The organism is Umezawaea sp., from assembly GCF_057122925.1.
In genome coordinates this window covers 1-57071 of sequence record NZ_DBNGPQ010000076.1, presented here as the reverse complement: position 1 = coordinate 57071, position 57071 = coordinate 1, and the positions used below count along the sequence as shown (strand labels likewise).

Annotated in this window: 56 protein-coding genes (1 of these 56 running past the window's edge); 30 read left to right on the top strand and 26 right to left on the bottom strand. The window is 71.1% G+C overall.

Annotation, left to right across the window (positions count from 1 at the left end; translation table 11 throughout):
• From AC156L_RS17020 to AC156L_RS17000, 5 genes are all read right to left on the bottom strand, one after another.
• On the bottom strand, positions 1 to 1061 hold the 5' portion of the coding sequence (locus AC156L_RS17020) for an RtcB family protein (protein WP_330876918.1). It extends 118 nt beyond the left edge of the window; the window shows 1061 of its 1179 coding nt (coding positions 1–1061); its start codon is at positions 1059 to 1061; the stop codon falls past the left edge of the window.
• A 51-nt stretch (positions 1062 to 1112) separates the two neighbouring features.
• Positions 1113 to 1916 carry an ABC transporter permease gene (locus tag AC156L_RS17015; RefSeq protein ID WP_330876919.1) on the bottom strand — a complete coding sequence of 268 codons (804 nt, stop codon included), beginning with the start codon at positions 1914 to 1916 and terminating at the stop codon, positions 1113 to 1115.
• Positions 1913 to 2884 (bottom strand): ATP-binding cassette domain-containing protein, encoded by a 972-nt coding sequence (locus tag AC156L_RS17010; protein ID WP_330876920.1) that lies wholly within the window; start codon positions 2882 to 2884, stop codon positions 1913 to 1915. The genes AC156L_RS17015 and AC156L_RS17010 overlap by 4 nt, the downstream gene beginning before the upstream one ends.
• A gap of 138 nt (positions 2885 to 3022) precedes the next feature.
• Positions 3023 to 3868 (bottom strand): ABC transporter permease, encoded by an 846-nt coding sequence (locus AC156L_RS17005; protein WP_330876921.1) that lies wholly within the window; start codon positions 3866 to 3868, stop codon positions 3023 to 3025.
• Positions 3865 to 4824: an ATP-binding cassette domain-containing protein gene (locus AC156L_RS17000; RefSeq protein WP_330876922.1), complete on the bottom strand. Its 960-nt coding sequence runs from the start codon at positions 4822 to 4824 to the stop codon at positions 3865 to 3867. The genes AC156L_RS17005 and AC156L_RS17000 overlap by 4 nt, the downstream gene beginning before the upstream one ends.
• Positions 4825 to 4911: 87 nt before the next feature.
• On the opposite strand from AC156L_RS17000, the gene AC156L_RS16995 reads away from it, so the two are divergent.
• On the top strand, positions 4912 to 5790 hold the full coding sequence (locus AC156L_RS16995) for a TetR/AcrR family transcriptional regulator (protein ID WP_330876923.1): 879 nt from the start codon (positions 4912 to 4914) through the stop codon (positions 5788 to 5790).
• Here the strand turns inward: AC156L_RS16995 and AC156L_RS16990 are convergent.
• The 5 genes from AC156L_RS16990 to AC156L_RS16970 form a co-directional block, all read right to left on the bottom strand.
• Positions 5779 to 6525, bottom strand: coding sequence for an HNH endonuclease family protein (locus AC156L_RS16990; protein WP_330876924.1), 747 nt, complete (start codon positions 6523 to 6525; stop codon positions 5779 to 5781). The genes AC156L_RS16995 and AC156L_RS16990 overlap by 12 nt on opposite strands.
• Entirely contained in the window at positions 6522 to 7832 is a 1311-nt protein-coding gene (locus AC156L_RS16985; protein WP_330876925.1) for an AAA family ATPase, read from the bottom strand. Before AC156L_RS16985 ends, AC156L_RS16990 begins: the two co-directional genes overlap by 4 nt.
• Positions 7833 to 7972: 140 nt before the next feature.
• Positions 7973 to 9478 carry an aldehyde dehydrogenase (NADP(+)) gene (locus tag AC156L_RS16980; protein WP_330876926.1) on the bottom strand — a complete coding sequence of 502 codons (1506 nt, stop codon included), beginning with the start codon at positions 9476 to 9478 and terminating at the stop codon, positions 7973 to 7975.
• Entirely contained in the window at positions 9475 to 10287 is an 813-nt protein-coding gene (locus tag AC156L_RS16975; RefSeq protein ID WP_330876927.1) for an NAD-dependent epimerase/dehydratase family protein, read from the bottom strand. The genes AC156L_RS16980 and AC156L_RS16975 overlap by 4 nt, the downstream gene beginning before the upstream one ends.
• A 34-nt stretch (positions 10288 to 10321) precedes the next feature.
• Positions 10322 to 11104: an IclR family transcriptional regulator gene (locus AC156L_RS16970; protein WP_330876928.1), complete on the bottom strand. Its 783-nt coding sequence runs from the start codon at positions 11102 to 11104 to the stop codon at positions 10322 to 10324.
• A 125-nt stretch (positions 11105 to 11229) separates the two neighbouring features.
• Between AC156L_RS16970 and AC156L_RS16965 the strand changes: the two genes are divergently transcribed.
• The 8 genes from AC156L_RS16965 (at position 11230) to AC156L_RS16930 (ending at position 18983) form a co-directional block, all read left to right on the top strand.
• Positions 11230 to 12570, top strand: coding sequence for an ABC transporter substrate-binding protein (locus AC156L_RS16965; RefSeq protein WP_330876929.1), 1341 nt, complete (start codon positions 11230 to 11232; stop codon positions 12568 to 12570).
• Positions 12571 to 12647: 77 nt separating this feature from the next.
• Complete coding sequence (locus tag AC156L_RS16960) at positions 12648 to 13538, top strand: carbohydrate ABC transporter permease (protein ID WP_330876930.1); 891 nt, start codon at positions 12648 to 12650, stop codon at positions 13536 to 13538.
• Positions 13535 to 14410, top strand: coding sequence for a carbohydrate ABC transporter permease (locus tag AC156L_RS16955; RefSeq protein ID WP_330876931.1), 876 nt, complete (start codon positions 13535 to 13537; stop codon positions 14408 to 14410). The genes AC156L_RS16960 and AC156L_RS16955 overlap by 4 nt, the downstream gene beginning before the upstream one ends.
• A 6-nt stretch (positions 14411 to 14416) precedes the next feature.
• Positions 14417 to 15319, top strand: a complete 903-nt coding sequence (locus tag AC156L_RS16950; RefSeq protein WP_330876932.1) for a 5-dehydro-4-deoxyglucarate dehydratase — start codon at positions 14417 to 14419, stop codon at positions 15317 to 15319.
• Positions 15316 to 16575 (top strand): glucarate dehydratase family protein, encoded by a 1260-nt coding sequence (locus AC156L_RS16945; RefSeq protein WP_330876933.1) that lies wholly within the window; start codon positions 15316 to 15318, stop codon positions 16573 to 16575. Before AC156L_RS16950 ends, AC156L_RS16945 begins: the two co-directional genes overlap by 4 nt.
• Positions 16569 to 17732: a hypothetical protein gene (locus AC156L_RS16940; protein WP_330876934.1), complete on the top strand. Its 1164-nt coding sequence runs from the start codon at positions 16569 to 16571 to the stop codon at positions 17730 to 17732. Before AC156L_RS16945 ends, AC156L_RS16940 begins: the two co-directional genes overlap by 7 nt.
• 85 nt (positions 17733 to 17817) lie before the next feature.
• Positions 17818 to 18312 carry a hypothetical protein gene (locus AC156L_RS16935; protein ID WP_330876935.1) on the top strand — a complete coding sequence of 165 codons (495 nt, stop codon included), beginning with the start codon at positions 17818 to 17820 and terminating at the stop codon, positions 18310 to 18312.
• Between the two features lie 107 nt (positions 18313 to 18419).
• Positions 18420 to 18983 carry a hypothetical protein gene (locus AC156L_RS16930; protein WP_330876936.1) on the top strand — a complete coding sequence of 188 codons (564 nt, stop codon included), beginning with the start codon at positions 18420 to 18422 and terminating at the stop codon, positions 18981 to 18983.
• Between the two features lie 51 nt (positions 18984 to 19034).
• On the opposite strand, the gene AC156L_RS16925 is transcribed toward AC156L_RS16930, so the two are convergent.
• From AC156L_RS16925 to AC156L_RS16905, 5 genes are all read right to left on the bottom strand, one after another.
• Positions 19035 to 20693, bottom strand: a complete 1659-nt coding sequence (locus tag AC156L_RS16925; RefSeq protein WP_484407003.1) for a fumarate hydratase — start codon at positions 20691 to 20693, stop codon at positions 19035 to 19037.
• A 252-nt stretch (positions 20694 to 20945) separates the two neighbouring features.
• Positions 20946 to 21941, bottom strand: coding sequence for a sigma-70 family RNA polymerase sigma factor (locus AC156L_RS16920; protein ID WP_259622121.1), 996 nt, complete (start codon positions 21939 to 21941; stop codon positions 20946 to 20948).
• 229 nt (positions 21942 to 22170) lie between these two features.
• A complete protein-coding gene (gene dtd / locus AC156L_RS16915; RefSeq protein WP_330876938.1) occupies positions 22171 to 22596 on the bottom strand; it encodes a D-aminoacyl-tRNA deacylase in 426 nt (141 codons plus the stop codon).
• Positions 22593 to 24071 carry a class I SAM-dependent methyltransferase gene (locus AC156L_RS16910; RefSeq protein WP_330876939.1) on the bottom strand — a complete coding sequence of 493 codons (1479 nt, stop codon included), beginning with the start codon at positions 24069 to 24071 and terminating at the stop codon, positions 22593 to 22595. Before AC156L_RS16910 ends, dtd begins: the two co-directional genes overlap by 4 nt.
• A gap of 26 nt (positions 24072 to 24097) precedes the next feature.
• Positions 24098 to 25606, bottom strand: a complete 1509-nt coding sequence (locus AC156L_RS16905; protein WP_330876940.1) for a PucR family transcriptional regulator — start codon at positions 25604 to 25606, stop codon at positions 24098 to 24100.
• Positions 25607 to 25700: 94 nt separating this feature from the next.
• Between AC156L_RS16905 and AC156L_RS16900 the strand changes: the two genes are divergently transcribed.
• Positions 25701 to 26021 carry a DUF3099 domain-containing protein gene (locus AC156L_RS16900; RefSeq protein WP_330876941.1) on the top strand — a complete coding sequence of 107 codons (321 nt, stop codon included), beginning with the start codon at positions 25701 to 25703 and terminating at the stop codon, positions 26019 to 26021.
• Here the strand turns inward: AC156L_RS16900 and AC156L_RS16895 are convergent.
• Entirely contained in the window at positions 26000 to 26881 is an 882-nt protein-coding gene (locus AC156L_RS16895; RefSeq protein ID WP_330876942.1) for a carbohydrate kinase family protein, read from the bottom strand. The two genes, AC156L_RS16900 and AC156L_RS16895, sit on opposite strands and share 22 nt — an antisense overlap.
• The gene (locus AC156L_RS16890; RefSeq protein ID WP_330876943.1) at positions 26878 to 27789 is read right to left on the bottom strand and encodes a pseudouridine-5'-phosphate glycosidase; all 912 of its coding nucleotides are present in this window, start codon (positions 27787 to 27789) and stop codon (positions 26878 to 26880) included. Before AC156L_RS16890 ends, AC156L_RS16895 begins: the two co-directional genes overlap by 4 nt.
• 63 nt (positions 27790 to 27852) lie before the next feature.
• Here AC156L_RS16890 and AC156L_RS16885 point away from each other — a divergent pair, with 63 nt between their 5' ends.
• The 4 genes from AC156L_RS16885 to AC156L_RS16870 all read left to right on the top strand — a co-directional run bounded on the left by AC156L_RS16885 (position 27853) and on the right by AC156L_RS16870 (position 29782).
• Positions 27853 to 28107, top strand: coding sequence for a DUF3039 domain-containing protein (locus AC156L_RS16885; RefSeq protein ID WP_330876944.1), 255 nt, complete (start codon positions 27853 to 27855; stop codon positions 28105 to 28107).
• Positions 28108 to 28254: 147 nt separating this feature from the next.
• On the top strand, positions 28255 to 28545 hold the full coding sequence (locus tag AC156L_RS16880; protein WP_484407001.1) for a hypothetical protein: 291 nt from the start codon (positions 28255 to 28257) through the stop codon (positions 28543 to 28545).
• A complete protein-coding gene (locus AC156L_RS16875; RefSeq protein WP_330876946.1) occupies positions 28542 to 29249 on the top strand; it encodes a GDSL-type esterase/lipase family protein in 708 nt (235 codons plus the stop codon). The genes AC156L_RS16880 and AC156L_RS16875 overlap by 4 nt, the downstream gene beginning before the upstream one ends.
• Positions 29162 to 29782, top strand: a complete 621-nt coding sequence (locus tag AC156L_RS16870) for an L-threonylcarbamoyladenylate synthase (protein ID WP_330876947.1) — start codon at positions 29162 to 29164, stop codon at positions 29780 to 29782. Before AC156L_RS16875 ends, AC156L_RS16870 begins: the two co-directional genes overlap by 88 nt.
• A gap of 385 nt (positions 29783 to 30167) precedes the next feature.
• On the opposite strand, the gene AC156L_RS16865 is transcribed toward AC156L_RS16870, so the two are convergent.
• The gene (locus AC156L_RS16865; protein ID WP_330876948.1) at positions 30168 to 31286 is read right to left on the bottom strand and encodes a YihY/virulence factor BrkB family protein; all 1119 of its coding nucleotides are present in this window, start codon (positions 31284 to 31286) and stop codon (positions 30168 to 30170) included.
• Between the two features lie 205 nt (positions 31287 to 31491).
• Here AC156L_RS16865 and AC156L_RS16860 point away from each other — a divergent pair, with 205 nt between their 5' ends.
• The 5 genes from AC156L_RS16860 (at position 31492) to AC156L_RS16840 (ending at position 38152) form a co-directional block, all read left to right on the top strand.
• Positions 31492 to 33225: a DEAD/DEAH box helicase gene (locus AC156L_RS16860; RefSeq protein ID WP_330876949.1), complete on the top strand. Its 1734-nt coding sequence runs from the start codon at positions 31492 to 31494 to the stop codon at positions 33223 to 33225.
• Positions 33226 to 33538: 313 nt separating this feature from the next.
• The gene (locus AC156L_RS16855; protein ID WP_330876950.1) at positions 33539 to 34666 is read left to right on the top strand and encodes a sugar ABC transporter substrate-binding protein; all 1128 of its coding nucleotides are present in this window, start codon (positions 33539 to 33541) and stop codon (positions 34664 to 34666) included.
• A 95-nt stretch (positions 34667 to 34761) separates the two neighbouring features.
• A complete protein-coding gene (locus AC156L_RS16850) occupies positions 34762 to 35535 on the top strand; it encodes an ATP-binding cassette domain-containing protein (RefSeq protein ID WP_330876951.1) in 774 nt (257 codons plus the stop codon).
• 17 nt (positions 35536 to 35552) lie between these two features.
• A complete protein-coding gene (locus tag AC156L_RS16845) occupies positions 35553 to 36974 on the top strand; it encodes a sugar ABC transporter permease (protein ID WP_330876952.1) in 1422 nt (473 codons plus the stop codon).
• 5 nt (positions 36975 to 36979) lie between these two features.
• Entirely contained in the window at positions 36980 to 38152 is a 1173-nt protein-coding gene (locus AC156L_RS16840; RefSeq protein WP_330876953.1) for an ROK family protein, read from the top strand.
• A 120-nt stretch (positions 38153 to 38272) separates the two neighbouring features.
• Here the strand turns inward: AC156L_RS16840 and AC156L_RS16835 are convergent, their stop codons facing one another.
• The 3 genes from AC156L_RS16835 to ppgK all read right to left on the bottom strand — a co-directional run bounded on the left by AC156L_RS16835 (position 38273) and on the right by ppgK (position 41370).
• Positions 38273 to 38455, bottom strand: coding sequence for a DUF7455 domain-containing protein (locus tag AC156L_RS16835; protein WP_106196729.1), 183 nt, complete (start codon positions 38453 to 38455; stop codon positions 38273 to 38275).
• A gap of 607 nt (positions 38456 to 39062) precedes the next feature.
• Entirely contained in the window at positions 39063 to 40403 is a 1341-nt protein-coding gene (locus AC156L_RS16830; RefSeq protein WP_484406999.1) for an RNA polymerase sigma factor, read from the bottom strand.
• A 205-nt stretch (positions 40404 to 40608) separates the two neighbouring features.
• Positions 40609 to 41370 (bottom strand): polyphosphate--glucose phosphotransferase, encoded by a 762-nt coding sequence (ppgK, locus tag AC156L_RS16825; RefSeq protein ID WP_330876954.1) that lies wholly within the window; start codon positions 41368 to 41370, stop codon positions 40609 to 40611.
• A gap of 116 nt (positions 41371 to 41486) precedes the next feature.
• Between ppgK and AC156L_RS16820 the strand changes: the two genes are divergently transcribed.
• Positions 41487 to 42269 (top strand): inositol monophosphatase family protein, encoded by a 783-nt coding sequence (locus tag AC156L_RS16820; RefSeq protein ID WP_484406998.1) that lies wholly within the window; start codon positions 41487 to 41489, stop codon positions 42267 to 42269.
• 399 nt (positions 42270 to 42668) lie between these two features.
• Here AC156L_RS16820 and cei read toward each other — a convergent pair whose 3' ends face one another.
• Positions 42669 to 43466: an envelope integrity protein Cei gene (gene cei / locus AC156L_RS16815; protein ID WP_330876956.1), complete on the bottom strand. Its 798-nt coding sequence runs from the start codon at positions 43464 to 43466 to the stop codon at positions 42669 to 42671.
• 369 nt (positions 43467 to 43835) lie between these two features.
• Here cei and AC156L_RS16810 point away from each other — a divergent pair, with 369 nt between their 5' ends.
• The gene (locus AC156L_RS16810) at positions 43836 to 44135 is read left to right on the top strand and encodes a DUF4193 domain-containing protein (protein WP_106196725.1); all 300 of its coding nucleotides are present in this window, start codon (positions 43836 to 43838) and stop codon (positions 44133 to 44135) included.
• A gap of 92 nt (positions 44136 to 44227) precedes the next feature.
• Here AC156L_RS16810 and AC156L_RS16805 read toward each other — a convergent pair whose 3' ends face one another.
• On the bottom strand, positions 44228 to 44689 hold the full coding sequence (locus AC156L_RS16805) for a DUF3093 domain-containing protein (protein ID WP_330876957.1): 462 nt from the start codon (positions 44687 to 44689) through the stop codon (positions 44228 to 44230).
• Positions 44690 to 44713: 24 nt separating this feature from the next.
• Here AC156L_RS16805 and dut point away from each other — a divergent pair, with 24 nt between their 5' ends.
• Complete coding sequence (gene dut, locus AC156L_RS16800) at positions 44714 to 45208, top strand: dUTP diphosphatase (RefSeq protein WP_330876958.1); 495 nt, start codon at positions 44714 to 44716, stop codon at positions 45206 to 45208.
• 5 nt (positions 45209 to 45213) lie between these two features.
• Positions 45214 to 45840, top strand: a complete 627-nt coding sequence (locus AC156L_RS16795; protein ID WP_330876959.1) for a DUF3710 domain-containing protein — start codon at positions 45214 to 45216, stop codon at positions 45838 to 45840.
• 52 nt (positions 45841 to 45892) lie between these two features.
• On the opposite strand, the gene AC156L_RS16790 is transcribed toward AC156L_RS16795, so the two are convergent.
• A complete protein-coding gene (locus AC156L_RS16790; protein ID WP_414719917.1) occupies positions 45893 to 46597 on the bottom strand; it encodes an alpha/beta fold hydrolase in 705 nt (234 codons plus the stop codon).
• A gap of 110 nt (positions 46598 to 46707) precedes the next feature.
• Between AC156L_RS16790 and AC156L_RS16785 the strand changes: the two genes are divergently transcribed.
• Both AC156L_RS16785 and AC156L_RS16780 read left to right on the top strand, forming a co-directional pair.
• Positions 46708 to 47085 carry an OB-fold nucleic acid binding domain-containing protein gene (locus AC156L_RS16785; protein ID WP_330876960.1) on the top strand — a complete coding sequence of 126 codons (378 nt, stop codon included), beginning with the start codon at positions 46708 to 46710 and terminating at the stop codon, positions 47083 to 47085.
• Positions 47082 to 47846 carry a DUF3159 domain-containing protein gene (locus AC156L_RS16780; RefSeq protein WP_330876961.1) on the top strand — a complete coding sequence of 255 codons (765 nt, stop codon included), beginning with the start codon at positions 47082 to 47084 and terminating at the stop codon, positions 47844 to 47846. Before AC156L_RS16785 ends, AC156L_RS16780 begins: the two co-directional genes overlap by 4 nt.
• A gap of 52 nt (positions 47847 to 47898) precedes the next feature.
• Here the strand turns inward: AC156L_RS16780 and AC156L_RS16775 are convergent, their stop codons facing one another.
• Together AC156L_RS16775 and AC156L_RS16770 are read right to left on the bottom strand one after the other, a co-directional pair.
• Positions 47899 to 48555 (bottom strand): potassium channel family protein, encoded by a 657-nt coding sequence (locus AC156L_RS16775; protein ID WP_259622144.1) that lies wholly within the window; start codon positions 48553 to 48555, stop codon positions 47899 to 47901.
• Complete coding sequence (locus AC156L_RS16770) at positions 48555 to 49217, bottom strand: potassium channel family protein (protein WP_330876962.1); 663 nt, start codon at positions 49215 to 49217, stop codon at positions 48555 to 48557. The genes AC156L_RS16775 and AC156L_RS16770 overlap by 1 nt, the downstream gene beginning before the upstream one ends.
• Before the next feature lie 203 nt (positions 49218 to 49420).
• On the opposite strand from AC156L_RS16770, the gene AC156L_RS16765 reads away from it, so the two are divergent.
• The 5 genes from AC156L_RS16765 to AC156L_RS16745 all read left to right on the top strand — a co-directional run bounded on the left by AC156L_RS16765 (position 49421) and on the right by AC156L_RS16745 (position 56802).
• Positions 49421 to 51415: an APC family permease gene (locus AC156L_RS16765; protein ID WP_330876963.1), complete on the top strand. Its 1995-nt coding sequence runs from the start codon at positions 49421 to 49423 to the stop codon at positions 51413 to 51415.
• An 83-nt stretch (positions 51416 to 51498) separates the two neighbouring features.
• Complete coding sequence (locus AC156L_RS16760) at positions 51499 to 52704, top strand: class I SAM-dependent RNA methyltransferase (protein ID WP_330876970.1); 1206 nt, start codon at positions 51499 to 51501, stop codon at positions 52702 to 52704.
• 168 nt (positions 52705 to 52872) lie between these two features.
• Complete coding sequence (dxs, locus tag AC156L_RS16755) at positions 52873 to 54798, top strand: 1-deoxy-D-xylulose-5-phosphate synthase (protein ID WP_330876964.1); 1926 nt, start codon at positions 52873 to 52875, stop codon at positions 54796 to 54798.
• 188 nt (positions 54799 to 54986) lie between these two features.
• A complete protein-coding gene (locus AC156L_RS16750) occupies positions 54987 to 55670 on the top strand; it encodes a response regulator transcription factor (RefSeq protein ID WP_330876965.1) in 684 nt (227 codons plus the stop codon).
• A complete protein-coding gene (locus AC156L_RS16745) occupies positions 55642 to 56802 on the top strand; it encodes a sensor histidine kinase (protein ID WP_330876966.1) in 1161 nt (386 codons plus the stop codon). The genes AC156L_RS16750 and AC156L_RS16745 overlap by 29 nt, the downstream gene beginning before the upstream one ends.
• Positions 56803 to 57071 lie beyond the last annotated feature (269 nt).

Sequence of the window (57071 nt, the reverse complement as noted above, 5' to 3'; positions counted from 1 at the left end):
GCGTCCTTTCGGCACTCGACACCAGCCGTCTGCTCGGCGAGGTCCTTGGCGGTGAACAACTTCTTCGCCCTCGTCCGCGACATCTTCCGCCCGGCGCCGTGCGACGCGGACTGGAACGACTCGGGGTTGCCGAGCCCGCGCACGATGTAGGACCCCGTCCCCATCGAGCCGGGGATGATCCCCAACTCGCCGCGCCCGGCCCGGATCGCGCCCTTGCGCGTCACGAGCACGTCCTCGCCGAAGTGCGTCTCCTCCGCCACGTAGTTGTGGTGGCAGCTGATCGGCTCGTCGAACCGCACGTGCTCGAACTCGGCGCGCACCACGTCGCACACCAGGCGCAGCATCACCGACCGGTTGCGCCGCGCGTAGTCCTGCGCCCAGTACAGGTCGTGCCGGTAGGCGGCCATCTCCGGCGTGCCCGCGAGGAACACCGCGAGGTCCGGGTCCGTCAGCTCGGCGTTGTGCGCGAGCTTCCGCGCCACCGCGATGTGGTGCTGCGCCAGCTCGTTGCCGATGTTGCGCGACCCCGAGTGCAGCATCACCCAGACCCGCTGCCCCTCGTCCAGGCACACCTCCAGGAAGTGGTTGCCCCCGCCCAGCGTCCCGATCTGCCGCAGCGCCTTCTCGGCGCGCGCGTGCACGGCGGGCGTCAGGTCGTCGAAGCCGCGCCAGAACGCCTCCCAGTCGCGCGCGTCGCCGTCGCCGAAGGCGGGCTCGTCGTGCTGGTGGAAGCCCACGGGCACGGCGGCCTCGATCCGGCTCCGCAGGGAGCGCAGGTCGTCCGGCAGGTCCGACGCCGTCAGCGACGTCCGCACGGCCGTCATGCCGCACCCGATGTCGACGCCGACGGCGGCGGGCGACACGGCGTCGCGCAGCGCGATGACCGAGCCCACCGTCGCCCCGCGCCCGAAGTGCACGTCCGGCATCACGGCGACGTGCTTGACGGCCCACGGCAGCGCGGAGATGTTCCGCAACTGCCGCATCGCCTGCTCCTCGACCTCCTCGGGCCGGGTCCACAGGCGAATGTCGACCCCGTCTCCGGGGACCGTGATAGGTGCCATGGACCAAGGCTAGGTGGAGTTTTCCTTACCGCCTAACGACTTTCGCCTCGGTCAACGGCTCACGGCCTTCCGGTACTGCCGGATCGCCAGCGGGATGAACACCGCGAGGATCACCAGGCTCCACAGCACCGAGGCCAGCACGGGGTGCTGCAACGGCCACACGTCCGGCGCGGGGAACTGCGGGTTGGTGTTGCCGAACAGCTCCCGAGCGGCCTGCGTGACGGCGGAGATGGGGTTCCACTCGGCGAAGGCCTTCAACGGCCCCGGCAGGTTCGTCGTCCCCACGAAGGTGTTCGCGATGAACGTCAACGGGAAGATCACGATGAACGACGCGTTGTTCACGACCTCGGGCGACCGCACGGCGAGCCCCACCACGGCCATCCCCCAGGAGATGGCGTAGGCGAACAGCAGCATCACGCCGAACCCGGCCAGCGCCTCCAGGAACGACGAGTGGATCCGCCACCCCACGATCAGCCCCGTCACCGACATCACCACGATGACGATCACGTTGTTGAGCAGGTCGCTGGTGGTCCGCCCGATCAGCACGGCGGACCGGGCCATCGGCAGCGACCGGAACCGGTCGATGATGCCCTTCTGCATGTCCTCGGCCAGCCCGGTGCCGGTGATGGTCGCCCCGAACACCACGGTCTGGGCGAAGATCCCGGCCATCAGGAACTCCCGGTAGTTCATGCCGGGGATCTCGATGGCGCTGCCGAACACGTACGCGAACAGCAGCACGAACATGATCGGCGAGAGGGTCGCGAACACGATGAGGTCCGGCACCCGCTTCACCTTGATCAGGTTGCGCTTGGCGACGACCGCCCCGTCCGCCAGTGCCTCGACGAACCCGTTCACGCGCCACGCTCCTCATCGGTCTGCCCGTCCTGCGCCGCGTGCCCCGTCAGCGTCAGGAACACGTCGTCCAGCGTCGGCCGCCGCAGGCCGATGTCCAACACCTTGATCGACTCGCCGTCGAGCAGCCGCACGGCCTCCACGAGCAGGTCCGCCCCGCCCGACACCGGCACCACCACGTGGTTGCTCCGCTCGTCGACGGAGATCTCCGCGATGGCGAGCGGGGCGAGCGCGGACCGGGTCGACGCCACGTCGCGGGAGGACCCGACGGTCAGCTCCAGCCGCTCGCCGCCGACCTGGGCCTTCAGCTCGTCGGAGGTGCCCTCGGCGATCACCTGGCCGTGGTCGATCACGGCGATCTGGTCGGCCAGCCGGTCGGCCTCCTCCAGGTACTGCGTGGTCAGCAGGACCGTCGTGCCCCCGGCCACGAGCTCCTCGATCACGTCCCACATGCCCAGCCTGCTGCGCGGGTCGAGCCCGGTCGTCGGCTCGTCCAGGAACAGCACGACGGGTTTGGCCACCAGCGCCGCGGCGAGGTCGAGCCGCCGCCGCATCCCGCCGGAGTACCCCTTCACCTGCCGGTCGGCGGCGTCGACGAGGTCGAAGCGCTCCAGCAGCTCCCGCGCCCGCTCCCGGCTGGGCTGCCGCCCCAGGTGGTACAGCCTCCCCACCATGTCGAGGTTCTCGAACCCCGTCAGCGTCTCGTCGACGGCCGCGTACTGACCGGACAGCCCGATCCGCCGCCGCAGCTCCCGCGCGTCCCGCACCACGTCGAGCCCGGCCACGGCGGCCCTGCCCGCGTCGAACTCCAGCAGCGTGGTCAACACCCGCACCGCAGTCGTCTTGCCCGCGCCGTTGGGTCCGAGCAACCCCATGATGCTGCCCTCGGGCACCACCAGGTCGAGCCCGTCCAGTGCGACGACGGACCCGTACCTCTTGACCAGTCCCTCGGCCACGATCGCGTCTGCCATGCGCACATGATGGGCCCACGCACCGACATTTTCGCCCGATTTGTTCTTCCAGTCCCCTGACCAGGTGGTACGACGACCGTCGCCGCCGCACCGGTGGCAAACCGGTGCGGCGGCGACGGGGTCGGGGAGCGGTGGGGGTCAGCTCATGCTGCGGTAGCGGCGGACGGACAGCGGCCAGAACACCGCGATGATCGCCAACGGCCACAGCACGGCCATCAGCATCGAGTGCGTGGACACCCACGAGTCGCCCGGCCAGCCGGGGTTGCCGAACAGCTCCCGGATCGCGCCGACCGTGGCCGACAGCGGGTTCCACTCCGAGATGGTCCCCAGCCACGCGGGCATCATCTGCGGCGCCACGAACGTGTCCGAGAACATCGTCAGCGGCAGCAGGACCGTCCACACGACCGAGGTGTTCTCCGGCTTGATGATCAGCCCGAGGTAGATCCCCAGCCAGATCATCGCGACCCGCAGCAGCATCAGCAGCCCGAACGCGATGACCACGTTGCCGAACCCGAGGTGCCACGTCCAGCCGACGGCGACGCCGCACAGCATCAGCACCACGATGTCCAGCGTGGAGTTCAGCAGGTCCGCGATGCTGCGACCCGCCAGGTACCCGGCGCGGGACATCGGCATGGTCCGGAACCTGTTGTTGACGCCCCGGTTCGTGTCCTCGGCGATGGCCACCAGCGTGACGCCGACGCCGAGCACGATGCTCTGGCCGAACAGGCCGGGCATCAGGAACTCCCGGTAGTTCCACCCGCCGACGACCATGACCGCGTTGCCGAAGACGTAGCCGAAGACCAGGATCGAGACGACCGGGTACATGACGCTGCTGAAGAGCCGGACGGGCTGCCGGATCCAGTGGATGAGGTCGCGGGACGCGACGTTCCACGAGTCGCTGACGAGCCACCGCAGGCGCTGCACCACGCTGCGGGGCGCCCTCGGCATCGGTGCCGGGGTGATGGGGGGCAGGGTCAGGCTCACGATGCTTCCTCCCCTTCGGCGTCGTGTCCGGTGAGCAGGAGGAAGACCTCGTCGAGGGTCGCCCTGCGCAGCGTCACGTCCTCCGCGTCGATCCCCGCGGCGTGCAGGGCTCGGGTGACGTCGGTCAGCGCGTGCTGCCGGTTGGCCACGGCCGCGCTGACCCGGTTCTCGGCCGGGGTGGTCTGGAGCTTGCCGCCCGCGGCGCGGGCCATCGCGCCCGCCGCGGCCGGGATCTCGGAGATGCTGCGGACGGTGACGTCGATCCAGTCGCCGCCGGTGCGGGCCTTGAGCTCGTCCGGCGTGCCGCTGGCGATCTCGCGGCCCCCGTCCATCAGCACGATCTGGTCGGCAAGCTGGTCCGCCTCGTCGAGGAGCTGGGTGGTGAGCAGCACGGTCGTGCCGCCCAGGGCGAGGGCGCGGACCGCCGACCACATCTCGATGCGGTTGCGGGGGTCCAGGCCCGCGGTCGGTTCGTCGAGGAACATGACGCTGGGTGCCGTGATGAAACTCGACGCGAGGTCGAGCCTGCGGCGCATACCGCCCGAGTAGTGCTTGACCTGCTTGCTGCCCGCGGCGGTGAGGCCGAACTGCTCCAGCAGCTCGTCGGCGCGACGCCGCGCGTTGGCCGCGCTCAGGTGGTAGAGCCTGCCCCAGAGCGCGAGGTTCTCGCGTCCGGTGAGGATGTCGTCGACGGTGGACTGCTGACCGATCATGCCGATGTGGTTGCGGACCTCCGACGCTTGCCGTGCGACGTCGAACCCGTTGACCGTGGCGCGGCCCCCGTCGGGTCGCATGAGGGTGGACAGGATGCGGAGCACCGTCGTCTTCCCTGCGCCGTTCGGGCCGAGTAGCCCGCACACCGTGCCCGCTGGGACCGACAGGTCGAATCCGTCCAGTGCGTAGTACCCGCCGAACCGCTTGCGGAGGCCTTCAGCGAAGAGAACAGGTGAGCTCACGACAACCTCCTAAACTGTGTATGTCGTACACCCTGTGTACTGTATAGACAGTTTGGTGCCCCTGTGTCAAGGTGGGAGGAGTCGAGGGTGGTCCTGGAAGCGGGTGATCCTGAACGCAGCGTCGAACTGCTCTGGGGTGAGAAGCCCCAGCCCGGTCGCGGGCCCAAGCCCGCGCTGACCCTGGACGGCGTCGTCGCCGCGGCGATCGAGGTCGCCGACGAGGAGGGCCTGTCCGCGCTGTCCATGCGGCGGGTCGCGGAGAAGGTCGGCTTCACGACCATGTCCCTGTACCGGTACGTGCCCGGCAAGGCCGAGCTGCTCGACCTCATGCAGGACGCCGCCGCGGCCGAGATCGTGCTGCCCGACCACGGGCTCGACTGGCGAGCCGGGCTGACGTTCTCCGCGAGGCAGGACTGGGAGCTCTACCAGCGGCACCCGTGGATGGTGCAGGTGACGTCCACGCGGAGCGTGCCGGGACCGCACTACATGGCGGAGCTGGAGGCGCGGCTGCGCGTGCTGGAGGGGACCGGGCTCAGCGGTCGGGAGACCATGGCCGTCGCCAACCTGGTCTCGCAGTACGTCGAGGGCGCCGCCCGGCGGGCCGCGGAGGCGCAGCAGGCCGAGCGGACCACCGGCGTGAGCATGGAGGAGTGGTGGGGGTCGCGGGTCTCGCTGTGGGGGCACCTCACGGAGGACCGCTACCCGACGCTGGCCCGCGTGTGGATGTCCGGCGGGTACGACGGGATGGTGGACGACTTCGAGTTCGGGCTGCGGCGGGTCCTCGACGGGATCGAGGTGCTCGTGCGGGGGCGTGATGAAACTCCGCGACGTGATGAAACGGTGAGCAGTTGCGTCACGTGCGGGACACCGGTGGAGAAGCCCGCCACCGGCAGGCCCAAGGAGTACTGCTCGCGCGCCTGCCAGCAGAAGGCGTACCGGGCGAGACAGGCCGGGTCAGGCCAGTAGGGCGTCCCGGAGGTCGGCCGTGCGCAGCAGGTCCAGCACCTGCGGGCCGACGTCCAGGACCCTCTCCGCCGCCGGGTTCAGCGCGAGGCGCAGCATCGACTGGCACACGTCGGCGAACGGCTGCTCCCGGACGGTGACGACCGCCTCGCGCATACCCGGCTCCGACCCGGCCGCGCGGGCCGCCGCCCACCTCTCCAGGCACATCACCACGACCCGGCGCGCCTGCACGCGGCCCCTGGTCAGCACCGGCCGGTTCAGCCCGCAGACCTCGATCGTCTCGCGGCCCTTCGCGGTGAGGCCGTGGTAGACCCCGAGCGACGGGGTCAGCAGCAGGTGGTCGAACGGGTCCTCGGTCGTGGGGTCGATCAGCAGCGCCGCGCCCAGCGCGTCCACCGGGAACCGGTCCCGCTTCAGGTTGCTGTTGCAGGTCGAGCAGGCGAGCAGGTGGTTGAGCCAGTCGAACGCGCGCAGCGGGTTGCCCGCCAGCGGCTCGAAGTGGTCGATGTCCGTGCCCTGGCTGTCCCCGCAGTACATGCACCGCTCGTGTCCGGGCGCCATGTCCGCCAGCACCCGGCGCAGGGGCGGGTGGACGACCTCCCGCACGCCCCTGCGCCGCCACAGCGCGCGAGCGGCGGCGGCGCGCTCCTCCCGGTGGGCGGACCCGACCTCGGCGGTCAACTCGTCCAGGCGGTCGGCGACGTCGTGCGGGAGCGGTAATCGGGTGATCGGGATCATGCGTCGGGGAGGTGGAGCCGTGCCTCGACCTCGCCGCCGCGCGCCACCGGCGAGCTGGTGAGCAGGGTCTTCAGCTCGTCGTACCGCCGCGACTGCTCGTCCGTCGCGGTCCCCAGGATCACCGCTGTCTCCAGGCCCACGAGTTCCGCGCGGAGCCGGTCCGCCTCCCGCGAGTACGGCGAGTCCAGGCCGAACAGCTCCGAGAGCACCGCGTCGTCACCGCTGCCGAACACCACGCGCTCGTACAGGTCCTGCTCGACGACCCTGGGCGGCTCGTCGTCGGTCGGGCCCGGCAGGCGGATCAGGCCGCCGGGGTCGGCGGCCTGGCAGATGTACGGGCTGTGCGTCGTCACGATGAACTGCATGTTGGGGAAGTGCGCCTTCAGCCAGCCGCCGATGCGCTGCTGCCACGACACGTGCAGGTGCGCGTCGACCTCGTCGATGATCACCACGCCGGGGGCCGTCACGGCGAGGCCGTCGACCCGCAGGGTGCCGTAGGTCTGGTGGACCTGCTTGAGCAGGTCCACGACCAGCGCGACCACCGTGCGGTAGCCGTCGCTCATCTCCCGCAGCGGGAACCGGTGGTCGCCGACGACGATCCAGAGGCCCTCGGAGTCGACGTGGTCGATCTGGTAGTGGTCCGGCAGCAGCCCGTCGGCGAGCAGCGCCAGCGCCGTCAGCTTCAGCTCCTCAGCCCCGTCCTGGCCTTCGAGCGCCCGCAGGTGCTGCCTGATCAGCCAGCTCACGCCCTCCGCGAGGGAGGCGTCCTCCTGGAAGAGGGTCGCGAGGCGGGCCACCGGGCCCGGCCGGACCATCAGGCGCTGGACGTCTCCCGCACCGCCCGTCAGCCGCCGGAACGGGCCGTAGGCCGCGCAGAACCACCCGTTCGGGTTGCGCTCCCACGGGCCGTCCAGCACCGAGGTGTCGTGGTGGGCGGGCGCCAGGTCAGGCTGGCTGCCGGTGAACCGGTCGGCGTCGGCGGGCGCCGTCCAGCGCAGCACGGCCTGGAGCGGGAAGCCGCTGTAGAGGGAGTCGGTCAACCGGTCGGCCCGCGCGTCGCGGGTGAGCAGCACCTCCGCGTCGGCCGACGGACTGCCGGTGGAGATCCAGTTCTCGAAGTCGGAGACCAGCGTGTTCGCGACGGTGGGCCCGCTGATCGCCAGGGCCATGGCGCGCAGGAGGGTGGTCTTGCCGGAGCCGTTGCGGCCCGCGACCACGGTCCAGCCGGGAGCGGTCAGCGTGAGGTCGACCTCGCGGGCGCCGTGGAACCCCTTGATGTTCCGCAGCCTGACCTGCGCGATGTGCATGACCTCTCCGGGACGTCGACGAGTCGGTTCCCGGTGACTCTAGTGCGGTGACCGCACCGGTAGCGGGTGCTCGCGGGGTGCCGGGTCCGGAACGGGCACGGCAGGCCCCCGTCTCGGGGAACGGGGGCCTGCCGGCGCTCCTAGTGGGTGCCGAGCACGCCGTCGACCCGGCGGGGGATGCCCAGCGGGTTGGCGTCCTTCAGCTCGGCGGGCAGCAGTTCGTCCGGCCAGGACTGGTAGGTCACCGGCGCGATCCAGCGGCGGATCGACGTCGCGCCCACCGAGGTGTGCAGCGGGTTGGTCGTCGACGGCCACGGGCCGCCGTGGTGCATGGCCCACGCCACCGCGACGCCGGTCGGCCAGCCGTTGAAGACCAGGCGGCCCGCCACGCGGCGGAGCACCTCGGCGATCCGGCCCGCCAGCTCGTGCTCGGACGGGTCGGCGTGCACGGTGCCCGTGAGGGTGCCCGGCAGCTTCGGCAGCACGGCCAGCAGCTCGGCCGGGTCGTCGTAGGTCACGACGACGCCCGCGGGGCCGAAGTGCTCCTCGGTCAGCTTCTCCAGGTTGTCCGCGAACGCCGCCAGCGGGACGCTGAACAGCCGGGGCGCGACGCTCCAGCCGTCGGCGGGCTGGTCGCCGGTCGACACGTCGGTCACGAGGTCGCCCGCGGCCAGCGCGTCGGTGCCCGACCGGTAGGAGTCGCACATGCGCTCGTTCAGCATCGGCCCGCCGTGGCTGGCGGCCACGGCGTCACCCAGGAACGGCACCAGCGAGGCGGGCGCGAACAGCAGTCCGGGGTTGGTGCAGAACTGGCCCACGCCCATGGTGAGCGACTGCGCGAACGCGGTCGCCAGCTCCTCGGGCCGCGCGGCGGCGGCGTCCGGCAGCACGACCGCCGGGTTGACGCTGCCCAGCTCGCCGTAGAACGGGATCGGGTCGGGGCGGCCCTGGGCGATGTCGAACAGCGCGCGCCCACCGCCGGTCGAGCCGGTGAAGCCGACCGCGCGGACGGTCGGGTGCTGGATCAGCGCCACACCGGCGTGGGTGCCGTAGACGATGCCGAACAGGCCCTCGGGAGCGCCCGCCGCGGCCAGCGCCGCCGTCACGATCCGCGCGGTCTCGCGCGAGGTGCCGGGGTGGGCCGAGTGGGCCTTCACCACGACCGCGCAGCCGGCCGCGAGCGCGGACGCGGTGTCGCCGCCCGCGACCGAGAACGCGAACGGGAAGTTCGACGCGGAGAACACCGCCACCGTCCCGAGTGGACGGAGTACGCGGCGCAGGTTCGGGCGCGGCGGGATGATGTCCGGGTTGGGCGAGTCGATGGTCGCCTCGACGTAGCTGCCCTCGCGGAGCACCTCGCCGAACAGGCGGAGCTGGTTGGTGGTGCGCTTCAGCTCGGTGGTCAGGCGGGGCACGCCCAGCGCGGTCTCGCCGTCGGCGGTCGCGATCAGCAGCTCCGACCCGGCGTCCAGCGCGTCGGCGACGGCCTCCAGCACCACCGCCCGCTCGGTCGCCGGGGTGACCGACCAGACCTCGAACGCGGCGGCGGCGGCCGTCGCGACGGCGTCCACCCCGCTGTCCGCCGTCTTGGCCACGGGCTCGCCGATCGGCTCGCCGGTCCGGGGGTTGTAGCCCTGCACGATCACTGACCTGCCTCCTTCACCGCGGTGTCGAAATCGGGGCCGCACCAGGCGCCGCCGAGGTACTGCTGCGCCGGGGAACCGGGGTCCGGGGCGTCCACCTCGGACGCGAACGCCTCGGCGTCGTCCTTCGACTCGTAGCCCAGCGCGTACGCCTCGTCGAGCGAGAACCAGCGCCGGGTGTTGTCCGAGACGCCCCACACGACCCGGAAGCCGGGGCTCGGCGCGGCGATGCACGCCTCGAACAGGCGGGCGGCGTCGTCGGGGGAGAGCCACGTCGCGAGCATCCGCGCGTCCTTGGGCCTCTCGAAGCACGAGCCGATGCGGATGGCGACGACGTCCATCCCGTACCGGTTGGCGTAGAGGCTGCCCAGCGCCTCCAGCGCGACCTTGCTGACGCCGTAGTAGGTGTCCGGCCTGGGGAACAGGTAGTCGTCGGCGTTGCCGTCGGCGCGCTCCACGTACCCGACGGCGTGGTTGGAGCTGGCCAGCAGCACGCGCTTCACACCCTGCCTGCGGGCGGCCTCCAGCACGACCTGCGTGCCGTTGATGTTCACGTCGAGGATCTGCGCCCACGGCCGTTCCAGGCTGTGCCCGCCGAGGTGGATCACGGCGTCCACACCGGACATCGCCGCCTCCATCGCGGCCAGGTCGGTCACCGACGCCTGGACGAGCTCGACGTTCTCGCCGTCGCCCGCCGCCGGGATCTCGGCGATGTCCAGCAGGCGCAGGACGCGGTCGCCCACGGCGAGCCGGGGGCGCATGAGCGTGCCCAGCCCACCGGCGGCGCCGGTGATCAGGATTCGTGCGGTCACGGGTCGGACCCCTCCGGGTGTGCGTGGTGGACGGTCAGCGGCCGAACTGCCGGAGCAGCTCGGTGATGGTGCGGGCGGCGTCGAGCAGCGCGCCGATGACCTGGCGCTCGTGGTCCTCGTCGAGCCTGCCCAGCGGGACCGAGCAGCTCATGGCGTCGAGCACCGGGTTGCGGTAGGGCAGCGCGACGGCGAAGCAGCCGAGGCCGGGGGTGTTCTCCTCGCGCTCGTGGGCGTAGCCCAGGGCGCGGAAGCCCGCGAGCTGCGCGTGCAGCGGGCCGCGCTCGACCACGGTGTTCGGCGTGAGCGGCTTCAGCTCCTCCGGCAGCAGCGCGTCGACCTCCTGCGGGGTGCGGGTCGACAGCACCGCCTTGCCCAGCGAGGTGGAGTGCGCGGGCAGCCTGCGGCCGACCCTGGAGACGACCCGCAGGTGGTGCTCGGACTCGCGGCTGGCGAGGTAGACCACGTCGGCGCCGTCGAGGCGCGCGAGGTGGACCGTCTCGTTGACGGTCTGCCTGACCTGCTCCATGACGCGGATCGCGGCCCGCACCACGGGGTCGTGGTCGAGGTAGGACGTGCCGACCAGCAGGGCGCGCACGCCGATGCCGTAGGTGCCGCGGTCCGGTTCGACCTCCACCCAGCCGCGGTTCACCAGCGTCTGCAACAGCATGTACAGGCTCGACTTGGGATAGCTGAGCTCGCGGTGCAGCTCGGTGAGGGTGAGACGGCGGTCGGAAGCCGAGAGGACTTCCAGCAGCTCGACGGTCCGGTCGGCGGATTTCACCGCCCCCGGACGGGTGGGCGAAGCGGCCTCGGTCACCAGGTCCTCCAGGGAAACATTCCGGCAACACGCTCTTGACACGTTGCTGTGCTGATTCTTACAGTCCGGCATCAGGTTCACAAGTACGACTGCGTTTCATGGATGTGAACAACTTGGAGGGTGAGATGCCCCGTTCCCGGTCCGGCACCGCGGCTGTCGCCCTGGTCGCCGTGGGTGCCGTGCTCGCTGGATGCGGCTCGGCGACGCCCGCGAGCAGCGGGAGCGCCGCTGGGGTCGCGCAGGACCCGAACGCGCCGTTCGAGGTGTGGACCCGCAGCACGGAGGCCACCGCGAAGGTCTACGCGAAGATCTTCACGGACTTCGAGGCCAAGACCGGGGTGAAGGTCGACTACAAGCCGGTCTTCGCGGACTTCGACAAGCAGATCCAGCAGCGCGCGGCGTCGAAGGACCTGCCCGACCTGGTCGTCACCGACACGGGCTCGCTGGGCGTCTTCACCTCGCAGGGCCTGGTCGGCGAGATCGACAAGGCGGGCGTCGCGGGCGGCGCGGACGTCGTCGAGCGGGCGTGGGACAACGGCAGGGCGTCGGACGGCAAGTACTACGCGATCCCGTTCTCCACGCAGGCGATGGTCACGCTGATCCGCAAGGACTGGCGCGAGAAGGTCGGCAAGCCCGTGCCGACGACCTGGGACGAGCTGACCGACCTCGCGGCGGCGTTCACGAAGGACGACCCGGACGGCAACGGCGCGGCCGACACCTACGGGATGCTCGTGCCCGGCACCACCGACCGCGGCTACCTCGGCTGGTGGGCGTCGAACTTCGTCTGGCAGGGCGGCGGCGACATCCTCGAGCAGGACGGCGACAGGTTCAGCGTCGCGGTCGACTCCGACGGGACCGTCAAGGCCGTCGACTACCTGAAGACGATGTTCTGCGGCGACCCCAAGCTGGTCCAGCCCGGCGCGCTGACCACGGGGACCAACGACGCGCACGCGTTCTTCGAGACCGGCAAGACCGGCATCTACGTGACCGGCCCGTACATGTTCGGCCGGTTCGACAAGAACCTCGGCAAGGACAGGTACGAGGTCGTCGCCGCCCCCAGGGGCCCGGCCGGTGGCACCGTGCTCGGCGAGGGCGAGAACATCTACCTGATGGCGGGCTCGCCGAGGGCGGACGCGCAGAAGCGGCTGGCCGAGTACCTGATCAGCGCCGAGGCGCAGCAGGCGGGCATGAAGGGCGACCCGACCCCCGTGGTCCGGCTCCCCGTCAACGGCAAGGTCGACGTCAAGGCCGTCTACGACGACCCGCGCTGGGAGACCACCGCGAAGGTCTACGCCGACAGCGCCCGGCCGTTCTCCAGCGTGCCGAACTTCCAGCCGTTCCGGCAGCAGTTCTCCGAGACGCTGAACTCCATCCTCTCGACGTGCGGACCCGACTCCAAGGCCGAACTCGGCACCCTCGCCGAGAACCTGGAGAAGGAGTTGCAGGCACAGGGAATGTCCAAGTGACGGTGTCCAATCCCGTCCGCGGCACCACAGACGTGGGACCGGCGGCTAGTGGCGGCGGTGCCGTCGGCTCCCACCCCGTGAGGCGGCGCCACCGGCGTCGCCTCACGGGACCCAGCTCCACGCCGTGGCTGTTCCTGGCCCCGGCCCTGCTGATCTTCGTCGTCTTCAAGTACCTGCCGATGGCGGAGGGCATCCGCCTGAGCGCGTACCAGGTCCGACCGTTCCTCGGCGACCTGTGGGTGGGGTTCGACAACTACGCCCGGATCATGGGCGACGAGCGGTTCCGCGACGCGATCGGCCACACGCTGGTCCTCGCGTCCGGCCAGACGATCGGCTCGATGGTGATCGGGTTCGCGCTGGCCCTCCTGCTGGAGGGCCACGCGAAGTCCCTGTGGTTCGTGCGGTCCGCGGTCTTCCTGCCCGTGGTCGCCGCGACCGCCGTCATCGGCGAGATCTGGCGGCTGCTGTTCTTCCCCGCCCCCGAGGGCTTCGTCAACACGGTGCTGTCGTTCGTGGGCCTCGGCCCGTGGACGTTCCTCGACAGCCCGGACACCTCGCTCGCGTCCGTCGTGTTCGTCGGGATCTGGAAGGGCGCGCCGTACGACATGGTGCTGATCCTGGCCGGGCTCGCGGGCATCGACCGGCAGCAGTACGAGGCGTCCGCCATCGACGGCGCGAACACCTGGCAGCGCGTCCGGCACATCACGCTCCCCGCGCTGCGCCCGGTGATCACGATCCTGCTGACCCTGGCGTCCATCCGCGGCCTGCGGGTGTTCACCGAGGTCTACGTCCTGACCGGCGGCGGTCCCGCGGGCTCCACCGACGTGTGGATGACGCGGGTGTTCACCGTCGCCTTCGAGCGCAACGAGATCGGCGTCGCGTCCGCGGGCTCGGTGGTGCTCTTCCTGATCACGTTCGTGTTGACGGTCGTGGTCCAGTTGTACCGGCGGAGGAAGGAGGCCAGGTGAGCGTCGCGGACAGGTGCGACACCGCGCTCGGGTGGTCGACCGGCCGTCAGGCCTGGTTGAGCCGGGGCATCCGGATCCTGCTCAGCGTCGGCGCCGTGCTGCTGTTCACGGGCCCGCTGATCACCGTGTTCTCCGGCGCGTTCGACCACAACCCCGACCCGACCCGGCTGTCCGTGCTGCCCGACGAACCCTCGATGGTCAACTTCGAGGCGGCGGGCTCCAAGGGCATCTGGCACTACCTGGCGAACTCGCTGATCATCGCGGGCGGGGCGCTGCTGCTCCAGCTCGCGGTGAGCGTGTTCGCCGCGTACGCGCTGGCGCGCAAGAAGTTCCGGGGGCAGGCGGTCGTGCTGCTCCTGATCCTCACCACCATGATGCTGCCCGAGGAGGTCATCGCCATCCCCCTGTCCCTGGTGATCGGCGACCTCCCGCTCGTGCACATCAGCCTGAAGGGAACCCTGCTCGGCGTCATCCTGCCGCTGGGCGCGTGGGGGTTCTCGATCTTCGTCATGACGGAGTTCATGAAGGAGATCCCCCTGGAGCTCGAGGAAGCCGCGAAGGTCGACGGCGCCGGGGAGTTCCGGATCTTCGCGCAGATCATCCTGCCGCTGGTCAAGCCCGCGCTCGGCGTGGTCGCCGTGTTCGGGTTCAACATGATCTGGGAGCAGTACCTGCTTCCGCTGATCGTCGCCGCGGATCCTTCCGACTACACGCTGACCGTCGCCCTGCTGTCGTTGAGGTCCGATGAAGAGGTCGGGCCGGGGATCGTGTTGGCCGGAGCGTTGCTGGCGCTGGTGCCGAGCCTGATCGTGTACCTGTCGCTGCAGAAGTCTTTCCTGCGTGGGATCACCACCGGAGCGATCAAGGGATGAAGGTCTATGCAACTCGATGGGGTGCTGTTCTTTCCGGTAACGCCGTTCGACCCGACGGGGGAGATCGCCGAGGACGTGCTCGCTGAGCACGTCAAGCACGGTGTGTCGGCGGGGCCGGGCGCGGTCTTCGTCGCCTGCGGCACGGGGGAGTTCCACGCGCTGGGCGTCGAGGAGTTCGAACGCGCCGTGGCCGTCGCGGTCGAGGCGACGGCGGGCCGCGTGCCGGTGTTCGCGGGCGCGGGCGGTCCGCTGCCCATCGCCAAGGACTTCGCCAGGGCCGCCGCCCGCGCGGGCGCGGACGGGCTCCTGCTGCTGCCGCCCTACCTGGTGACCAACCCCGCCAGGGGACTCGTCCGCTACGTCGCCGACGTCGCCGCCGCGACCGACCTGCCGGTGATCGTCTACCAGCGCAACAACGCGGTGTTCACGCCGGACACGGCCGTCGAGGTGGCGTCGCTGCCGACCGTCATCGGGTTCAAGGACGGCCTCGGCGACATCAACCAGCTCCAGCGGATCGTGCTCGCGGTGCGGGCCCGCGTGCAGAAGCCGTTCCAGTTCTTCAACGGCCTGCCGACCGCCGAGCTGACGGTGCCCGCGTACCGCGGCATCGGCGTCGAGCTGTACTCCTCGGCGGTGTTCGCGTTCGCGCCGGACATCTCGCTCGGCTTCTACCAGGCGATCCAGGACGACGACACCGCGCTGGTGCGCCGCTACCTCACCGAGTTCTTCGTGCCGCTGGTCGAGTTGCGCGACAAGGTGCCGGGGTACGCGGTGGCGCTGGTCAAGGCGGCGGTCAAGCTGGGAGGTCTGGACGCCGGAGGGGTGCGCCCACCCTTCATCGACCCGTCGGAGGAGCACGTCGCGGAACTGGAGCGGATCATCGCGGCCGGGAGGGCGTTGGCGGTATGAGGATCACGGACATCACGATCACCCCGGTCGCCTTCCGCGACCCGCCCCTGCTGAACTCGGCGGGCGTCCACGAGCCGTGGGCGCTGCGGTCGATCGTCGAGGTGCACACCGACGAGGGGATCTCCGGGCTCGGCGAGAGCTACGGCGACATCGGCCACCTGGCCAAGCTGGAGCAGGTCGTGCCCGCGCTCATCGGCCTGGACGTGCACCAGCTCAACGTGATGCACGCGAAGGTCGCCGAGGTGCTGGGCGGCAGGTCCGGCGACGACCGGCACGGCCTCACCGGCACGCTCACCGCCGAGGGCACCGTCGACCGCGTGTACTCGCCGTTCGAGGTCGCGACCTGGGACATCCGCGGCAAGGCGCTCGGCCGCCCGGTGTCGGACCTGCTCGGCGGAGCCGTCCGCGACGCCGTGCCGTACAGCGCGTACCTGTTCTACAAGTGGGCGGGCCACCCCGGTGCCGAGCCCGACGAGTGGGGCGAGGCGCTCGACCCGGCCGGGATCGTGGCGCAGGCCCGCGGGCTCATCGACTCCTACGGGTTCGGGTCGATCAAGCTCAAGGGCGGCGTGTTCCCGCCCGAGGAGGAGGTCGCCGCGATCCTCGCGCTGCGCGAGGCGTTCCCGGACCTGCCGCTGCGGCTCGACCCGAACGCGGCCTGGTCGGTGGAGACGTCGATCCGCGTCGCCGAAGCCCTCGACGGCGTGGTCGAGTACCTCGAAGACCCGACGCCGGGCCTCCAGGGCCTGTCCGAGGTGGCCGCCAAGGCCTCGATGCCGTTGGCCACCAACATGTACGTCGTCGCGTTCGAGCACATCGCTCCCTCGGTCGCGATCGACGCGCTCCAGGTCGTCCTGTCCGACCACCACTACTGGGGCGGGCTCAGCCGGTCGCGCCACCTCGCGTCGACCTGCCAGACGTTCGGCATCGGCCTGTCGATGCACTCCAACTCGCACCTCGGGATCAGCCTCGCCGCGATGACCCACCTCGCCGCCGCGACGCCGAACCTGAGCTACGCGTGCGACACGCACTACCCGTGGAACTCCGCCGACGACGTCGTCGTGCCGGGCGCGCTGACCTTCGTGGACGGTGCCGTCCCGGTGCCGACCGCACCCGGCCTCGGCGTCGAGCTGGACCGCGACGCGCTGGCCGGGCTCGCGGAGAACTACCGGACCTGCGGCATCGTCCAGCGCGACGACACCGGCTACATGCAGAGGTTCGACCCGTCGTACGAGAGGAAACGACCCCGGTGGTAACGAGCATCGCGCACGTCTACCCGTGGGACGTCGTGGGCGACCCCCTCGCGGCGCGGCGGTACGCCGACCTCGGCGTGGACGCGGTCGCGCTCGCGGCGTCCTACCACACCGTCCGCGCCGCGACCCCGCTCCACCCGGAGCACCGGATGGTCGACGCCCGGCACGCGGCGTTCTACCTCCCGGTGCGCGACGAGGCCTGGAGCGGCGGGCGGCTCGTGCCCGCCGAACCGTCCTGGGTGGACGGTGACAACTCCTTCGGCGCCGCGGCGGACGCGCTGCGCGCCGTCGGACTGCCGGTCTACGCGTGGACCGTGCTGACCCACAGCAGCAGGCTGGGCGACCTTCACCCGGACGTGACGGTCGTCAACGCCTTCGGTGACCGCTACCCGTACGCGCTGTGCACGGCGAACCCCGACGTCGTCGCGTACGCGCGCACCCTCGTGACCGAGGTCCTCGACCTCGGGCGCCCGGACGGGATCGTGCTGGAGGCGTGCGGCCCCCTCGGCTTCTTCCACGGCGGCCACCACGAGAAGACCGACGGCGCCGACTGGGACCCGGTCCAGCAGAAGCTGCTGTCGCTGTGCTTCTGCGTCGCGTGCGCGGTGCTCTACCAGGACGCCGGCGTCGACGTGGACGACCTGCGCGCCGCCGTCCGCGCGGGCGTCGACACGGCCGCGCCCAGCGTGGGGGAAGCGCTCGGCGACCTGGCGAAGCCGGTGTCCTCCGTGCGCACGGGCATCGTCCGCGACCTGCGCGGCACCCTGGTCGGGCTGGTGCGCGAGCGGGCGCCGGGCATCCGGATCGCCCTGCACGCCACCGGCGACGAGTGGGCCACCGGCCCGTTCGCCACCGTCGCGCCCGCCGTCGACGCCGACGTCGACGTGCTCACGGTGTTCTGCTGGCCCGGAGCCGACGCGGCGACCCCCGGCATCCGCGCGCTGCGCGAGGTGGCCGGGCCCGACGCGCGGATCGCGGGCTACGTGCTGGCCCTGCCGCCGAAGCCGGTCGACGGCGAGGCGCTGCTGACCGAGTGGAAGCGGTACGCGGACGAGGGCGTCGAGGAGTTCCACCTCTACCACGCGGGACTCGCCTCGCAGCCCCGTCTCGACGCGCTCCGCCACGCGGTGACGGGCATCAGGCACCACCTGAACCGGTAACCGTGCGGGTATCGGGCATCACCTGAACCGGTAACTGTGAAGAGGACGGAGCAACCCGCAAGCGGGGTCGCTCCGTCCTCTTCACATGAGAAGCCTACGAACCGCAGTCAGCGCCGGTGTCCTGCTCCTGCTGGTGACGGCGTGCGCGAGCCCGCAGGCCCAGGTCGGCGCCGGAGCCGGCGACCCCAAGCCGGAACCGGGGCTCAGCGTCTCCTCCTCGCCCGCGCCCACGTCGAGCGCGCCCGACATCGCCCCCGGTGAGCCGCCGCCCAACGGCGGCGTGCCGGTCCCCGAGACGAAGCTCGACGCGGCGGCGCTGCCCGAGGACTACCCGCGGTCGGTGTGGACCGAGGGCGACGGCTCGGTCGTCGGCGTGATCGGCCAGGAGGGCGGGTGCAGCAAGGTGGGCGTCCAGGTCGTCGAGCAGTCCGCGACCTCCGTGCACCTCGAACTGGTCGAGACGCTGCCCGCCGAGCAGCAGATGTGCACCATGGACATCAGGTTCCCCCCGCTGACCGCGAAGCTCGACGCGCCGCTGGCCGAGCGGACCGTCGTGCTGACCACCAAGCAGGTCAAGTAGACCCGACGCCCGGCCGACGTCCCCCCGTCGGCCGGGCGTTTCCTGTCCTGCTTTGTCCTGTCCCGCCGGTCCTGCAACCGGAACGGCGCCTGTACCGTCCTTGCGGTATGAGGAACGCCAAGGTGCTCGTCGCCCTCGCCGTGGGACTGTGTGCCCTGGCCGGGTGCGGTAGCGATGACCAGCCGTTCGGGGCGGGCGGACCGTCCAGCACGGCCCCGTCCACGTCCGGGTCGGTCTCGCCGCCGGCTTCCGGCCTCCCGCCGGGCTCGGCCACGCTGCCGTCGTCGACCGTCCGCCCGCCGGGTCAGAGCGAGGTCCCGTCCCAGCCGCCGCAGTCGTCCGCGACACCGCTGCCGGGCAGCCCGACGGAGGTGCCTCCCGCCCGCGTCGACGGCACGGTGCTGCCGGAGACGTACAAGTCGCAGGTCCAGGTCGGGTCCGACGGCAGGACGCTGATGGTGATCGGCCAGGCGGGCGGCTGCAAGACGGCCAGCGCCGAGGTCACGGCCGAGGCGGCCGACCAGGTGATCATCACCCTCGTGACCACGTACTACGCCCCCAGCGGCGGCGTGTGCACCCAGGAGGTCCGCGACGTGCCGCTCAACGTGACGCTGGCGGCTCCGCTGGGCGAACGCAAGATCGTCCTGGAGGCCCGGCAGGAGAGCGCCTGACCGACGCGGCCCCGCGAGCGGGGAGGGGGTTCCACGCCCCTCCCCGGCCCGCTACCTCCGGAACGAGACCTGGAGCAGCGGCGCGGACGTCTCCGAGAAGAAGTCGTTGCCCTTGTCGTCCACCACGACGAACGCGGGGAAGTCCTCGACCTCGATCTTCCACACCGCTTCCATGCCCAGCTCGGCGTACTCCAGCACGTCGACCTTGCGGATGCAGTCCTGCGCCAGCCGCGCGGCCGGGCCGCCGATGGAGCCCAGGTAGAACCCGCCGTGCGACTCGCAGGCGTTGGTGACCTGCTTCGACCGGTTGCCCTTCGCCAGCATCACCAGCGAACCGCCCGCCGCCTGGAACTCCTCGACGTAGGAGTCCATCCGGCCCGCGGTGGTCGGGCCGAACGAGCCGGACGCGTAGCCCTCCGGCGTCTTGGCCGGACCGGCGTAGTAGACCGGGTGGTCCTTCAGGTACTGCGGCATCCCCTCGCCCGCGTCGAGCCGCTCCTTGATCTTGGCGTGCGCGATGTCGCGCGCCACCACCAGCGGTCCGGTCAGCGACACCCGCGTCTTCACCGGCAGCGCGGACAGCGCGGCGCGGATCTCCGCCATCGGCAGGGTGAGGTCGATCTTCACGACCTCGTCCGACAGGTGCTCGTCCTCGACGTCGGGCAGGAAGTGCGCCGGGTCGCGTTCCAGCTGCTCGATGAACACGCCGTCGGCGGTGATCTTCGCCTTGACCTGGCGGTCCGCCGAGCAGGACACCGCGATGCCGACCGGGCAGGACGCGCCGTGCCGGGGGAGGCGGACGACGCGGACGTCGTGGCAGAAGTACTTGCCGCCGAACTGGGCTCCGATGCCGAAGTTCCGGGTCAGCTCCAGGACCTGCTGCTCCAGGTCGGTGTCGCGGAACGCGTGGCCCAGCGGAGAGCCCTCGGTCGGCAGGCCGTCGAGGTAGCGGGCGGACGCGAGCTTCGCGACCTTGAGGTTCTGCTCGGCCGACAGGCCGCCCACGACCACGGCGAGGTGGTAGGGCGGGCACGCGGCCGTGCCGAGCGAGCGCAGCTTCTCGTCCAGGAACGCGGCCAGCCGCTTCGGGTTCAGCAGCGCCTTCGTCTCCTGGTAGAGGAGCGTCTTGTTGGCGCTGCCGCCGCCCTTGGCCATGAACAGGAACTCGTACTTCGGCTCCGTGCCGGGCGCGGTGAACAGGTCGATCTGCGCGGGCAGGTTGGTGCCGGTGTTCTTCTCGTCCCAGAACGTCGTCGGCGCCATCTGCGAGTACCGCAGGTTCAGCTCCTGGTAGGCGTCGAAGATGCCGCGCGACAGCGCCTCCTCGTCCGTCCCGCCGGTCAGCACGCCCTCGGTGCGCTTGCCCATGACGATCGCGGTGCCGGTGTCCTGGCACATGGGCAGCACACCGCCCGCGGCGATGTTGGCGTTGCGCAGCAGGTCCATCGCGACGAACCGGTCGTTGCCGCTGGCCTCGGGGTCGTCCACGATCGCGCGCAGCTGGGCGAGGTGCGACGGGCGCAGCAGGTGCTGGATGTCGCGGATCGCTTCCTTGGCCAGCAGCGTCAGCGTCTCGGGGCTGATCTCCAGGAACGTTCGACCCGCGGCCTCGACGACCTTCACGCCCTCGTCGGTGAGGAGGCGGTACTCGGTCGTGGTGTCCTTCGCCAGCGGGAGGACGTCTGTGTACTGGAACGTGGTGGTGGGCACGTCGGCGGGCTCCCTTGCGCGCTTCGGAATCCGACAAACGTATCCGATCGACGTCGCCCTACCGCTCCACCGGGATGTGATTCGCGTCCTTCGGGGCCGTCAATAGCGGAAGGCCGGGCCGGCCCCCGACCGCCCCGACCTTCCTTCGTAGGCGACCGCCCCCACGTGATGAGGTGGGGGCGTCGCCAGGTCCGTGTAGAGCAGAACCGTGCCGTGATCCGCATCACAAGTCAACGCGGCCAAACGGGTGAGTCAGCTCGCGTAGGCCCGCAGCTTCTCCGCGCGCTCGCCCTGCCGCAGCTTCGACATGACCTCGCGCTCGATCTGGCGGACGCGCTCGCGGGACAGCCCGAAGCGCTTGCCGATCTGGTCGAGCGTCCGCGGCTGGCCGTCCTCCAGGCCGTACCGCAGCCGGATGACCGCCTGCTCGCGCGGGTCGAGCGTGGACAGCACGCGCCGCAGGTCGTCCTGGAGCAGGCCGGAGATGACCGCGCTCTCGGCGTCCGTGGCGTCGGAGTCCTCGATGAAGTCGCCCAGGGGGGCGTCCTCCTCGGCGCCGACCGGCATGTCCAGGCTCACCGGGTCGCGGGCGTGGTCGAGCAGGTCGGAGACCTTCTCGGCGCTGATGCCCGATTCCTTGGCGAGTTCCTCGGTCGTCGCTTCCCGGCCGAGCTGCTGGTGCAGATCGCGCTTGATCCGCGCCAACTTGTTCACCTGTTCCACCAGGTGGACGGGAAGGCGGATGGTGCGACCTTGATCCGCCATTCCGCGGGTGATCGCTTGGCGGATCCACCACGTCGCGTAGGTCGAAAACTTGAAACCCTTGGTGTAGTCGAACTTCTCCACCGCGCGGATCAGACCCAGGTTGCCTTCCTGGATCAGATCGAGGAGCGGCATTCCACGACCGGTGTATCGCTTGGCCAGCGAAACGACCAGACGGAGATTCGCTTCGAGCAGGTGGTTCTTTGCCACGTGGCCGTCCCGCACCAGCGCGCGCAGTTCTTCGCGACGCGTGGGGGACAGGCGCTTCGCGGTCTCGGCCATGTGCTGCGCGAAGACGCCCGCTTCGATCCGCTTCGCCAGTTCGACCTCCTCCGCCGCTGTGAGCAGGGCGGTCTTGCCGATGCCGTTCAGGTAGACTCGAACGAGATCGGCGGCCGGACCCTGAGCGTCCAGGTCGAGTTCGGCGGGACTGATGTGGCTGACGGTGGTGTCGACCTCGCGGTCGAAGACCCTCGGGACGGTCATGGAACTCCCTCCCCCTTTGTCGCGGGCTGGCGTGCGGGTGCGTCACACACCTGCGCTGCACTGCGCAGTGAGCCTTTCGGCGTCGGGGCCCGCTGGGTACCCATCGCTTGCCGGCTGGACACTGGGGAAACGCGTCGGAATGCCAATTCGTTCCCGCCTCCCTGACATGAAGACGTCTCCGCCGTCACACCCGTTGCTCGCGCAATGCTGAGGATTTCCTGAGAGCGTCCTAGAGTTCGACCAAAACCGTGAACGGTCCGTCGTTCACGCTCCGCACCGACATCATCGCGCCGAACCGTCCTGTTTCGACTCGGGCACCCTTTTGTCGCAGTTCCCGCACCACTCCCTCGATCAAGGGTTCCGCGCGTTCGGGCCGGGCGGCCGCCGTCCACGAGGGACGGCGACCCTTCCGCGTCTCGCCGTAGAGGGTGAACTGGCTCACAACGAGCAGGGGCGCACCGGTCGACGCGCACGATTCCTCGTCCCTCAGGACCCGCAGCTCGTGCAGCTTCCGAGCCATGACCGGAACCATCGCCGCGTCGTCGTCGACGTGCACTCCGAGCAGCACCAACAGCCCCGGCTCGTCGATCGACCCGACGACCAGATCCCCCACGGTCACGCTCGCCTGTGTGACTCGCGACACAACAGCTCTCACGCGGGCCTCAACATGCCGTGCCGGACCAGGTCGCGCACCACCGGCAGGGCGTTCGCGATCAGCCCGTCGACCGGCTGGTCGTGCGCGAACGCCAGCAGCGTCACGAGGTCCTCCAGCGGCAGCGCCCCCCTGCACCCCGCCAGCAGCGCCGCGGCGACCTCGTCCAGCTCGTGCTGCCACCCCGGCCCGTCCTGCCGGTGCAGGCGGCGCACGACGGCCGTCCAGCCCTCGTCGTCCGGCGAGGACACCTCCTCCAGCAGCACCGACTCGGGCACGGTGAACCGCGTCGCCAGCAGCGCCTCGGCGGACCCGTTGGCCCTCAGCCACTCGACCCGGTCCAGCCACAGCGACGTCTCCGGCCCCAGCGGGTCCACGTACGCGTGCCGCAGGTCCTCGCAGACGACCTCGGCGTGCGAGCCGGACGTCCTCCGCAGCGTGACGAACCCGAACCCGACGCCCTCCACGTCGTTGCGGGCGAACCAGTCGAGCCACACGGCGGCCTTCTCCCGCCCCTCGGGCGACCGCGGGTCGACACCGGCGTCCCGCAGCCACGTCCCCACGTACAGCGCCGGGTCGGCGACGTCCCGCTGCACGAACCACGCGTCGACGCCGCCGCGGGGCAGCCACGAGGACACCCGGTCGCCCCAGTCCTCACCCCTGCGGTGCAGCCAGGAGGCGAGGAGCTGCCCCACACCGCCCTCGTTGAGGAACGAGGGCATCTGCCGCACGACGAGCGCGCTGGCGTCGTCGCCGCCGAGCCCGGAGTCGCGGTACGTGTAGTCGACGCGCGGCGGCCCGACGACGAAGGGCGGGTTGCAGACGATCTGGTCGAACCGCCGACCGGCCACCGGGCCGAACCACTCGCCCCTGCCGAGTTCGACGTCCAGCCCGTTCAGCAGGAACGTCCCCCTCGCCAGCGCCAGCGCCCGCTCGGACAGGTCCGTGGCGGTGACGCGCTCCGCGTGCCGGGAGGCGTGCAGGACCTGGACACCGCACCCCGTCCCCACGTCGAGCAGGGACCCGACGGGCCTGCGGGCCGTGGCGCGGGCCAGGCTGATCGAGGCCTGCCCGATCCCCAGCACGTGGTCGGGTGGAACGGGCCCACCGCGCTGCTCGGCGTCGAGGTCGGCGACCACCCACCAGGAGTCGTGCGGCCGGACGTCCAACCCGGCCCGGAAACCGCCGGGGTCGGCCCGCAGCACCTCGGCGGCCAGCAGCTGGTCGACGTCCGCGGACTTGAACGCGGTGGTGACGTCGGCCTCGGACTCGACGTCGCCCAGCAGGAACAGCCGGACGAACGTCCCCAGCGCCCCGGCGTCCCGCGTGGCCCGGCGGGCCGCCTCGGGTTCACCCCTCGTCATGGCGGCGTGGGCCTGCCCGCCCAGGGCGGCCAGCACCCCGTCGGTGTCGTAACCGGCGGTCTGGAAGGCGTCGCGGAGACGCGAGGTCAACTCGGGGGAGAAGTCAGGGAGCACGGGCACATGGTTCCATCCCGCCCGGCTCAGCCCCGCTCCCCGTGCACGGCCAGCGCGATGGCCATGGCCAGCCGCTGCTCGGGGTCGTCCAGGGGCAACGCGGTCACCTCGGCCATCCGCTGCATCCGGTACCGCAGCGTGTTCGGGTGCACCGACAGGGCCCGAGCGGCCTCCCGCGTGTCCCCCTGGGCGGCCAGCCACGCCCTCAGCGTCTCGGCGTAGGCCGTCCCGTGCTCCCGGTCGTGCCGCAGCAGCTCCGCGACCGGCCCCCGCGCCGGCAGCCGCCCGCTGTCCGCGGCGGCGGCCAACCGGTGCAGCAGCACCCTCGCCCAAGCCGTGTCGTACACGACGGGCTCGCCCGCCGACAGGGCCAAGCACTCGTCGGCCTCCTGCCGTGACGCGGACACCTGCACCGCGTCGGCGGCCCCGCCGATCCCCGCCAGCACCGTCGCCTCTGCGGGCAGTTCCCGCTCCAGCGACCGCACCCACTCCACCGCCACGGCGGCCGAGTCCCCGCACGGCACCACGGTGTAGAGCACGTTCCCGAACAGCGCGCTGCGCCCCGGCCGCGACCACCCGAAACCGGCGGTGGCCCGTTCGAACGCCAGGAGCGCGGCCCCGTGGTCGGCGTCCCCGACGTGGGCCTGCACGGCGATCACCCGCAGGTCCACCAGCGGCAACCCCAGCCTGGCCAGCGCCGCGGGCGCCCCGGACGGCGTGTCCAGCAGCGCGATCACCAGGTCCGCCTCGGCCTGCCGCTCCAGGTCCGCGCTCGCGCGGGCCCGCAGCAGGTGCAGGGCCGACGTGCGGGCCCCGTCCACCAGGGCCGCGGCGCGGGACGCGTCGACGGGCCCGTCCACCTCCACCCACACGGACCCCAACAACTCCCGCCCGGCCCGCACGGCCGCCACCAGCCGCTCACCCAGCTGCTCCGTCAACCGGGGCACGAAGATCGGCTCGTCCGACAGCGCCAGGTGCGCGAACACCCCGTAGGAGTCCAGAGCCGCACGGGCCTCCTCGGGCACCTTCCGCCCCAGGATCGTCTGCACCCGCACCTGGTCCACGTCCTGCTGCCGGTACGAGTACGCCAGCACCCGCGACTGCTGGTCCTCGATGGTGACCGGCCCGCCCACCACGGCCGCTATCGCGTCGGCGACGGCGAACAGGTCGCCGGACCGCTGACCGCCGAGCACCAGCGTCTGCGCCACGGAGGCCAGCTGGCTCCACGGCACCGACGGGTCCACCAGCAGCACCGCCGCCCCGGACCGCCGAGCCGCCGCGAGCACCTTCTCGTCCAGCGGAGGCCGCCCGTGCAGCACCACGACGGCGGCCCCGGTCGACCCCACCAGCCGAGCCGCCGCGGCGGCGGAGGGAATGCCCAGCCCCAGCAGGACGTCGTCAGGAGCGGCGGGTGTCCGCTCGGCGGCGTCGTGCAGCGCCACCCCGCGCAACTCGACGTCGCGTCCGCGGGGAGCGCAGCTCAGGTGCGTGCCGAGACTCCCCAGCACGTCGACCAGCCGATCGAGGGCGACCACGACCGGATCCTAGGTCGGCCCTGTTGTGCACACCCCGCTTCGGCGGGTGTTGGATGGGTATCGATGGTGGGACGATGAAGGTGGAGGTGGTGTCGTGAGCACATCCGAGCGTGACGACACCCCGGTGCTCATCACCGAGGCCGCTCCGTCCCTCGACGAGCAGCACAGGGCCCGGAAGCGGAAGTACGCGATCATGATGAGCGCGCGCATCCCGTGCATCGTCCTGGCCGTGGTCTTCATCGACATCTGGTGGCTGGCCGTCGCGTTCCTGGTGCTGTCCATCCCGCTGCCGTGGATGGCCGTCCTGATCGCGAACGACCGTCCACCGCGCAAGTCCGAGAAGGCCAACCGCTACCAGAAGGAGCACAAGGCCATCGCGGCGTCCGGCAAGGATCACCGCGTCATCGACGGCTGAGGCCCCACCAGGGTCACGGCCCGCGCGCTCGCCCGGATCCCGCCGAGCAGGGCGTCCCTCTTGGACACGCCCCGCTGCCAGGCCGCGAGGAACCCGGCGTCGAACGCGTCACCCGCGCCGGTCGAGTCGACGCACTCCACCACCTCCGCGGGCACGGACACGACCTCGTCCTGGTCGACCCAGCTCGCGCCGTCCGCGCCGGACGTCAGCACGACCGTGCCCACGACGTCCAGCAGCGCCTTCGCCGCGGCGGGGTCGGCGGACCCGGTGAGCGCGATCAGCTCCTCCGCGTTCGGCATCAGGAAGTCGATGCCGCGCACGTCGTCCAGGAACCCCTCGGGGTCCAGGTCCAGCAGCACCGACGCCTGCGGGTCCACCGACGTCGTCAGCCCCGCCTCCTTCGCCGCGGCCAACGCCGCCAGCGCGGCGGGCTTGGAGGACGCGTCGAGCAGCACGTAGCCGGACAGGTGCAGGTGCGTCGCGCCCGCCAGCAGCCCCGGATCGAGGTCGGCGGGGGAGAAGTGCGCGTTCGCGCCCCGGTCGGCCAGCATGCTGCGCTGGCCCCCTGGGTCGACCAGGCACACGACGCAGCACGTCGCGGCCTCCGGGTCGACGGCGAACGCGCACCGCACGCCCGCCGCCGTCAGCTCGGCGTGCACCTGGCGGCCCGCCGAGTCCGCGCCGACCCTCGCCACCAGCACCGGCTCGGCGCCGCACTCGGCGAGCCACGCCGCCGTGTTCGCGCCCGCGCCGCCCGGTTCGATGGTCACGTTCGCCCGCACGTCGCCGCCGTGCGGGATGGGGCCGACGTGCCGGGCGACCACGTCCAGCCCGGCGTCGCCGACCACGACGATCGTCACGGGGCCAGCTCCACGGCGACCTCGGCCGCGAGCCGGGCGTTCGACATGACCAGCGCCTCGTTGGTGTCGAGGCTCACGCCGCCGCTGGCGCCGTGGAAGTGCTCCAGCAGCACCGGCGTCACGTCCTTGCCGTGCACGCCGCGCGCCCTCAGCAGCTCCAGGCCGTCCGCGAGCAGCCGGTCGTGCAGGTCGCGGTCCATCTCGAACTCGAACGGCACCGGGTTGGCCAGCAGCACCCCGGAACGGCCGGGAACGCGGTCGCGGTGCGCGGCCACGACGGCGGCGACGTGCTTGGGGTCGTCCACCCGCCACGGCACGTCGAACTCCGATTCGCGCAGGTAGAACGCGGGGAACCGGTCGACCCGGTAGCCGAGGACCGGCACCGAGCGGGTCTCCAGCAGTTCCAGGGTCGCGCCGATGTCCAGCACCGACTTCACGCCCGAGCACACGACCAGCACCGGGGTGGTGGCCAGCACGTCCAGGTCGGCCGACACGTCCCACGAGTCGTGCGCGCCCCGGTGCACCCCGCCGAGGCCCCCGGTGGCGAACACGTGCACGCCCGCGGCGTCCGCGAGCGCCGCCGTGCTCGCGACCGTCGTGGCCCCGTCCCGGCCGAGCGCGTAGGCGGGCCCGAGGTCGCGGCGGGACAGTTTCACCAGGTCGTTGGCCGGATCGCAGACCCGGTCCAGCTCGTTGGTGCTCAACCCGACGACCGGTACGCCGCTCAGCACGGCGATGGTCGCGGGCACCGCGCCCGCCGCGCGCACGACCGCCTCCAGCCGTCCGGCGACCTCGCGGTTGCGGCCCGGCGGCAGCCCGTGGGCCAGGATGGTGCTCTCCAGCGCCACCACCGCCCGGTTCTCCGCCAGCGCGTCCGCGACCTCTTCGGCGATCCTCGTAGTCGTCACGAGCGGTAATGATGACCGACCGACCCGCTAGGCCGAAAACGAGCGGTGGGGCATCATGGTGTGGTGAGCACCTCGACCCAGACGCTTCCGAAGACCGACGAGCGGTCCCAGGGCACCGACTCCACCGGTGACGACTCGCCGAAGATGTTCCACTACGTGCGCAAGGCCAAGATCGCGGAGAGCGCGGTCATGGGCACGCACGTCGTGGCGCTGTGCGGCGAGGTCTTCCCGGTGACGAAGTCGGCGAAGCCCGGCTCGCCGGTGTGCCCGGACTGCAAGAAGATCTACGACGGCCTGCCGCCCGGCGGCGACGACTAGAACGCCCGTCCTGACGACCTCGGCGCGCACGGGTCCACCGCGCACGCCGGGGTTTCGGCTGTCGCGGCCAATATAGTCATCAAGTGTGACTATCTCGATCGGTGACGGTATCGTCCTCCTCGACGCGCGCCGACGAGGAGGACCCCGATGATGGCCACCACGGTCGAGCTGACCCGCTTCCGCGTCGACCAGGCGAAGGTCGACGCCCTGCTCGCCGCCCGCCCGGCGATGCTCGCCGACTTCCGCGAGGACCGCGCCGGGTTCCTCGACGCCGACCTCGTCCGCCTCCCGGACGGCGAGTGGCTCGACATCGTCCGCCGGCGCACCCCGGAGGACGTCGCGGCCTCCCGCGCGAAGGGCGCCGACCTCCCCGGCATCGCCGCGTTCCTCGCCGCCGTCGACTCGCTCGTCAGCGCCGAGGAGGGCGTGTCGGCGTGACGAGCCGCGCGCCCGTCGTGTGCTTCGGGGACTCCACCACCGAGGGCACCGGCACGACCCGCGGCTACCCGGACGTCCTGGCCCACCGGCTCGGCGCGGCGGTGCGGAACGCGGGCATCGCGGGCAACCGCCTGCTCCGCGACGGCTTCGGCGAGTCCGGCCCGGGGCGCTTCGCCCGCGACGTCCTCGACGTGCCCGACGTCACCCACGTGATCGTCGAACTGGGCGTCAACGACCTGGGCCTGTCCACCCCGCGACCCACGGCCGACGAGCTGGTGGCGGGACTCACCACCCCGGCCCGTGCCGCCCGCGCGGCGGGGGTGGTGCCCCTCTGCGCGACCCCGCCCCCGTCCGGCGACACCGTCCACCAGGGCTTCCACAGCCCCGAGGGGGAGCGGACCAGGCAGGCCATCAACGCCTGGATCAGGACCACCCCGGAGTTCGCCGCGGTCGTCGACGTCGACGAACGCCTCCGCGACCCGGCCCGCCCCGTGCGCTACCGGGCGGACCTCGACAGCGGCGACCACCTGCACCCGAACGACGCCGGGGCCGAGGCCATCGCCGCCTCGGTGGACCTCGACGTGTTGCGCGGGCCGATCGACCCTAAGCTCCCCCCATGGCCAGGTACTTCGACGTTCATCCGGACAACCCCCAGAAGAGGTCGATCAGCCAGGCCGTCGACCTCATCCGGAACGACGGCCTGATCGCCTACCCCACCGACTCCTGCTTCGCGCTCGGCTGCCGCCTCGGCAACCGAGCGGGCATCGACCGCATCCGCGAGATCAGGCACCTCGGCGACGGTCACCACTTCACCCTCGTCTGCCAGGACTTCGCGCAGCTCAGCCAGTTCGTCTACGTCGACAACGCGGCCTTCCGCGCGATCAAGGCGGCCACGCCGGGCAGCTACACCTTCATCCTCCCGGCGACGAAGGAGGTGCCGAAGCGCCTGATGCACCCGAAGAAGAAGACCGTCGGCGTCCGCATCCCCGACCACACGGTCGTCCAGGCGCTGCTCGCCGAACTCGGCGAGCCCCTCCTGTCCAGCACGCTCCTCCTGCCGGACCAGGAGGAGCCGATGACCCAGGGCTGGAACATCAAGGAGCGGCTGGACAACGTGGTCGACGCCGTCATCGACTCGGGCGAGTGCGGCACCGTGCCGACGACCGTCATCGACTACTCGAACGGTGAACCGGAGATCGTCCGCGTGGGCGCGGGGGACCCCAGCCGGTTCGAGTAGCCGCCGACGGGGCCGGGACACGCCGTCGGGCTCCGGGGGAAGCCCGCTGCCGTTCCCCGGTGCGACTCGTGACCCTCCGCGCCGTTGCCCCGGTGTCCCTGGAACACGTGGTCGGACCCGCCGCTGACGCACGGGGAGCGGCCCGCGCGGGCGGCGCGGTCCTCCGGCTGAGCCTGACCGAGGCGGACCACTGCTCCCCGCTCGACCCGTGGAGGCGCGGGCGGTGGACCCCGCCACCGCACCGGCCGGACCCGCGCCGTGATGGTCCACCGGCTCGTCGCCGAGGAGAAGGTCGTGGCGCGTCAAGGCGGGCTCGTGGGCGGGGGAGACGCCCTCGCCGGGAACCCCGCCGCCGAGGACGTCGGGGAGCTGTTCGCCTGAGCGCTCAGTCCCGCTTCGGCCCCGGCGGCACGGGCAGCCGGGTCGTGGGGGAGGTGTCCGCGGGCGAGGGGGCCGTCCCCGGTTCCGCGGCGGAGGGCCGCAGCGGAGCGGTCGGCTGCTCGGGCGCCGCGGCCTCGTGGTTCTCGTCCGCCCTGATCCGCTCCGCCGTGCGCTCCATCTCCAGCCGCCGCCACCGGCGCCGCTGCCGCCGCGTCATCCTGGCGGGCCACATGTCCTGGATCGCGCTGTTGAAGTACGCGCCGATGGTGATGGCCAGCCCGATGAAGTACGCGAACAGCAGGAACGCGATGGGCGTGGCCAGCGCGCCGTAGGTGTACCCCGTGGTGGTGATCCACTGGATGTACAGGCGCAGGCCGATGCTGGAGGCCAGGAACACGGCCATCGCCAGCACGGCGCCCGGCACCAGCCGGTGCCAGGGCAGCTTCCTCGGCAGCGACAGCTTGTACAGGGTGGCCAGCGCGAGGATCAGCAGCACGGCCAGGCCGGGGTAGTAGAAGACGCCGATCCAGTACGACACCGTGTTCTGCCAGCTGGTCGGCAGGAACTCCGTCAGCAGGTCGGGGCCCAGCGCCAGCACCGGCAGCCCGACGATCAGCAGCACCAGGCTCGCCATGTACAGCAGCAGGGCGAAGATCCGCTGCCACACCTCGTTGCGCACGCCGTACTGGTCGTGCGCCACGGTGATCGCGTCCACGAACGACGACATCGCCGACGACCCCGCCCACAGCGAGATCACGAAGCCGATCGAGACGATCTCGCCCTTGCCCGTGGTGAGGATCTGGTCGACCGTCGGTTCGATCACCCCCGACACCACGTCGCCGCTGAAGATCGTCCGGCAGAAGCCGATGATCTTCTCCTTGACCTGGCTCACGACCTCGGGGCCGAGCCAGTCGCCGAGGTAGCCCATGCTGCCGAGCAGGCCGAGCAGCAGCGGGGGGAACGAGAGGGTCTGCCAGAAGGCGGCCTCGGCGGCCTCGGAGAACAGGTTCCCCTGCCACGCCTTCTGGAGCGTGCGCGCCAACAGGCGCCCAGGGCCACGGCGCAGCGGCTCCCGCGCCGTGGTGGGCGAAACGTGCCTGTTGTCGTCCGTCGGCAAACCCATCGCAAGGTCAAGCATGGTGCATGACGCGCGGTTCCGCGGCACTGGCGGACCGAACGAGGCGGCGGTGTCGGGTGGACCCGCCACGAACGGGTAGGCTGAACGCTGCCCTCACCGGGCTCCCGGCGACGTCGCGGGACCACACCGGCCTGAGGGCATTCGACTGTCACAGCACACCTTTGACCTGCGCTGAAGGAGCGATGAGTTCGTGGCACAGCCCGACACGCAGGTCGTCGAGTCCCCGGCTGCCCAGCGTCCGCTGCGGGCCTGGCAGCGCCGGGCGCTGACGAAGTACCTGTCGGCGAAGCCGAAGGACTTCCTCGCCGTGGCGACGCCCGGCGCGGGCAAGACCACGTTCGGCCTGCGGGTCGCGGCCGAACTGCTGGCCGACCGGACCGTCGAGTCGATCACCATCGTCGCGCCGACCGAGCACCTCAAGCACCAGTGGGCGCAGGCGGCGGCCGCGGTGGGCATCGCGATCGACTCGAACTTCCGCAACACCAACGCGGTCACCTCCCGCGACTACCACGGTGTCGCGGTGACGTACGCGCAGGTCGCGGCCCACCCCACGCTGCACCGGGTGCGCACCGAGAACCGCAAGACCCTGGTCATGCTGGACGAGGTCCACCACGGCGGCGACGCGAAGTCCTGGGGCGACGCGATCCGCGAGGCGTTCACGCCCGCCGTGCGGCGGCTGTCGCTGACCGGGACGCCCTTCCGCAGCGACGACTCGCCGATCCCGTTCATCTCCTACGCGCCGGGCGGCGACGGCCTGATGCGCAGCCAGCCCGACCACTCCTACGGCTACGCCGACGCGCTGCGCGACGGCGTGGTCCGGCCGGTGATCTTCCTGGCGTACTCCGGCGAGGCGAGCTGGCGCACCAGCGCGGGCGAGGAGTTCACCGCCCGGCTCGGCGAGCCGCTGACCACCGAGCAGACCGCGCGGGCGTGGCGCACGGCGCTGGACCCGAGCGGCGACTGGATCAAGTCGGTGATCACCTCCGCCGACATGCGCCTGACCCAGCTGCGCAACGGCGGGATGCCCGACGCGGGCGCGATGATCATCGCGACGGACCAGACGACGGCGAAGGCGTACGCCGAGGTGCTGCACCGGGTCACCGGCCACACCGCGACCGTCGTGCTCTCGGACGACCCGAAGGCCTCCGGCCGCATCGCCGAGTTCTCGCGGACGACCGAGCGCTGGCTGATCGCGGTCCGCATGGTGTCCGAGGGCGTCGACGTGCCGCGCCTCGCCGTCGGCGTCTACGCGACCAGCTCGTCCACCCCGCTGTTCTTCGCCCAGGCCATCGGCCGGTTCGTGCGCAGGCGCGCGAAGGGCGAGACGGCCAGCGTGTTCCTGCCCAGCGTCCCGGTGCTGCTGGGGCTGGCCAGCGAGCTGGAGCAGCAGCGCGACCACGTCCTCGGCAAGCCGCACCGCGAGAAGGACGGCTGGGACGACGAACTCCTCGCCGACGCGAACCGCACCAAGGACGAGGAGGGCGAGGAGGAGAAGGCGTTCACCTCGCTGGGCGCCTCGGCCGAGCTGGACCAGGTCATCTACGACGGGTCCTCGTTCGGCACGGCCGCGTTCGCGGGCAGCGACGACGAGCAGGAGTACCTGGGCCTCCCCGGTCTGCTCGAACCCGACCAGGTGCGCGCGCTGCTGCGGCAGCGCCAGGAGCACCAGCTGGTCGAGGTCGCCAAGCGCAAGGCCGCCGAACCGCCGCCCCCGCCGCGCGCCGCGCGTCCCCAGGGCGTGCAGGAGCAGCTGGCCGCGCTGCGCAAGGAGCTGAACACGCTCGTCGCGATGCACCACCACCGCACCAAGAAGCCGCACGGCAAGATCCACAACGCCCTGCGCGAGCACTGCGGTGGGCCGCCCACCGCCATGGCGACGATCGAGCAGCTCGAAGAGCGCATCGCCACCCTGCGGTCCTGGTAGTCCCGGACCCGTTCACCGGTCGTTCGCGGTCCGGTTCCCCGGCGTTGGGGACCGGCCGCGGACGTGAATCCGGTTCATCATCCGCTCGCATCAAATGAGACGGCGGACACACTGCGCAACCGGTTAATGTGACTGTGCGTGATTTCCATATGCATTTGGAGTAGTCAGATGTCGCCACGGTTACCTCTCCGTTGCAGCATCGTGCCTTCTTTATCGATGCAGTGTGCTTCCGGTCACCCGGTCCCAGGGCATACGTTGTGCGCCACAACATTTTCTGTCCGGCCCTCGGGCAGAGCAGTGAAAGGGATGGCGGATGCGCAGCAAGAGCCTCGCCCTCATCGCCGTAGGCACCGGCCTTGCCGTGGCCATGACGGCGTGCGGTGCCAACAGTTCGTCCGGTGGCGGCAGCTCCACCGGAACCAGCGACACCGGTAGCGCGGCAGGCGGCACGAAGGTCGGTGTGATCCTCCCGGAGACCGCCTCCTCCGCTCGCTGGGAGGGCTTCGACAAGCCCCTCCTCACCGCCGCGCTCAAGGCCGAAGGCCTGGACGCGGACATCCAGAACGCGCAGGGTGACAACCAGAAGTTCACCACCCTCGCCGACGGCATGATCAACTCGGGCGTCAAGGTCCTGATCATCGCGTCCCCCGACTCCTCCGTGGGTGCCGCGGTGGCCGCCAAGGCGGACGCCCAGGGCATCCCGGTCATCGACTACGACCGCCTCAACCTCGGCGGCTCGTCGAAGTACTACGTCTCCTTCGACAACGTGAAGGTCGGCGAACTCCAGGGCCAGGGCCTCGCCACGGCGCTGAAGGACAAGAAGGGCGCCGAGGTCATCCAGATCGAGGGCGCCCCGACCGACAACAACGCCACGCTGTTCACCGAGGGCCAGGAGAAGATCCTCAAGCCGCTCTACACCTCCGGTGACCTGAAGCTGGTCCAGTCCCAGCCGATCGAGAAGTGGGACAACCAGATCGGCGCCACGGTCTTCGAGCAGATCCTGACCGGCAACGGCCAGAAGGTGGACGGCGTCGTCGCCGCCAACGACGGTCTCGCCGGCGCGGTCATCACCGTGCTGAAGAAGTTCAACCTCAACGGCAAGGTGCCGGTCACCGGCCAGGACGCCACCCCGGACGGCCTCCAGGCCGTGCTCCGCGGCGACCAGTACATGACCGTCTTCAAGCCGATCAAGGCCGAGGCCGAGGCGACCGCCAAGCTGGCCGGTCTGCTCGCCAAGGGTGACACCGCGGGCGCCGACAAGATCGCCACCGGCGTCACCAAGGACACCACGGGCAACCGCGACGTCAAGTCGGTCCTGCTCGACGCGCAGCTCATCACCAAGGACAAGGTCAAGACCGTCGTCGACGCGGGCGCCGTCAAGGCCTCCGAGATCTGCGTCGCCGACCTGGCCGCGGTCTGCACCGAGCTGGGCATCAAGTAGTCAGTCGCTCCACCGCAACCGCCGCGGTGGGCACCAGCCCCCGACTGGTGCCCACCGCGGTTTCCGCCGCAAGACCCATGTTTTGGAGGACAGCCGTGAGCGAGCCGATTCTCGAGCTGCGCGGCATCAACAAGAGCTTCGGACCCGTGCACGTGCTGCACGACATCGACTTCACCGTGCGGGCCGGAGAGGTCACCGCGCTCGTGGGTGACAACGGCGCAGGCAAGTCGACCATGGTGAAGTCCATCGCCGGCATCCACCCGATCGACTCGGGCGAGGTGCTGTTCGAAGGTCAGCCGGTCTCCATCCACAGCCCGCGCGAAGCGGCCGGGTACGGCATCGAGGTCGTCTACCAGGACCTCGCGCTGTGCGAGAACCTGGACATCGTCCAGAACATGTTCCTGGGCCGGGAACGCGGCAAGTACGGGCTGCTGGACGAGGCCGACATGGAGCAGGCGGCGCGCAAGACGCTCGCCTCGCTGTCCGTGCGCACCGTGAAGTCCGTCCGCACGTCCGTCGCGTCGCTCTCCGGCGGCCAGAGGCAGACCGTGGCGATCGCCAAGTCCGTGCTCTGGGACAGCAAGGTCGTGCTCCTCGACGAGCCGACAGCGGCACTCGGCGTGGCGCAGACCCGCCAGGTGCTCGACCTGGTCCGCAGGCTCGCCGAGCAGGGCCTCGGTGTGGTGCTGATCAGCCACAACATGAACGACGTCTTCGAGGTGTCCGACCGCATCGCCTGCCTGTACCTGGGGCGCATGGCGGCTCAGCTGCCGACCAAGGACGTCACCCACGGACAGGTGGTCGAGCTGATCACCGCTGGTCGCTCCGGCGACCTGGGCATCGCCCGCCCGGAAACCGCGACCATCTGATGCCTGAGGACCTGAGCATGACTGACACACCTACCGGTGAGAAGGCTCCCGAAACCGGAGCCATTTCCGACTTCGGCATCGACACGACGTCCAAGTCGGCCGGCGAGGCGCTGAAGGAGTACTGGGCCAAGGTCCGCGGCGGCGACTTCGGGTCGCTGCCCGCGCTGCTCGGCCTGCTCGTGCTGGTGATCTTCTTCAGCGCCCGGTCGGACACCTTCCTGACACTGGGCAACATCTCGAACCTGCTGGCGCAGGGCGCGGGCATCGTGATCATCGCGATGGGTCTCGTCTTCGTGCTGCTGCTGGGCGAGATCGACCTGTCCGCGGGCACCGCGTCCGGTGTGGCCGCCTCCGTGATGGCGCTGCACCTGGTGCGCAACGGCAACATGATGTCCGCCTTCGGCGACGGCGTCTTCTACATCACCTGCGCGTTCATGGTGGTCGCGGCGGTGCTGTCCCTGCTGCTGCGCATCTGGCCCGGCGTCGTGCTCCCGCTCGTCGGCCTCGCGATCCTGCTGCTCGGCGTGCCGCCGAACGCGTGGATCGAAATGCTGCTCGCGCTGTGCATCGGCACCTCGATCGGCAGCCTGACCGGCTACCTCGTCGCGAAGGTCGGCATCCCGTCGTTCGTCGTGACCCTCGCGCTGTTCCTGGCGTGGGGCGGCGTGGTGCTGAAGTACATCGGCCAGGGCGGCACGCTGCCCATCCGCAACGACCAGGTGCTGTTCAACGTCGCCAACGGCAACCTGAGCACCGCCTCCAGCTGGGTGCTGTTCCTGCTGGCCGCGGGCGGCTACGCGGCCGTCGTGCTCAACCGGCACTTCTCCCGGCTGCGCAGGGGCCTCGTCGCCCAGCCGACGGCACTGGTCTTCGTCAAGGTCGGCTTCGTGCTCGTGCTGAGCGCGGCGGCCACGCTGCTGCTCACCCAGAACCGCGCGGTCAACCCGACCGTCGTCATCTCGGGTGTGCCGTACGTGGTGCCGATCGTCCTGGTGCTGCTCACCATCGGCACGTTCGTGCTCGACCGCACCAGCTACGGCAGGCACATCTACGCGGTCGGCGGCAACGCCGAGGCGGCCCGCCGCGCGGGCATCAACGTGCCGAAGATCCGCATGAGCGTCTTCGTGATCTGCTCGTCGGTCGCCGCCCTCGGCGCCATCGTGTACTCCTCGAAGGTCGGCTCCGTGGCTCCCAGCTCCGGTGCGGGCAACACGCTGCTGTTCGCGGTCGGCGCCGCGGTCATCGGTGGCACCTCGCTGTTCGGCGGCAAGGGCAGGCTGCGCGACGCGGTCATCGGTGGCGCGGTCATCGCGATCATCGAGAACGGCCTTGGTCTGCTCAAGCAGGAGGCCGCGGTGGTCTCCATCGTGACCGGCCTCGTGCTGCTGCTGGCCGCCAGCGTGGATGCGCTGTCGCGTCGTCGTTCGGCCGCTTCGTAGCAGCGGTGACGTCACCGACCGCGGGAGCCCGGCCCGACGAGGTCCGCAGGCACAACCGCACGGCGCTCCTGCGCCGGTTGCACGTCGACGGTCCGTCCACCAGGGCGTCGCTGGCGGCTGAGCTCGGGCTCAACCGCAGCACGATCAAGGCCCTGGTGGACGGTCTCGCCGAAACCGGTGTGGTCGCCGAACGGGTTCCCGCGCAACGCAGCGGAGCCGGTAGGCCCTCGCTGCTGGTCCTCCCCCAACCCCACGCCGCCGTCGTCCTGGCCATCGACATCCGCGTCGAGCAGGTGGCCATGGCGATGGTGGGCCTGGGCGGGGAGATCATCGGCAGGGACAGCTGGAACCTGCACACCCGCACCCGCGACCCCCGCGAGGTCATCACCCACATCGTCGAGTCGGCGAAGCTGCTCAGCGACGAGCTGGACCTCCGGCCCGTCGCGGTCGGCGTCTCGGTCTCGGGGGTGGTCCGCCGCTCCGACGGCTGGGTGCACGAGGCGCCGAACCTGCACTGGACGAACGTCGCGCTGGGCGAACGCCTCAGCGCCGTGATGGGGCTCCCGGTGCAGGTCGGCAACGACGCCGAGCTGGGGGCGCTGGCCGAGCACGTCCGCGGCGCCGCCCGCGGCGCGTCGGACATGGTCTACATCTCCGCCGACGTCGGCGTCGGCGGCGGCGTGATCTCCAACGGGTCCCCGCTGCGCGGCACCGGCGGCTACGTGGGCGAACTGGGGCACATGGTCGTCCGGCCCGGCGGTCTGCCGTGCTACTGCGGCTGCGAGGGCTGCTGGGAGACCGAGGTCGGCGAGGCCGCCCTCTGCCGCGCGCTCGCGCTCCCGGTCAACGCCTCCCGCGGCGCCGTCGTGGCCGAGCTGCGCTCGCTGGCCACCGACCCCGACAACGTCATGCACCGGCTGGGGGAGTTCACCGAGTGGCTGGCCGTCGGCCTGGTCACCGTGGTGAACATGATGGGGCCCGAACTGGTGGTGCTGGGCGACCTGTTCACGGCGCTGCCGGAACCCGTCGTCACGGAGGTCAGGGCCGTCGTGCAGCGCCGCAGCCTGGTCAGCAGGGCCGTCGGCGGCACGCGCATCCTCAGCTCGCCGCTGGGCCGTGACGCCAAGCTGGTGGGCGCGGCCGAAGCGGCCTTCGAACCCGTGCTCGGCACGGTGTAGCGGAGGGCTGGGGCCTCCTCAGGCCCGCGAAAGCCCCCTGGAACGCGAGGGGGGCGGGGATCCTCTCGGATCCCCGCCCCGGAACGGCAAGGGTGCTTGAGGGCCGCACGGCCCCGATTGTCAGCCCTGCTGCAGTTCAGCAGCGAGCTCGCGCAGCTTCGTGCTGTGCTCACGGGCGTGGTGCCCGCAGAACAGCAGTTCGCCCCCGGAGGGGAGCACGGCGCGAACCTGGGCAGCAGCCCCGCAGCGGTCGCAGCGGTCGGCAGCGGTCAACTCGGGGCGGGTGAGCGTGGGCGTAGTCATGAGAGTCTCCCTCCGTCCCGGCACCGAGGATTTCGGTGCCCTCTTACCAAGCTGCGACCACTACGCATCTGGCTGGTGCGCGGTGCTCGCTGGCTCCACTCTCTCAGACGTTCGGGCGGAAGTCAGTGTTCCCGTCAACGTGGCGACGCGCGTCACTCGCGATTTACCCACCCGTCGGTGCGTGGAATCGGCCCGAACGCCGAAATACGGGGTTCAACATCACTTTCCGCAGTCGTGGCAACGGTTTCAGACCAGGTGTTATGGCCGCTGACGGGCCTCGATTGCTCCAACTGGTGGGACCCCTGCGGCCGTTGGTGTGATCCATAACACTTTGGTCAGCTCACAGCGAACACGGCCGTTCGTTCCACCATTCGGACGTGGATCCCGCCGTTCACCCGGCGTTGGGAGACCCGCCCGTGACCTCGGTGACCGCGTCGCGGGGCCTGTTCCAGCGGATCGTGCGCCCGAAATGCCCGGTTCTCCTCCCGCGGGGTTCGAGCGCGACCCGAGCGGTGCTCCGCGAGACCTCCGGTCGTGCGGCACCTCGGAGGAGCGGAGCACGGCGAAGGCCCCGCACCGAGGTGCGGGGCCTTCGCCGGGAACGTTCCTAGTCCAGGTAGTCGCGCAGGACCTGCGAGCGCGACGGGTGGCGCAGCTTGGACATCGTCTTCGACTCGATCTGCCGGATCCGCTCACGGGTCACCCCGTAGACCTGGCCGATCTCGTCCAACGTCCGCGGCTGGCCGTCGGTGAGGCCGAAGCGCAGCCGGACGACGCCCGCCTCGCGCTCGGACAGCGTGGCCAGGACCGACTGGAGCTGGTCCTGGAGCAGCGTGAACGACACCGCGTCCACGGCCACGACGGCCTCGGAGTCCTCGATGAAGTCGCCGAGCTGGCTGTCGCCCTCGTCGCCGATCGTCTGGTCCAGCGAAATGGGCTCCCGGGCGTACTGCTGGATCTCCAGCACCTTCTCGGGGGTGATGTCCATTTCCTTGGCGAGCTCCTCGGGCGTGGGCTCGCGGCCCAGGTCCTGGAGGAGTTCACGCTGTATGCGGCCGAGCTTGTTGATGACCTCCACCATGTGCACCGGGATGCGGATGGTGCGGGCCTGGTCGGCCATCGCGCGGGTGATGGCCTGGCGGATCCACCACGTCGCGTAGGTCGAGAACTTGTAGCCCTTGGTGTAGTCGAACTTCTCGACCGCGCGGATCAGACCGAGGTTGCCCTCCTGGATCAGGTCCAGGAACGCCATGCCGCGACCGGTGTAGCGCTTGGCCAGCGAGACCACGAGGCGGAGGTTGGCCTCCGGCAGGTGGTTCTTGGCGCGCTCGCCGTCCCGGACGATCCACCGCAGGTCGCGGCGCATCTGGGGGGTGAGCTTCTCGTTCTCGTCCTCGGCCCGGCGCACCCGCTCCGCCGCGTAGAGGCCTGCCTCGATCCGCTTGGCGAGTTCGACCTCCTCCTCGGCGTTGAGGAGCGCGACCTTGCCGATCTGCTTCAGGTAGGCGCGGACGGAGTCGGCCGAGGCGGTGAGCTCGGCGTCCTTGCGGGCCTGCCGCAGGGCCTCCGACTCCTCCTCGTCCCAGACGAAGTCGCCTTCGCCGGGCTTCTTCTCGTCCTCTGCCTCTTCGGGTTCGTCGACGACGGGCTCGTCCACGATGACCACGTCCTCACCGAGGTCCTCGTCACCGGGAGCGGCTTCGAGGTCGTCAGGCTCGTCGCCGTCCTTCTTGGTCTTGGCGGGACCAGCCTTGGCTGCGGTCTTGCGGGGCGCCTTGGCCGCCGTCTTGCCTGCCGCCGCAGTCTTCGCCGCGGCGGGCTTGCGAGCCGGAGCCTTGCGGGCCGAGGCGGCCTTGGGGGTCTCCTCAGACTCGCCGGCTGCGGCCGAGGTCGTCTTCGCGGCGCTCGTGGTGCTCGAGCGTCGGGTTGCGGTTTCTGCGGCTGCCACGTACGCCCTTTCGCGACTGTCGATCACGGCGATCCGAAGGGCGCGAAACCTCGGACGCCAGAGTTCGGGGGAGAGCCCGCCGAAGCCATCCGGCGGGGCACCGTTCCATTGTAACGACGAGAATCGCGTGCTGTTGCGCCCCGCTCGCTTTCACGGGGTGTGAACAGGTGTTCCCGCAGCTAGACTGCGTGGGGGATTTTCCGGATCAGTGCCTGATGCCCTGCGCGGCGGCAGCCGCGGCGCCCACGATGCCCGCGTCGTTCTTCAACGCCGCGGCGACGACTTCGGTGCGCACCTCCAGGAGCGGCAACCACTTGTCGGCCTTCTTGCTGACGCCGCCGCCCGCGATCACCAGATCCGGCCAGATGAGGTTCTCCAGCACGGTGATGTAGCGCGAGACGCGAGGCGTCCACTCCGCCCAGGAGAGCCCCTTGTCCTCCTTCACCGACGCCGCCGCCTTCGACTCGGCGTCGTGCCCGTCCACCTCCAGGTGGCCGAACTCGGTGTTGGGGACGAGCCGCCCGTCGAGGAACAGCGCGCTGCCGATGCCCGTGCCGAACGTCAGCAGCACGACCAGCCCGTCGCGGTCGACGCCCGCGCCGTACTTCATCTCCGCCATGCCCGCCGCGTCCGCGTCGTTCAGCACCACGACGTCCTCGACCGACCTGCCGAGCCGCTTCGCGAACAGCGCGCGGGCGTCGGTGTCCACCCAGTGCTTGGACACGTTCGCGGCGGTCAGGGCCACGCCGTGCTTGACCACGCACGGGAGCGTCACGCCCACCGGCCCGGTCCACTCGAACTTCGCGACGATCTCGGCCACCACGTCCGCCACCGCATCGGGCGTCGACGGTTGGGGCGTGGCGATCCTCAACCGCTCCCCGTCCAGTGCTCCTGCTTCCAGGTCGACCAGGCCGCCCTTGATGCCGGAGCCGCCGACGTCCACACCGAACCCGCGGGTAATGCCCATCCCCGGTGGCCTTCCTACTCGATTCAGTAACCGTGGCCGCAGACATTAGCCTGAGCACCCCAGATAGTCCCGCGAGAGTGACGTAGGTGGAACAGTTGAGTTTCGATCCTCGCCCCTTGGTGGACGTCGCGGTCACCGTCGCACGCGAAGCCGCGGACCTGGTGCAGCGCACCAGGCAGGCCGCCGTCACCGCCCAGGTCGACACGAAGAGCACCGCCACCGACGTGGTCACGGAGGCGGACCGGGCCTCTGAGCAGCTGGTGCGCGATCGGTTGGCGGTCCTGCGCCCCGGTGAGCCGGTGATCGGCGAGGAGGAGGGCGGGAGCGCCGCCGTCGAGGGCCTCACCTGGGTCGTCGACCCCATCGACGGCACCGTGAACTACCTGTACGGCCTACCGCACTACGCAGTGTCGATCGCCGCTCAGCTCGACGGGGTGTCGGTCGCGGGCGTGGTGCTGGAACCGGTCAGCGGCCGCGTCTGGACCGCGGCGCGCGGTCACGGGGCCTACCTGGACGGCACGCGCCTCGGCGTCTCGGGGGCGAACCGCCTCGACCTCTCGCTGGTGGGGTACGGGTTCGCGTACCGGGCGGAGCGGCGGCAGCGGCAGGCGACCACGTGGGCGGCGCTGTCGACCAGGGTGCGGGACATCCGCCGGGCCGGAGCGGCGTCGCTGGACCTGTGCGCCGTGGCGGCCGGGTGGCTGGACGCGTACGCGGAGCACGCGCTCGGCCGGTGGGACTGGGCCGCCGGGGCGTTGATCGCCGCCGAGGCCGGTGCGGTGGTGCGGCTGCCCGGCGAGGACCCGGAGCTGGGGGAGGACGCCACCTTCGTGGCCACGCCGGGGATCGCGGAGGACCTGCGGACGGCTCTGGTGGAGTGCGGGTTCGGGTCGGTGTGACCTTCGGGGTGCGACTCCCCCGTGACCCGGTCCGCGGCGCCGTCGGACGCGGCGGACCGGGTCACGAGCGGTTCCGTGCGGTTCACCGGAGTGCGGTTCTGCTCGCCGTGGGCGCGGGTGCCGCTCGGCGGTGCGCGTTCCGTCAGCGGTGCGGATCGGGTCGCGAGCCGGCTCTGGGCGGTTGCGGCGTGCGGTTCTGCTCGCCGTGGTGCGGGTGCTGCTCAGCGGTGCGCGTTCCGTCAGCCGCACGGACCGGGTCGCGAGCGGTTGTGGGCGGTTCATCGGCGTGCGGTTCTGCGTGGAGCGGCACTGCTCAGCGGTCGCACGTCTCGTCAGCCGCACGGACCTGGTCGCGAGCGGCTCAGGGGCCTGCGGTTCCGCTCCCCGTGGGGGGCCTGCTCAGCAGTGCACGTCCCGTGCCGCCGTCAGGTTCGACGACACCACCGTGGGCGCGCTCGCCTCCGCCGCCTGGCCGCCCGCCTGCTCGGGCTGCTGCGCGGCCCAGTCGGCCAGCTGGTCCAGCACCTTCCGGGCGTCGTGGTTCGGCTTGACCTCGTCGAACTTCTTCCCGATGGCGATGTCGACGGTCGCGTCCTGCCGCTCGTCCCTGACCAGTTCCAGGCACGGCTCGATCAGGCTCAGCGTGCGCGCCGCGCTCGCCCCAGGGGCACCGAACCGGATCTGCCCGCGGCAGGTCATGTCCTGCGCCGGGTAGACGGGGTCGTTGTCGGGTTCGGCGGCCTGCTTGAGGCCGAGTTCCGTCAGCGTCGTCGCCACGAACCTGGCCTGGTTGCGCTGGGTGCTCGCGTTGAACACCCGGAACTGGACCTCGGCCGCGGGCACCGGGTCGGTCCGGTCCAGCGCGTCGTGCGCCAGGACGCTGCCGAGCTTCGGTGCCTCGACGACGGGCGCCGCGGGGTCGACCGGCGGTGCCGACGACGGCACCGGCGCGCTCCCCGGCGTGTTGCAGCGGATGGCCAGGTCCACGTCGTTCGCCGTGTTGAGGACCTTCGCCCAGACGAACACCGCCCCGAAGGCCAGGATCACGAAGAGGATGAGCGCCGGTAGCGGTCGTCGTCGCCTGTACCGCGACAACCCGCTGTTCCCCGTAGTGCTCGCGGGTCCCACGTCCGCCGACCTCCCCTGGCGTTGTGCCCATGTGCTCGCCGTATTCCAGCCTATGCGGTCCAGGACCATCCCGCGTCCCCGACCGGCTGTAGCGGCCCGCAATCACCCGGTAGCGGAGGGTTCACCGCCGCTCGGGCGCCGCGGACGGCCGCGGCGGATGGGCCTGAGCCCGTGGACAGCCTATCGGGCCAGCTTACGTGGGTCCTGTCACCCTTCTGCTCATTTAGGGGGAACCCGATGCACAACCCCGGTATCGGTGAGCTACCCTCTGCGCGCTCCGGGACCGTTGAGTCACCAGAAGCGTCGACTAGCAGGGGGTTGGCGCTCGACGGCCGGGGCGAGACCCCCGTCACTGGACGACGGGGCACAAAAAGGGGCGCTGGGACGTTAACCAGCGACACGAACACAGTCTCCGTAGACCGCAGGGGTGAAAACAAGATGGCGACCGACTACGACGCGCCGCGTCGCAGCGAGGCCGATGAGCTCGCTGAAGACTCTCTCGAGGAGCTGAAGGCGCGGCGCAACGAAACGCAGTCCGGCGTAGTCGATGTCGACGAGGACGCGACTGCCGAGAACTTCGAACTGCCCGGTGCCGACCTGTCCGGTGAGGAACTCACCTTCAAGGTCCTCCCGAAGCAGGCCGACGAGTTCACGTGTTCCAAGTGCTTCCTGGTGCACCACCGCAGCAGGCTGGCCGAGGAGCACAACGGGCAGTACATCTGCCGCGACTGCGCCTGAGCCCGACCCGCGTCACACCAGCAGCACCAGAACGGCAGCACCACTAGAACGACACTGGGCGCTCACCCGAAGGGGTGGCGCCCAGTCGCGTTTCACTTCTTGAGCAGTTCCGCGAGCCGGTCGGCGTGGCGGACGCTGAACAGCCAGTAGGGCGTCGGGTCCTCCGGGTCCTCCAGCGCCACCTTCACCATCGGTCCGACCCAGCCGCGGTGCGCGACGAAGGCCGCCGGGTCCAGGTTCGGGCCCATCGCCTTCCGCTTGGTCTTGGCGGTGAACACCTCCACCTCCCCCAGCAGCTCCAGGGGCACGTGGGCGTCACCGACCCGCAGTTCACCCCCGCTGACCTCGACCTTCAGCGAGCCGAGCCGAACGATCATCAGCAGGGCCAGCGGGACGATGATCACGTAGGGCAGCCAGGAACGGACGCCGGGGAAGCCCATGTGGATCTCCGCGGCCAGCAGCACCGCGGCGGTCAGGGGCAGCAGCCAGCCCCACCACGGGACGTAGAGCCGCTCTTCGAAGGCACTTGGGGCGGTCACAGCACTCTCGCTCACGTCCTCAGGGTAATCTCGCCCGCCGTGCCCAGCGTCGAGGTCTTGCTGTCCCGGCTCGATCCAGGAGTCCCACCGCCGTCGTACGCCCGTCCGGGTGACGCCGGCGCCGACCTGGTCACCACTCAGGACGTGGTGATCGAGCCGGGGGAACGCGCGGTGGTCGGCACCGGCATCGCCGTCGCACTGCCCGAGGGGTATGCGGGGTTCGTTCACCCGCGGTCCGGTCTCGCGGCGAGGGTGGGGCTCAGCGTGGTCAACACCCCCGGAACCATCGACGCGGGCTACCGCGGCGAGATCAAGGTGTGCCTGGTGAACCACGACCTCCGCGAGCCGATCAGGCTCCGACGGGGCGACCGGATCGCGCAGCTCGTGGTGCAGCGGGTCGAGCACGCGGTGTTCCGAGAGGTCGACGAACTGCCGGGCTCCGACCGGGGCACGGGTGGGTACGGCTCTACTGGCGGGCACGGCGTGCTCGCGGTGTCGGCGAAGGCCGACGCCATGCAGCGGACAGAGGGGTAATTCAGATGTTCGGACGGCGCCGCAAGCGGGGCAGGCACGCGACGAACCGGGAGACCGCGCAGCAGGACGTGGAGTTCGACGACGAGTTCGACGTCGCCGACGACGGTCCCTACGACGAGCCCGAAGCCCCCAGGGACAACATCACCAGGCTGGACCTGGGGTCCATCAGGCTCCCGGTGCCCGACGGCGCGCAGCTCCAGGTCGAGATGGACCCCGCGGGCGCGGTGCGCGCGGTGCACCTGCTCACCCCCGCCGGGCAGCTCACGGTCAGCGCCTTCGCGGCGCCCCGCAGCGGCGGCCTCTGGAAGGAGGTCGGCGCGGAGCTGATCGCCCAGCTCAAGGAGGACGGCGCCCGGATCAACCGGGAGAACGGGCAGTGGGGCGAGGAGATCACCGCCCGCAACAGCGGTGTCCACCTCCGGTTCGTGGGCGTCGACGGGCCCCGGTGGCTGCTGCGCGGCGTCGCGGCCGGGCCGGAGGAGCAGGCCCCCGTGATCGCGGAGGCGCTCTACGAGCTGCTGCGCGGGACGGTCGTGGTGCGGGGCACGCAGCCGATGCCGGTGCGGACGCCGCTGCCGATCGAGCTTCCCGAGGCCATCGCCAAGCACATCGCCGCGCAGGCCGAGGGCTGATCGGACCGCCGGTCGCGACCGGTCGGGCACCTCGACCGGTCACGACCGGCGGTCAGCCCGCGCGGGTCGCGGTCGCCGCGGCCAGCAGCGCCAGCACCGCCGCCCGGCCGAGGCAGGCGCGGTCCGCTCCCAGCGCCCCGAGCGTCGTCGTCCGCAGAACCGCACGTGGCAGGGCACTCGCCCACGAACGGGCGACCTCAAGAGGGTGAATCGGGTCGTCGGTGCACGCCGCCACCCCCGCGGGCACCGCCACCCCGCCCAGTTCCGCGGGCGTGGGCGCTCCGGACTCCGCCGCGGCCCGCAGGATCCCGGCCAGCCGGGGCCCGTGCCCGCGCCACGCCCGCGACAGCTCCGCTCCGAGCCACCCGTCCACCCCGACCAGCGCGGAGTCGACGCCGTCGCGTTCCACCACGCCCGCGCTGGCCCGTGCGGCCAGCGCGGCGGGCGCCTCTCCCGCGGGTCCGGACCACGCGGGCAGCGCCAGCAGCAGACCCGCGCACCGCTCCGGGTGCCGGACCGCCCACCCGGCCGCCACGTGGGCTCCCAGCGAGACCCCGCCGACGACCAGGGGCGTGCCGGTCCAGGCGGCGTCCAACGCGGCCAGGTGCTCCTCGACCGAGGCCGAGGCCGGAGCGGTCAAACGCAGCCCCAACTGCGTCAACGGTTCTTCGAAGACGGTTCGGACGAACACCTCGTCCGACGCCGTCCCAGGGAGCAGCACTGCGGTTCGGCCGACCAGATCGACCATCGGGCGCATCACGACCAGGATCCTCCCCCAGTCGGATCCCGCGACCTCCGCGCCCGGTTACCCTGGGGTTCGGACGGGCTTCGTCGACGATGCCCCTTGCGATGTACCTGGAGTCGGGGATGAGTGTTTCCGGGGACGGCTATTGGCGCCGTCTCATGCGTCGCCTGACCAGCGACGTGACCGAACTGGACGCGGACGACCTCTCCCGCAAGGCCGAGGCGGTCGGCGCCATGCGCGCGTGCGACTGCAAGTCCGGCGAGGAGGTGACCGTGATGGGCAGGCTCCGCACCGTGGAGATGTGCCCGCGCGACTCGGCCGCCACGCTGGAGGCCGAGCTCTTCGACGGCACCGAGGGCGTCACCCTGGTCTGGATGGGGCGCCGCCGCATCGCGGGCATCGAACCGGGCCGCACCATCAAGGCCCGCGGCCGCATCGCGGTCCGCGACGGGCGCAAGGTGCTCTACAACCCGTACTACGAGCTGCAGAACGCTTCATGACCCCGACGAACGGCCAGGACGTGACGGACGAGCAGAAGCAGGGCACCGCCGAACCGGAGAAGATGCCGACCATGCTGGAGCAGATGGGCGGCGTCAGCGGCCTCGTCTACTCCTCGCTCCCGGTCGTCGTGTTCGTGCTGGTCAACACCTTCGCGGGGTTGTACCCCGCGATCTGGAGCGCCCTCGGGGCCGCGGTGCTGATCGGCGTCGTGCTGGTGGTCCGCAAGGGCTCGGTCCAGCCCGCGGTCTCCGGCCTCTTCGGCGTCGGCATCGCGGCGTTCATCGCCTACCGCACCGGCTCAGCCAAGGGCTTCTTCCTCTTCGGCATCTGGCAGAGCCTCATCTACGCGGGCGCCTTCGTGCTGTCGATCGTGGTCCGCTGGCCCCTCGCGGGCGTGGCGTGGTCGTTCCTCAACGGCCGGGGCACGTCGTGGCGCAGGGACAGGGCGTCGGTCCGCGACTACGACATCGCCACCCTCGTGTGGGCGCTGGTCTTCGGCTCGCGCTTCGTCGTCCAGCAGTGGCTCTACGACACCGCGTCCGTCGGCTGGCTCGCCTTCGCCCGCCTCGCCATGGGCTACCCGCTCATGGCCATCGCGGTGGCCGCGACGGTCTGGGCCGTCCGCCGCTCCGACAAGCGCCTCAAGGCGCTGGAGGAGGCCGAGGCGACGCAGGTGCGGGAAACGGAGGAGGAACTCCGGGCCCGCTACGCCCACCCGGTCGAACCGCACGCCACGGGCAAACCGGCGACCGAGAGCTGATCAGGACCGCACTCCGCCCCGCCCGGTCGCGTCCGGGCGGGGCGGAGTCGTGTCAGTAGCCCAGCGCGGAGCGGATCTCCGTCTCGACCGCGGCGGTGGCCACGAACAGCAGCTCGTCGCCGCCTTCGAGGGTGTCCTCCGCGGACGGCACGATGACCCGCCCACCGCGCAGGATCGTCACGAGCGCCGCGTCCCGAGGCAGGGTCAGGCCGCTGACCGGCTCACCGGCCAGCGGGGTGTCGTGGGGCAGCGTGATCTCCACGAGGTTCGCCTGGCCCTGGCGCAGGGTCAGCAGCCGGACCACGTCGCCCACGGTCACCGCCTCCTCGACCATCGCGGCCAGGATGCGCGGGGTCGAGACGGCGACGTCGACCCCCCACGACTCGGTGAACAGCCACTCGTTGGCCGGGTCGTTGACCCGCGCCACGACGCGCTTGACCGCGAACTCGGTCTTGGCCAGCAGCGACACCACGAGGTTGACCTTGTCGTCGCCGGTGGCCGCGATGACGACGTCGCACAGCTGCATGCCCGCGTCCTCCAGCGACGACAGCTCGCACGCGTCGGCCTGCACCCACTCGGCCTGCTCGACGGTGTGCGGCTCGAAGTGCGCGAAGTCGCGTTCGATCAGCATCACCTGGTGGCCGTCGGACACCAGTTCCTGCGCGATGGAGCGGCCCACCGCTCCCGCTCCCGCGATTGCGACCCGCATCAGTTCTCCTCAGGTGCGCGGACGGCCGCGGCGGTCACGTCGGTGACGGTGCCGGACAGGGCTGCGACGTAGATCACATCGTCCGCTTGGACGACCGACTTCGAGTCCGGCAGCACACCGGTGCCGAACCGCATGATGAAGGCGACCCGGCTCCCGGTCGCCTCCTGGAGCTCCGCGACCGAGTGGCCGACCCAGTCCTCGTGGACGTCGATGGGCAGCACGGCGACGGTGCCGGACGGGTCGCGCCACGCCGTCGTGGTGCCCTCCGGGACGAGCACCCGCAGGAAGCGGTCGGTGCTCCACGGGACGGTCGCGACGGTCGGGATGCCGAGGCGCTCGTACACCTCGGCGCGCTTGTGGTCGTAGATGCGCGCGACGACGTGCTGGACCCCGAAGGTCTCGCGCGCCACCCGCGCCGAGATGATGTTCGAGTTGTCGCCGCTGGAGACGGCCGCGAAGGCACCCGCGCGCTCGATGCCCGCCTCGATCAGCACCTGCCGGTCGAAGCCGTTGCCGATGACCTGCTGCCCGTGGAAGTCGGCCCCCAGCCGCCGGAACGACTGGGCGTTCTTGTCGATGACCGCGACCTGGTGGTCAAGTCGCTCCAGGGCCTTGGCCAGGGATGTCCCCACCCGGCCGCAACCCATGATCACCACGTGCACTGCGTGCCTCCTCGTTTTTCGCGCGGGTACCCACGCGACCAGCGTGACCGAACCTACCCCGGACCTGCCCCACCGCCGGAACGGCGGGCGGACCGCTCGTCGGGCGTCGCGTGAGGACGCTCGCCGGGGGCCCGGCGACGACCGCACCACAAACCCCCGCGGTTGGTCCGGAACGGTGAGCGGACCGCTTACGCTCTGGACCCGTGTCCAAGCTCGCAACCGCGGCCAAGCGCCTCGTCGTCGGCAGGCCCTTCCGCAGTGATCGACTAGCCCACACGCTCCTGCCCAAGCGCATCGCCCTGCCGGTCTTCGCCTCGGACGCGATGTCCTCCGTCGCGTACGCGCCGGAGGAGATCTTCCTGGTGCTGTCCGTCGCGGGCCTGTCCGCGTACACGCTGGCGCCGTGGGTCGGCCTCGTGGTCGTGGCCGTGATGCTCGTCGTGGTCGCCAGCTACCGGCAGAACGTGCACGCCTACCCCTCGGGCGGCGGTGACTACGAGGTCGCGACGGTGAACCTGGGCCGCAAGGCCGGGCTGACGGTCGCCAGCGCGCTGCTGGTCGACTACATCCTCACCGTGGCCGTGTCGATCGCCTCGGCGATGGCGAACATCGGGTCGGCCGTGCCCTACGTCGCCACCCACAAGGTCGAGTTCGCGGTCGCCGCGATCGTCCTGCTGACCGCCATCAACCTGCGCGGCCTGCGCGAGTCCGGCACCGCCTTCGCGATCCCCACCTACGCGTTCATGGTCGGCATCCTCCTGATGATCGGCTACGGCCTGTTCCGGGCGTTCGTGCTGGGCGACCAGATGCACGCGGAGAGCTCGACCGTCGAGATCCGGGCCGAGGACGACCACCTCATGGGCCTCGCGTTCGTGTTCCTGGTGCTCCGCGCGTTCTCCTCGGGCTGCGCGGCCCTCACCGGCGTCGAGGCCATCAGCAACGGCGTGCCCGCGTTCCGCAAGCCGAAGTCGCGCAACGCCGCCACGACGCTGCTGCTCATGGGCCTGATGGCCGTCACGATGCTGATGGGCCTCATCGTCCTGGCGCAGGTCACGGGCGTGCGGATGGCCGAGGACCCGGCGCACCAGATCGTCAGCGCGCCGCCGGGCTACGAGCAGAAGACGATGGTCGCCCAGATCGCGGGCGCCGTGTTCGAGGGCTTCCCGGTCGGCTTCTACTTCATCGCCTCGGTCACCGCGCTGATCCTCGTGCTCGCCGCGAACACGGCGTTCAACGGCTTCCCGGTTCTCGGCTCGATCCTCGCCCAGGACCGCTACCTGCCCCGCCAGCTGCACACGCGGGGCGACCGGCTGGCGTTCAGCAACGGCATCGTGTTCCTCGCGGGCGCGGCGATCGTGCTGGTCATCGCGTTCGACGCCGAGGTCACCCGGCTGATCCAGCTCTACATCGTCGGCGTGTTCGTGTCGTTCACGCTCAGCCAGCTCGGCATGATCCGGCACTGGAACCGGCTCCTCTCGACCGAGGAGGACCCGGTCGCCCGCAACCGGATGCGGCGCTCGCAGACGATCAACACCGTGGGCCTGGTCATGACCGGCTCCGTGCTGGTGGTCGTGCTGATCACCAAGTTCACCAAGGGCGCCTGGATCGCCATCGCCGCGATGGCCGCCATCTACGCCCTGATGACCGCGATCCGCAGGCACTACGACCGCGTCGCCGAGGAGCTGCGGCAGCAGGAGCGGCAGAAGATGCTGCCCGCCCGCAACCACGCCATGGTGCTCGTGTCCAAGCTCCACATGCCCACCCTGCGCGCGCTGGCCTACGCCAAGGCCACCCGGCCGGACGTGCTGGAGGCCGTCACGGTCAACGTCGACGACGCGGACACCCGCAGACTCGTGCAAGACTGGGAGAAGGAAGCCTTCAAGATCCCGTTGAAGGTGATCGAGTCGCCCTACCGCGAGATCACCAAACCGGTGCTGGACTACGTGAAGCGGATGCGCTCGGACAACCCGCGCGACGTCGTCACGGTGTTCATCCCCGAGTACGTGGTCGGCCACTGGTGGGAGCAGATCCTGCACAACCAGAGCGCGCTGCGGCTCAAGGGGCGACTGCTGTTCGAACCCGGTGTGATGGTGACGAGCGTGCCGTGGCAGCTCGCGTCCTCCAACCGGGTCCACGACAAGGACGTGATCGCGCCCGGCGCGATCCGTCGCGGTTTGGACAAGAGGGACCCCAGGTGACTTCGCACGACGAGCCAGCCGACCACGACGACCTCCCCGCGGGCGGGGAGGTCGTCGAGAAGCCCGACTGGCGCCACCGCCGGATCGAGGTGGAGGTCGGACCGGTGGCGCACGGCGGCCACTGCGTCGCCCGCCACGAGGGCCGGGTCGTGTTCGTCCGGCACTCGCTGCCCGGCGAACTGGCGGTCGTCCGGATCACCGACGACACCGGCGGCTCGTTCTGCCGGGGCGACGCGGTGGAGATCCTCCGGCCGTCCGCCGACCGGGTCGAGCCGCCGTGCCCGTTCTCCGGGCCCGGCCTGTGCGGCGGCTGCGACTGGCAGCACGCCTCCTGGGAGGCCCAGCGCGACCTCAAGGCCGCCGTCGTCGAGGAGCAGCTGCACCGGCTCGCGAACGTGGACCGCGCCGTCGTCGTGGAGGAGCTGCCCGGCGGCCCGCTGCACTGGCGCACCCGGATGAGGATGGCCGTCGGCCCCGAGCGCAGGGCGGGCTTCCGCGGCCACCGCAGGCACAACGTCGTCGTCGTCGACGAGTGCGTCATCGCCGCCCCCGGCGCGCTGGACGAGGCCGTGCGCCGCGAGTGGGCCGTCGGCGGCGAGCTGTCCCTCACCCGCGACGCGGGCGGCCAGGTGCACGTCACCGAGTCCGGCAAGCCCCAGCCGCGCAACGGGCGCCGCGCGGTCCCCGGCAAGCCGATCCGCAGGCGCGGCAGCGGCACCGCCGTCGAACTCGCCGCCGAACGCACCTGGAGGCTGGACGCCGAGGGCTTCTGGCAGGTCCACCCCGCCGCGGCGGACACCCTCGCCGCCGTCGTCCGCGAGTGGGCGGACGCGGCCGCGGGCTCGCTGGCCTGGGACCTCTACGGCGGCGTCGGGCTCTTCGCGTCCGTGCTCGCCGAGCAGGTGGGCACCGCGGGCCGCGTCGTGGTCGTCGAGTCGTCCCACCAGGCCGTCCAGGACGGCGTCGCCAACCTCTCCGACCTGCCCCACGTCGAGTTCCGCCGCGGCAAGGTCGAGGACGTCCTGTCCTCACCCGACTTCGTCGACCAGACCCCGGACGTCGTGGTGCTCGACCCGCCCCGCAAGGGCGCCGGGAAGGTCGTCGTCGGCGAGATCGCCCGGCGTTCACCCGCACGGGTGGTCTACGTCGCCTGCGACCCCGCCGCGCTGGCACGTGACGTGGCGACCTTCGCGGAACTGGGGTATCAGCTGGCCGATCTCCGGGCCTTCGACGCGTTCCCGATGACACACCACGTCGAGTGCGTGGCGCTGCTCGTCCCACGAACGTGAGTCTCCATACACCCTGAGGAGCCAACCGGGCGGGTGGTCTTCACGTCCTGTTCAGGGCGAGCGGGTGAGGAACTGCGTCTCAGCCGTGCCTCCGTAGACTGACCGGACGATGCGCATCCACCACGATGCGTAATCCGAACCGACGCAGACCACAGGCGAGGTGGAGCGGTGACGCTGCTGGAATCCGTGCAGGGACCGGCGGACTTGAAAAGGATGACCGCCGAGGAGCTGGTGCGGCTCGCGGAGGAGATCAGGGGATTCCTGGTCGACAAGGTCTCCCGGACCGGTGGTCACCTGGGCCCCAACCTGGGGGTGGTCGAGCTGACCATGGCCGTGCACCGGGTCTTCGACTCGCCGCACGACCCGGTCGTCTTCGACACCGGGCACCAGAGCTACGTGCACAAGATCGTGACGGGCCGGCGCGACGGCTTCGACGCGCTGCGCCAGCGGGGCGGCATGTCCGGCTACCCGTCGCGCTCCGAGAGCGAGCACGACGTCGAGGAGAACAGCCACGCCTCGACCGCGCTGTCGTACGCGGACGGCCTGGCCAAGGCGTTCCAGCTCACCGGCTCCGAGGGCACCGTCGTCGCGATCGTCGGCGACGGCGCGCTCACCGGCGGCATGTGCTGGGAGGCGCTCAACAACATCGCGGCGGACAAGACCCGCCCGGTCGTCATCGTCGTGAACGACAACGGCCGCTCGTACTCGCCCACGATCGGCGGCCTCGCCGACCACCTGTCCTCGCTGCGGCTGCGCCCCGGCTACGAGCAGGTGCTGGAGAGCGGGCGGCGCGCGTTGCAGCGGACCCCGCTGTTCGGGAAGCCGCTGTACGCGGCGCTGCACGCCGCCAAGCGCGGCATCAAGGACGCGCTCGCGCCGCAGGCCATGTTCGAGGACCTCGGGCTCAAGTACATCGGACCCGTCGACGGCCACGACCTGCCCACGCTGGAGTCCGCGCTGGTCAGGGCCAAGGCGTTCGGCGGCCCGGTGATCGTCCACGCCGTCACCCGCAAGGGGAACGGGTTCGCGCCCGCCGAGAACCACCAGGCCGACCAGATGCACGCCACCGGCGTCATCGACCCCATCACGGGCGAGGCCGTCGGACCGTCCAAGCGCACCTGGACGCACGTGTTCGCGGACGAGCTGGCCGTGCTCGGCGGTGAGCGCGAGGACCTGGTCGCCATCACCGCCGCCATGCGCGGACCGGTCGGGATGGACAAGTTCGCAGGTCTCTACCCGGAGCGGTGCTTCGACGTCGGGATCGCCGAGCAGCACGCCATGACGTCCGCGGCGGGCCTGGCGATGGGTGGCCTGCACCCGGTGGTCGCGGTGTACGCGACGTTCCTCAACCGGGCGTTCGACCAGCTCCTCATGGACGTCGCCATGCACAAGCAGGGCGTGACCGTCGTCCTGGACCGGGCTGGGATCACCGGGCCCGACGGGGCCAGCCACCACGGCATGTGGGACATGTCCATCTGCGGCCTCATCCCCGGCGTGCACGTGGCCGCACCCCGCGACGCGGCCACGCTGCGCGAGGAGCTGCGGGAGGCCGTGTCGATCAGCGACGCGCCGTCGGTGGTGCGGTACCCGAAGGCGTCCGTCGGCGCCGACCTGCCCGCGTTGGAGCGGATCGGCGTGGTCGACGTGCTGAGCAGGCCCGCCTCCGGTGAGAGCGCCGACGTGCTGCTGGTGCCGGTCGGGTCGTTCGGCGAACTGGGCGTCGCCGCGGCCCAGCGGTTGGCCGACCAGGGCATCGGGGTGACCGTCGTCGACCCGAGGTGGATCCACCCGGTGCCCCCGGAGCTGGTGGCGATGGCCGCCGAGCACAAGCTGGTCGTCACCGTCGAGGACGGCGGGCGGCACGGCGGGTTCGGCTGGACGCTGGCCGCGGCGCTGCGGGACGCGGACGTGGAGGTGCCGTTGAGGGACCTCGGGGTGCCGCAGGAGTTCCACCAGCACGCTGAGCGCGGGGAGGTGCTGGCATCGCTCGGGCTGACGGCGCAGGGGGTGGCGCGGAGGGTGACCGAGTGGGTGGCCGGGCGGTTGGGCGAGACGTCGGATTCTTCTGAGGTGGGCGCGGCGGTGGAGAAGTAGGTTCGGGTCGTTGGGCCCCGGCCGCCTTCGGGTGGCCGGGGCCTTCGGCGTCGCGGGGCTCGTGGCCGTCGGTCGCGGCGGGAGCGGGATCGGCCGCGTTTCGCGCGGTGTCCGCTGGTGGGCGGTCATGCGGCTCGGTCGCTCGTCGTGCGCGGGTGTTTCCCCTGGGGTGCCGGTAGCGTTGTGGTGTGCGGATCCTGGTTGTTGAGGACGAAGTGCCGTTGGCCGACGCGATCGCGCGCGGCCTGCGGAGAGAAGGCATGGCCGTCGACGTCGCCTACGACGGCGAGTCCGGTCATGAGAAGTCGACCATCACCCGGTACGACGTGGTGGTGCTCGACCGCGACCTGCCGGGGATGTCCGGTGATGAGCTGTGCAAGGAGATCCTCAGTTCCGGTGCGTTGACGCGGGTCATGATGTTGACCGCCAGCGCCGGTGTCGACGATCGTGTCGCCGGGCTGTCGCTCGGCGCTGACGACTACCTCGCGAAGCCGTTCGCCTTTCCCGAGTTGGTGGCCAGGGTCCGGGCGCTGGCTCGGCGCGCCACGCCTGCCACGCCCCCGTTGCTGAGCGCGCGGGACGTGGAGCTGGACCCCGCCCGGCGGACGGTGCGGCGGGCGGGTGCGCTGGTGGAGCTGACCCGCAAGGAGTTCGGTGTCCTCGAAGTGCTGCTCGCGGCCAAGGGGTCCGTGGTCAGCAGTGAGGAACTGCTGGAACGGGTGTGGGACGAGAACGCCGACCCGTTCACCACGACCGTTCGGGTGACCGTGATGACGCTGCGCAAGAAGCTCGGCGAGCCGGGCATCATCGACACCGTCGTGGGCTCCGGCTACCGGGTCCCCAGTGCCGGGACCGGCTCCGCTGAGGACTGACTTCGCCCACCGGCGGGGTCCTGGTCTCCGCCTCCGGATCACGCTGCTCGCGACCGCCCTCGTCGCGTTCGTGAGCTGCCTGCTGCTCCTGCTGGGGTGGATGCTCGTCGGTCGCGTCGTCGACTCGATGCCCGCGTTCCCCGAGGGCAGCACGGTGGAGGTCGACGGCGTCGAGGTCGACACCGACGTGCTGAGCCAGGTGCTGAGCGCGAACGCCCGCGCGGACGTGGTCCGGTCCGGCGCCGTCGCGTTCTTCTTCGTCGTGCTCGCCGCCGCCGTGCTGGCCTGGGCCATCACCGGGCGGGTGCTCAAACCCGTGCACGACGTCACCGAGGCCGCCCGCAGGCTGTCCGCCGAGTCGCTGGGCGAGAGGCTGCGGCTCGCAGGCCCCCGCGACGAGGTCGCGGAGCTGGCCGACACGTTCGACGGGATGCTCGACCGCCTCCAGGCGGCGTTCGACTCGCAACGCCGGTTCGTCGCGAACGCCTCCCACGAACTGCGGACCCCGCTGTCCGTCATCCGCACCGAGCTGGACGTGACGCTGTCCGACCCGGACGCGGACGTCGAGGAGCTGCGGCGCATGGCGGGTGTGGTCCGGTCCGCCACCGAACGCGCGGAACAACTGGTGAGCGCGCTGCTGTTGCTGGCCCGCACCGAGGGGACGCGCCTGGCGGTGCACGAACCCGTCGACCTGGCGACCGTCGTGGACTCGGCGTGGCGGGCCGCGCGGCCGGAGTCGGCGGCCAAGCAGTTGCGCATGAGCTTCCGCACCGGCCCGGCGCCCACCGTCGGCGACCCTGCCCTGCTGGAGCGGATCGCGGGGAACCTGCTGGAGAACGCGGTGCGGCACAACCTGGTCGGAGGGTGGATCGACGTGGTCACCGAGTGCGGGCCGCAGTGGTCCGTGCTGCGGGTGTCGTCGTCCGGACCCCCGATCGCGCACGAGCTGGTGGAGAGCCTGTTCGAACCGTTCCGCCGAGGTGGCGCGGACCGGACCGCGCGCACGGGCACCGGGCTGGGGCTGTCGATCGTGCGCGCGGCCGTGACCGCGCACGAGGGCCTGGTGCACGCCGAAGCGGTGCCCGGCGGAGGGCTGGCGGTCGTCGTCCACCTGCCCGTCGCGAGCCGATGAGGAAAAGTTTTGGTGGTCCCGGTCACAGTGAGGAGTGGTTTCCGGCCGTTCGGGGCACTCTGAGGGGTCGGGGATGCCGTTCTAGCTGGGGTTTTGTTGACCTTGGACCTAGGGGTACCCCGATTTGGACCCCAGTTCATGGGGGTGTAACTTTCTCCTTGTCACCGCGACACGGACCGGAAACGGGCCGGAGCGGGGGCCACAATCTTCAGAACTGAATGCCTCGCAGGCCGATTTGACAGTCAGAAAAATCGCTTGCTAAGCTTCAA

What these genes read in the sequence shown, in the direction of transcription:
- AC156L_RS17010 (WP_330876920.1), bottom strand. Translation starts at nt 2,884, where the DNA reads ATGGCAGACGCGATCGTGGCCGAGGGACTGGTCAAGAGGTACGGGTCC.
- AC156L_RS16990 (WP_330876924.1), bottom strand. Translation starts at nt 6,525, where the DNA reads ATGATCCCGATCACCCGATTACCGCTCCCGCACGACGTCGCCGACCGC.
- AC156L_RS16985 (WP_330876925.1), bottom strand. Translation starts at nt 7,832, where the DNA reads ATGCACATCGCGCAGGTCAGGCTGCGGAACATCAAGGGGTTCCACGGC.
- AC156L_RS16965 (WP_330876929.1), top strand. Translation starts at nt 11,230, where the DNA reads ATGCCCCGTTCCCGGTCCGGCACCGCGGCTGTCGCCCTGGTCGCCGTG.
- AC156L_RS16950 (WP_330876932.1), top strand. Translation starts at nt 14,417, where the DNA reads ATGCAACTCGATGGGGTGCTGTTCTTTCCGGTAACGCCGTTCGACCCG.
- AC156L_RS16945 (WP_330876933.1), top strand. Translation starts at nt 15,316, where the DNA reads ATGAGGATCACGGACATCACGATCACCCCGGTCGCCTTCCGCGACCCG.
- AC156L_RS16935 (WP_330876935.1), top strand. Translation starts at nt 17,818, where the DNA reads ATGAGAAGCCTACGAACCGCAGTCAGCGCCGGTGTCCTGCTCCTGCTG.
- AC156L_RS16930 (WP_330876936.1), top strand. Translation starts at nt 18,420, where the DNA reads ATGAGGAACGCCAAGGTGCTCGTCGCCCTCGCCGTGGGACTGTGTGCC.
- AC156L_RS16920 (WP_259622121.1), bottom strand. Translation starts at nt 21,941, where the DNA reads ATGACCGTCCCGAGGGTCTTCGACCGCGAGGTCGACACCACCGTCAGC.
- AC156L_RS16880 (WP_484407001.1), top strand. Translation starts at nt 28,255, where the DNA reads ATGATGGCCACCACGGTCGAGCTGACCCGCTTCCGCGTCGACCAGGCG.
- AC156L_RS16870 (WP_330876947.1), top strand. Translation starts at nt 29,162, where the DNA reads ATGGCCAGGTACTTCGACGTTCATCCGGACAACCCCCAGAAGAGGTCG.
- AC156L_RS16865 (WP_330876948.1), bottom strand. Translation starts at nt 31,286, where the DNA reads ATGGGTTTGCCGACGGACGACAACAGGCACGTTTCGCCCACCACGGCG.
- AC156L_RS16855 (WP_330876950.1), top strand. Translation starts at nt 33,539, where the DNA reads ATGCGCAGCAAGAGCCTCGCCCTCATCGCCGTAGGCACCGGCCTTGCC.
- AC156L_RS16845 (WP_330876952.1), top strand. Translation starts at nt 35,553, where the DNA reads ATGACTGACACACCTACCGGTGAGAAGGCTCCCGAAACCGGAGCCATT.
- AC156L_RS16835 (WP_106196729.1), bottom strand. Translation starts at nt 38,455, where the DNA reads ATGACTACGCCCACGCTCACCCGCCCCGAGTTGACCGCTGCCGACCGC.
- ppgK (WP_330876954.1), bottom strand. Translation starts at nt 41,370, where the DNA reads ATGGGCATTACCCGCGGGTTCGGTGTGGACGTCGGCGGCTCCGGCATC.
- cei (WP_330876956.1), bottom strand. Translation starts at nt 43,466, where the DNA reads ATGGTCCTGGACCGCATAGGCTGGAATACGGCGAGCACATGGGCACAA.
- AC156L_RS16810 (WP_106196725.1), top strand. Translation starts at nt 43,836, where the DNA reads ATGGCGACCGACTACGACGCGCCGCGTCGCAGCGAGGCCGATGAGCTC.
- AC156L_RS16795 (WP_330876959.1), top strand. Translation starts at nt 45,214, where the DNA reads ATGTTCGGACGGCGCCGCAAGCGGGGCAGGCACGCGACGAACCGGGAG.
- AC156L_RS16790 (WP_414719917.1), bottom strand. Translation starts at nt 46,597, where the DNA reads ATGCGCCCGATGGTCGATCTGGTCGGCCGAACCGCAGTGCTGCTCCCT.
- AC156L_RS16785 (WP_330876960.1), top strand. Translation starts at nt 46,708, where the DNA reads ATGAGTGTTTCCGGGGACGGCTATTGGCGCCGTCTCATGCGTCGCCTG.
- AC156L_RS16780 (WP_330876961.1), top strand. Translation starts at nt 47,082, where the DNA reads ATGACCCCGACGAACGGCCAGGACGTGACGGACGAGCAGAAGCAGGGC.
- AC156L_RS16775 (WP_259622144.1), bottom strand. Translation starts at nt 48,555, where the DNA reads ATGCGGGTCGCAATCGCGGGAGCGGGAGCGGTGGGCCGCTCCATCGCG.